This window comes from Pelagovum pacificum (assembly GCF_016134045.1).
In the GTDB taxonomy this organism is placed as follows: Bacteria; Pseudomonadota; Alphaproteobacteria; order Rhodobacterales; family Rhodobacteraceae; genus Oceanicola; species Oceanicola pacificus_A.
Window position 1 is genome coordinate 3,874,110 of sequence record NZ_CP065915.1, and the last position, 55,700, is coordinate 3,929,809.

The window sequence follows — 55,700 nt, forward strand, 5'->3', positions numbered from 1 at the left end:
GACGAAGCGACCTCCGCGCTCGATTCCGAGGTCGAAGCGGCGATTCAGGACGCGCTCGACCGGGCGATGGAGGGCAAGACGGTGATCGCCATCGCGCACCGGCTGTCCACGATCAGCGACATGGACCGGATCATCGTGCTTGACGACGGGCGCATCGTCGAAGAGGGCAACCACGACCAGCTGCTCGCGAAGAGCGGCTTCTATGCCCGCTACTGGAACCGCCAGTCGGGCGGCTTCACACGGGACGCAGCCGAATAAGATGAAGATCGAAAGCCTGACGCACCACGGCCTTGGCCGCGCCGAAGATGGCACGCTCATTCCACGGGTCCTACCGGGCGAAGAGATCGAGGGCGAGAAGATCGTCACGCCGTCGTCCGATCGTGTCGCGCCGCCGTGCCGTCACTTCAGGACGTGCGGCGGATGCTCGATGCAGCATGCGAGCGACGCGTTCGTGGCCGCGTGGAAGATCGGGATCGTGGAGACGGCGCTCAAGGCGCGCGGGATCGACGGTGAGATCGCCGGGATAGAGACGTCCCCGCCGCGCTCGCGCCGCCGGGCGAAGCTGTCCGGGCGCCGTACCAAGAAGGGTGCGCTCGTCGGCTTTCATGCGCGCGGGTCGGACGTTCTGATCGAAGTGCCGGATTGCGAGATCCTGCTGCCCGCCCTGCGTGGCCTGATCCCCGCGCTCGAGGAGCTGACCGTCGCCATCGGTTCCCGGAAGGGAGAGATCGCCTACACGGTGACCGACACGCTGAACGGTCCGGATCTGCATATCCATAACGCCAAGCCGCTCGACGAGGAGCTGCGCCGCACGCTGGCCGACTTCGCGCAGGCGAACGACCTGTCGCGGCTGGTGCTCGAGGACGAGCAGATCGTCACCCGGCTGCCGCCCGTGCAGCAGTTCGGCAAGGCACAGGTCGCGCCGCCGCCCGGCGCGTTCCTCCAGGCGACGCGTCAGGGTGAGACGGCGCTGAAGACGCGCGTTCTCGACACCGTTCTCGGCGCGGCGCGCGTGGTCGACCTGTTCTCCGGCTGCGGCACCTTTTCCCTGCCCCTCGCGGAGCGAAGCGAGGTCCACGCGGTCGAAACTTTCGCCCCCATGCTGGAGGCTCTCGACAAGGGCTGGCGGCACACGCAGGGCATCAAGAAGGTCACGACCGAGAAACGCGACCTCTTCCGCAACCCGCTCGACGTGTCCGACCTCGGCCGGTTCGATGCCGCCGTGCTCGACCCGCCGCGTGCCGGGGCGGAGGCGCAAGTGCGCGAAATCGCCGATTCCGACCTCACCCAGGTTGCGATGGTGTCGTGCAATCCGGTGACCTTCGCGCGGGACGCGCAGACCCTGCTCGACGGCGGGTTCAAGATGGGCCCGATCACCGTCGTGGACCAGTTTCGCTGGTCCGCCCATGTCGAGCTGTTTGCCGCCTTCACGAGGCTGTGACGCCTTAACCTTCTAGCGACAGGTCCGAAAAACCGGTATACGGCTGCAAAAGGCGAAAACGCCAATTCAGGGTTTCCGGGTCAGTCAAAATGCGCATCCTCCGTATTGTCATGCTTCTCATGGCGGGTCTCGTTCTGACGTCGTGCGCGTCATCGAAGTTCCGCACTTACAACGGGCCGCAGGTGACGTCCGTGCAGGTGTGGAAGACGCAGCGCACCCTCGCGCTGATGCACGGGAGCCAGACCCTCGAGGTATATCCGTTCGAGCTGGGCTTCGCGCCGAACGGTCACAAGTACTTCGAAGGGGACGGCAAGACGCCCGAGGGGGTCTACCGGATCGACCGCCGCAACCCGAACAGCCAGTATCACCTGTCCGTCGGCATCTCCTATCCGGATCCGGAAGATGTGGCGCGCGCGCTCGAAGCCGGGCTCGACCCGGGCGGGGACATCTTCATCCACGGCACGCCCGACATGTTCGTCGGTCGCCGGGACTGGACGGCAGGTTGTATCGCGGTGAGCAACGAGGCGATCGAAGAGATCTACGCCATGGTGCAGGACGGCACGCCGATCGTCATCTACCCCTGAAGAGCGTCTATTCCGCCTGAACGACCGCGGCCGGGTTCGGCGCCGGTCGGGGCGCGGCCATCGCCGAATTGCCGATGACGAGGGTCCACCAGATCTTGCCGGCGGGCTCCTGAAACCACGAGAACCCCATCTCACGCGCGCGCGGATCGACGATCGTCTCGCGCGTATCGGGCGCCTGCATCCATGCGCCGAGGGTCTCGAGCTCTGTCTCGTAGGTCTCCGAGATGTTCTGCCCGAGGACGAGGCCCGGATAGCCGAAGCGCCGCGCACGATCGAGCGGGGAGGACCCGTCGGAGCCGAAGTGCCAGGGACGATTCTGCACGGCCATGTCCCGCGAATGGCTCGCGGCGGCGGAATTCAGACGGTCGTCGTAGACGATGGGCGAGACGCCGTTCGCGGCCCGGACGGAATTCACGCCTTCGAGCATCCGCGCCTGCACTTCGCCCGCGTCTTCGGTGGAGATGCGGTAGACCTGCGGTAGGGGGAGGCCGTCCGGACCAAGCTCGGCCCGTGGGGCGATGCCGCCACCGCCACAACCGGACGCCAGCAGGGCGCATGCCCCGATCAGCAGGTTTCTCCTGTCCATGACACGCCCCGTTGTTTTCTGCTCTTGCCTCCGGCTTACAGCCTGTCCCGTGTCCTTTCAAACCCAGTTTGGCTTGGGTTGGAGACTGTTACAGGTGTGTGAATTGCGGGGTACAGTGCCGACTCCTATGAGTTAAGCACTTTCACGCAACAAGGCCGGAGGCTTCCAGCCCATGAAAGACATCTCCCGCCGCGGCTTCATGGCCGCCACCGCCGCCACATTGGCGACCGGTGCCCAGGCGCAACAACGCAACTCGACAGAGATCGAGGCAGACATATCGAGCACCATCCGCCGCAACATCTCCAGCTTCCGTTCGCTGGACTGGCAGCCCTATTTCGACAACACGGTCGGCGGGGCGATCCTCGTCGATATCCGGTCGCGGGCGCTGCACTTCTGGTCGGAGGACCAGTCGATCTACAAGCTCTACCCGACCTCGGTCCCGCTAACGGAAGACCTGACGCGGCGTGGCCGGACAGAGATCGTGCGCAAGGTCGAAGGCCCCGAGTGGCGGCCTACGCCGTCGATGCGGGCGCGCAATCCCGACTGGCCCGAGTTCGTGCCACCGGGGCCGGACAATCCGCTCGGCACCCACGCGCTCTACCTCACGTGGCAATACTACCGGATCCACGGGACCCACGACACGCGCAAGATCGGGCGGCGCAGCTCGAACGGCTGCGTCGGTCTCTACAATGAGCATATCTCGGAGCTCTACGCGCTGACGCGGGTGGGGACCCAGGTGCTCTTGATCTGACGGGGCGGAGGGGCGATGGTCCGCAGGAAGGGCCTCCCGGTCGTCGGGGGGCCTCATCAACTGCCGGAGTCCGCCATGTCGCGCATCGCAATCGCCCTCGCCTTCACGCTCGCCGCATCGACCGCGATGGCCGACGGCCCGGCCGAGCCGGTCGCGCCTGCTGCCCCGGAACAGCCGATCGAGACGCAAACGCGGGGAAGCTCCTTCCCGGCGGAGACGCTTGTGACGTTCGCGGTGATCGCGATCATCGCGCTCGCCTTGAACGGTAACGGCAACGGGGCCAGCGCCGGGCCCGGTGCCGCCGCCTTCGGCGGCTGACTTCAGCCGTTTCCGACCTGGAAGCAGGCGGCGCGGCCATCCCGCTCAATGGTGGCGGCCCCGTCGAGGATCTGCTGCGCCCGCTGACGGATGTCGCTGGTCGGGTTGCTGGCGGATCGCGTCTTGGGCGACGGCAGGATCGCGGCAAGAAGTCCGGCCTGCATCGGTGACAGCTGGGACGCGGGGATGCCGAAATAGTGCTGCGCGGCGGCTTCAACACCGAACACGCCTTCGTCGAACTCCGCCACGTTGAGGTATACCTCAATGATGCGCTGTTTGCTCCAGATCGCCTCCACCACCGGCGTGACGAGCGCTTCGATCGCTTTCCGCGTGTAGTTGCGGCCGTGCCAGAGGTAGACGTTCTTCACCGTCTGCTGGCTGATCGTCGACCCGCCCCGGTCCCCGCCGGAGGCGATGGCGGCACGGATCGCCTGAAGGTCGAGCCCCCAGTGATTGCAGAAGTTCGCATCCTCGGCGGCCACGACTGCGCGGGCCATGACGGGTGAGACTTCGGACAGATCGACCCATTCCCGCTCGAGTGTCCCGAGTCGGGTGCGTTCGGTCAGCATGTAGGGGGTGGTCGGCGGGTTCATGAACGCAAAAAGGCTCACGAGCAGAAGGGTCAGCAAGACAAGGACTCCAAGAAATCGCAAGACCCAACGCCGGAGCCAGCGGATCGGTCCAAGGGTCCGGGTCTTCCCTGAAGCTTTGGTGCTTTTCGATCTTGCGCGACGCGCCATCCTGCCTGCCTCGTGCTTCTTATTTGCAGGGTTGCGGAAACGGCTTTCCGACCTTCGCGCACCGGAAGCTCCATCCTCAGCCTGACCATTTCGTTCTGCTCCGTCCTGTGTACCCCAGCAGAATACCCAGAGGAACACGTCCGGATTTGGAAACAATCAAGGCAGATTGAAGTCGATTGGATTGTTAGAGGTCTGGGGGGTCGCGGCCGGCGTTACCGGCCGCGAAGGGGTCAGCCTTTCATGCCGTCCCAGAAGCTTTTGACGGCAGAGAAGAACGAACTGCTCTGCGGGTTGTTTTCGGCCGAGAGGCGGTCGAACTCCCGCAGGAGATCCTTCTGCTGGGCGGTCAGATTGACCGGAGTCTCGACCGCCAGCTCGATCAGCATGTCGCCGTGGGTGTTGCCGCGGATCGCGGGCATCCCCTTGCCACGGAGGCGCATCTGCCGGCCCGTCTGGCTGCCTTCGGGGATCTTCACCCGGCTGCGGCCACCGTCGATCGTCGGCACCTCTATATCGCCACCAAGCGCGGCCTTCGTCAGGCTGACGGGCACACGGCAGAACAGGGTGCCGCCGTCCCGCTGGAACAGCTCATGCTCCGTGACCTCGATGAAGATGTAGAGATCACCGGCGGGACCGCCGCGCAGTCCGGCCTCGCCCTCACCGGCGAGGCGGATACGGGTGCCCGTCTCGACCCCGGCGGGGATGTTGACGGAAAGGGAGCGCTCCTTCTCCACCCGGCCGGCACCGTGACAGGTGTGGCACGGGTTGCGGACCGTCTGGCCGACGCCGTTACAGGTCGGGCAGGTCCGTTCGACCGTGAAGAAGCCCTGTTGCGCGCGGACCTTGCCCATGCCGGAGCAGGTGGGACAGGTCTGCGGCTCTGCGCCGCCTTCTGCGCCGGTGCCGCTACAGGTGCCACAGGGCACGGCCGTCGGGACGGAGATCGTCTTCTGCAGGCCGTTGAAGGCTTCCTCCAGCGAGATGCGGAGGTTGTAACGGAGGTCGTTGCCGCGGCTCGCACGGCTGCGTCCACCGGCGGCACCACGGCCGCCCATGAAATCGCCGAACAGATCGTCGAAGACGTCAGAGAAGGCCGAAGCAAAGTCGCCGGAGCCGCCCGCGCCGGGCCGACGGCCGGGTCCGCCCATGCCACCCTCAAAAGCGGCGTGGCCGTAACGGTCGTATGCCGCTTTCCGGTCCGGGTCTTTCAGTGCCTCGTACGCCTCGTTCACTTCCTTGAACTGGCTTTCGGCATTCGGGTTGTCGGCGTTGCGGTCGGGGTGAAGTTCCTTCGCCTTCGTGCGGTAGGCTTTCTTCAGCTCCTCTGCGGAGGCCCCTTTCGAGACGCCGAGCACATCGTAGAAATCGCGTTTCGCCATTCGTACCGGTTCCTCTTGGAACGCAAAGACCGGCCCGGGCCTTGGCCGGGCCGGTCTATCGCATCACGGGCGCATCAAGCGCGCTTGCTGTCGTCGAGATCCTCGAAGTCGGCGTCGACGATGTCATCGTCGCCTGCACCACGGTTCGAGTCGGCGTCGTCGTCACCGTCGTCGCTGCCACCTTCGGACTGGCCGGCCTTGTAGATGGCCTCACCCAGTTTCATGGCGGACTCGGTCACGTTCTGGATGCCGGACCGGATCTTCTCGGCGTTGTCGCCTTCGAGATCGTCCTTGAGCGCGGCAATGGCCAGTTCGATCGCCTCGATGGTGGTCGGGTCGACCTTATCGCCATGCTCTTCCATCGACTTCTCGGTCGAGTGGATGAGGCTCTCAGCCTGGTTCTTCGCCTCGACGAGGTCGCGGCGGCCCTTGTCGGCCTCGGCGTTCGCCTCGGCGTCCTTGACCATCTGATCGATCTCGTCGTCGGACAGACCGCCGGACGCCTGGATCGTGATGTTCTGTTCCTTGCCAGTCGCCTTGTCCTTGGCCGACACGGACACGATGCCGTTGGCGTCGATGTCGAACGTCACCTCGATCTGCGGCATGCCGCGCGGTGCGGGCGGAATGTCCTCGAGGTTGAACTGACCGAGCATCTTGTTGTCGGCCGCCATCTCGCGCTCACCCTGGAAGACCCGGATGGTCACGGCGTTCTGGTTGTCCTCGGCCGTCGAGAAGATCTGCGACTTCTTCGTCGGGATCGTCGTGTTGCGGTCGATCAGGCGGGTGAAGACACCGCCCAGCGTTTCGATGCCCATCGACAGCGGCGTGACGTCGAGAAGGACCACGTCCTTCACATCACCCTGCAGAACACCGGCCTGAATGGCGGCGCCGAGCGCGACGACTTCGTCCGGGTTCACGCCCTTGTGGGGCTCTTTCCCGAAGAACTTGGTCACTTCCTCGACGACCTTCGGCATCCGGGTCTGACCGCCGACGAGAACGACCTCATCGATGTCGCCGGTGGTGAGGCCCGCGTCTTTCAGAGCGGCTTGGCACGGCTTGATCGAGTTCTTGATCAGGTCGTTGACGAGGCTCTCGAGCTTCGCACGGGTCAGCTTCATGACCATGTGCAGCGGCGTACCGGTCGAGCTGTCCATCGAGATGAACGGCTGGTTGATCTCGGTCTGGGAGGAGCTCGACAGCTCGATCTTGGCTTTCTCGGCAGCTTCCTTGAGACGCTGCAGGGCCATCTTGTCCTTCGTCAGGTCGACGCCGTGTTCCTTTTTGAACTCGCCGGCGAGGTAGTTGACGATGCGCATGTCGAAGTCTTCACCGCCGAGGAACGTGTCGCCGTTGGTGGATTTCACTTCGAAGAGGCCGTCGTCGATCTCGAGGATGGTGACGTCGAAGGTACCACCGCCAAGGTCATAGACGGCGATCGTCTTCGATTCCTTCTTGTCGAGACCATAGGCCAGCGCGGCGGCCGTCGGCTCGTTGATGATGCGCAGCACTTCGAGGCCGGCGATCTTGCCGGCGTCCTTCGTGGCCTGACGTTGCTGGTCGTTGAAGTAGGCCGGAACCGTGATGACGGCCTGGGACACTTCTTCGCCGAGGTAGCTCTCGGCGGTTTCCTTCATCTTCTGCAGGATGAAGGCGGAAATCTGGGAGGGGCTGTAGTTGTCGCCCTTCGCCTCGACCCAGGCGTCGCCCTGACCGCCGTCGACGACGTCGTACGGCAGGTTCTTGCGATCCTTGGCGAGGTCTTCATCGTTGAGGCGGCGGCCGATCAGGCGCTTCACCCCGAAGATGGTGTTGTCCGGGTTCGTCACGGCCTGCCGCTTGGCGGGCTGGCCGACGAGACGTTCATTGTCGGTGAAAGCGACGATCGACGGGGTCGTCCGTGCACCTTCGGAGTTCTCGATCACGCGAGGCTGCGAGCCGTCCATGATGGCAACGCAGGAGTTCGTCGTGCCGAGGTCGATGCCGATGACTTTGGCCATGTTTATCAAATCCCTCTACTTCAGGCGGTTTGAACAGTGCGGGCCCGTTCGTGTTGGCGCCCGTCACGTGTGGTTGCGGGAGGGCAGGTCGCCCCTGCCGGTCAACGGGCTATATAGGGACGCCGAAATGGGCCTGCAACGGGCCGGTCGATGCCGGACGTGGCAAAAATGCAATATTCTTTCCAGGAGAGCCGACAGTGTCACAGTCACCAACCATGACGATCCGATCGGTCAAGCTTTTCAAGGAAATGCTGACGTCGGGGGATCAGGCAGTCATGGTCGCCGACTTGAGAGAGGTCGTTCGCGCCGCGCCGCTCTTCTCGCCAATGACGCCCTATGGCAAGCCGATGCGGGTAAAGATGACCTCCGCCGGGAAGTACGGATGGTTCTCGGACCGGAAGGGCTACCGCTACGAGCCGCGGCATCCCGAGGGCATGGCATGGCCGCCTATTCCCGACTCCGTGCTGAAGGTCTGGCATGACGTTGCGGGCACCGACCGGGCGCCGGACTGCTGCCTCGTCAATTACTATACCGACACCGCGAAAATGGGCCTGCATCAGGACAAGGACGAGGCCGACTTCGGTTATCCGGTGGTGTCCATCTCGCTCGGGGACGACGCGCTGTTCCGGATCGGCAACCTGACGCGGGGCGGCAAGACCGAGAGCGTCTGGCTGTCGTCCGGCGACGTGGTGGTCATGGGTGACGACGCCCGCCTGGTCTACCACGGGATCGACCGGGTGAAGGCCGGCACCTCGACTTTGCTGGACGGTGGCGGGCGGATCAATCTGACCCTGCGCGTCGTCGATCCCTGAGCGTCAGGGCGCGACCGAGCAGCACCCCTGCCACAGCTGGAAATTCTGCCCCGGCTGCTGGAAGACAAGGTAGGCGGACAGGCCGAACTCCATCTCCGACATGCCGTCGTTGCAGGCGCCCGGCACGACGGTGAGCGCGGCCATTCCGCCGCCGTCGATCGACAGCGCCGAGGCCCGTGCCGGCCCGTTGACCGAACCGACGAACGGTTGCGCCGGACCGGAGAACATAGGCTCACCCATGTTGGACACGGTCGCGGTGCCGTCGGATGCCTGAAGGTCCCAGAATGGTTCCGTCCCGCCGCAATAGGTTATGCCTGTCGGCGTACCGTACCAAGGCTGCGCACCAGCGGTGGGGCGCATGAAATTCAGCGACACCCAACCGGCCTGCTCGCCCAGATTGACGAGACCCCAGTTCGCGTCCGGCGCCTTGCGCACGACCTCGACCTCCATCTCGTTGAAGGCGAGTTCGCCGATGACGGGGTAGGACGCGCCCGGCCCGGTGCGGACGTTCAGCGTATCGTCCGACGCGACGCCCGAGACATCCATGAGCTGCGGATATTCCTGCGCGGCGAGGGGCAGGGCGAAAAGAGAAAGAAACAAAGAGAAAAGAATGCGGATCATTTTCCGGCGCTCCAACTGACCGAGGCGTGTTTGCGGGTATAACTTTCACCGATGATCCCGATCATGAGCAGCACGAGGCTGACGATCACCGGGTACTCGATGTTCGAGAAATGCGGATTGTAGTGAAGAAAAACGAACCCCCGGCACTGGTCGATGATGTGGAACAGGGGGTTCCAGTCGAACATCGCCAGCATGTAGCCGGGGAGAGTATTGGCGAGAAACATCTTGCCGGACGCGATCATGTTCGCGCGGCTGTAAATCTGGGTCGCGATCGCCACGAACCCCGGAAACCACGGCTTGAGCGCCAGCAGGACCGTCCCCACCGCGCAGCCCGAGAACCAGGCTAGGATCAGCATGCCCAGCGCAGCGACCGGTTCGTTGATGGTGATCGGCGTGATGATGGCGTGATACAGGAACAGCACTACGAAGGCCGACAGGACCTGCGTGTAAAGCGCGCTGAGCGCGGTCGAAGCGACGGCGACGACGGTGTTCATCGGCGCGTGGTTCATCATCGCCGACGTCGGTCCCGGCGCGCCGGCGACGGCGGCCACCGATTTCGTGTGGCAGATGAACATGAAGATGCCAGACATCACGTAGAGCAGGAAATCCCCGCGCACCGCGTTGCCGCGCAGGCCCAGCACCATGAACATGAAGTAGAAACTGGCGACGAGGATCATCGTCTGCAACATGTTCCCGATCAGGCCGAGCACCGCGTGACGGCTGTCCTTGCGCTGCTCGTGGATGATCGAATGATAAATCAGCTCGAAGATTTCGAACGCCGACTGAATCCGGCCGCGTTTTCGCTGGGGAACGCCAAACATTTGCCCGTCCGGTCCTGTCATGCCCGGGGCAGGGGGCCGACCCTTGCCCTATCCATCGGCGCCCACCATAAGTTGAGCGGGATTCCAATTCAATAAAAGGACATGCTCCTTGGCGTTCGACTACGACAAATTGACCTCGACGTTCCGCAAGCTCGCTCTCGAAGCCGGCGACCTCATCATGGAGGTCTACGACGGACCCGATTTCGAGGTGATGGTCAAAAGCGACAATTCTCCCGTGACGGTCGCGGACGAAAAGGCGGACGCTCATATTTCGGCCGGTCTCCGCGCCGCGTTCCCCGACATTCCGCTCGTCACCGAAGAGCAATCGGACAGCCACGACATTTCCGCGAAGACGTTCCTGATCGTCGACCCGCTCGACGGCACGAAGGAGTTCGTGAACCGCCGCGGCGATTTCACGGTCAACATCGCGCTGGTCGAAGACGGCGTGCCGACGCGCGGCGTGGTCTACGCCCCGGCGAAGAACCGGCTGTTCTACACCGATGTCTCCGGCGCTTCGGTCGAGGAGAGCGGCGATTTCGCCAAGGAGGCCGCCGGCCCCATCGCTGCGATCAAGGTCACCGACCCGGACAATTCCGCGCTGATGGTCGTCGCCTCCAAGTCGCACCGCGATCAGGCGACTGACGACTACATCGCCAAGTACGCGGTGAAGGACATGACCTCCGCCGGGTCCTCGCTGAAGTTCTGCCTGATCGCGTGCGGCGAGGCCGATCTCTATCCGCGCCTCGGCCGGACGATGGAATGGGACACCGCCGCCGCCGATGCCGTTCTGCGCGGCGCGGGCGGGCAGATGGTCCGCTTCGAGGACCACGCGCCCTTCACCTACGGGAAGGAGGGGTTCGCCAACCCGTTCTTCATTGCCTACGCTCCCGGCGTCGAACTGAAAGAAGCCTGACTTGTCTACCCTGATCGTCATCCCGGCGCGTTACGCGTCGACACGTTATCCCGGCAAACCTCTCGTCGAGCTCAAGGGCGCGACGGGGGAGAGCATCTCGCTCGTCGAGCGCTCGTGGCGGGCAGCCCGCAAGGTCGAAGGCGACGTCGAAGTGGTCGTCGCCACAGACGACACGCGCATTGCCGACGCCGCGGAGGCGTTCGGCGCCGAGGTCGTAATGACCTCCGAGGCGTGCCGCAACGGGACCGAGCGCTGCGCCGAGGCGATCGAGGTGCGCGGAACGCAGCACGACATCGTCGTGAACCTGCAGGGCGACGCGCCGCTGACGCCGCCGTGGTTCGTGGAGGCGCTGATCGCGTCGATGCAGGCCAACCCGAAGGCCGAGGCCGCGACGCCGGTGCTGCGCTGCGACGGCAAGGCGCTGAACGGCTTCCTCGAGGATCGCCGCGCCGGTCGCGTAGGCGGCACCACGGCCGTCTTTGGCGCGGACATGAGCGGGCTTTATTTCTCCAAGGAAGTGATCCCCTACACCGGCAAGACCTACGGCCCCGACGATGAGACGCCGGTCTTCCACCACGTCGGCGTCTACGCCTACCGGCCCGCCGCGCTCGCCGCCTACATGGGCTGGGAGCCGGGACCGCTGGAACAGCTTGAAGGGCTGGAACAGCTTCGTTTCCTCGAGCATGGCGCCCATCTCGAGTGCGTCGAAGTCGACGCGCGCGGTCAGCCCTTCTGGGAGCTCAACAACCCGGAGGACGTGCCGCGGATCGAGGCGATGCTCGCCGAGGCGGGGATGCCGTGACAGACCTCACGGTCAGCGTTGTCGTGGTCAGCCGCGGGCGACCGGACGCGCTGGCCCGCTGCATCGCCGGGATCGTCCGGCTGCACTATCCATCCTTCGAGATCGTCGTCGTCGCCGACCGCCCCGGGCGGCGGAAGCTCGACACGCTTCCCGACGTATTCAACCGGATCAAGATCGTTGCCTGCGACGAGGCCAACATCTCTGTCGCGCGCAACCTCGGTATCGCCCACGCGGCGGGCGAGATCGTCGCCTTCATCGACGATGACGCCGTTCCGGAACCGCTGTGGCTCGACCATCTGGTGCAGGGGTTCGGCGATCCGAGGGTGGAGGCCGCGACCGGCTACGTGATCGGGCCGGACGGCATCAACTTCCAGCACCGCATCACCGAGGCGCGCCCCGACGGAACGGGGCGGCCGATCCGGACCGACGGCAAGACGATCCGCCTGCTGCAGCCGTCCGAGGACGGCGCGATCAAGACGGAGGGCACCAACATGGCCTTCCGACGCGATACCCTGCTCGAGCTCGGCGGGTTCGATCCCGTCTTCCGCTTCTATCTCGACGAAACGGACCTCGACATGCGCGTCGCGCTGGCTGGTGGCATCACCGCCGCCGCGCCGCTCGCGCAAGTGCATCACGCGATGGCCGGCAGCGCACAACGGCGCGACGACCGGGTGCCGAGCAGCCTCACCGATGTCGGGCGCAGCCTTGCGGTGTTCGTGCGCCGCTATCTCTCCGACGGGGAATGGGCCCGCGCGGGCCGGGCTGAACGCCAGCGGCGGCGGAAGTCTCTGATCTCGCACATGGTCGCGGGACGGATCGAACCGCGCGACGTGCGGCGAATCCTCTCCACCTTCGATGCCGGCTGGTCCGAAGGCAGCAAGCTGGAGCCCGACCCGATTCCGCTGCTGCGTTCCGAAGATGCCGAATTTCTGGGCTTTCGGGCGTCCGTGCGGCAACCGGGGCACCGGATCGTCGCGGGGCGAACCTGGCAGTCGAGGGAGAAACACGCCGACGCACTGCGGCTGGCGGAACAGGGCTGGACCGTGACGCTTTTTCTGATTTCTCCGACTTCTCGCCCTCATCATGCCGCATATGCGAACAAGATGTACTGGTGTCAGCGTGGCGGATTGTTCGGTCGGAGCACGCGGCAGGAACCGCATCGAAGATCCTGGCGTTTTGACGCCAGAATACGGGCGGAACAGTTGCGGTTATCACCTGTGAGGGGAAGTCCGCCTGCCGAAGTGGACAAACATTGACCGCTCGTGCGATGAAATGAACAAATGCGGCAGCATCGACATGCTGCGACTGCAAACAGATTTTGCCCGTTGAGCAGGGCGTTTGAACGAGGGGATTTCAGAGATGGCACAGCGCGTAACGAAGGCGATTTTTCCGGTCGCAGGTATGGGGACCCGGTTCATCCCGGCGACCAAGTCCGTGCCGAAGGAAATCATGACGCTCGTCGACCGTCCGCTGGTCCAGTACGCCATCGACGAGGCCCGCGCTGCCGGCATCACCGAGTTCCTGTTCGTCACCTCGCGCGGCAAGTCCGCGCTCGAGGATTACTTCGACCGCGCGCCCGAGCTTGAGCACCAGCTCGAGCAGAAGGGCAAGACCGAGCTGCTCGAGACGCTGCGCGGCACCAACATGGAAAGCGGCCAGATCGCCTACATCCGCCAGCACCAGGCCCTCGGGCTCGGCCATGCGGTGTGGTGCGCCCGCCGTCTGATCGGCAACGAGCCCTTCGCGGTGATCCTGCCGGACGACGTCATCGCTGCCGAGAAGCCCTGCCTGCAGCAGATGGTCGAAGCCTACGAGGAAACCGGCGGCAGCATGGTCGCCGCGATGGAAGTCCCCTACGAGAAGACCTCGTCCTACGGTGTGCTCGACTGCAAGGAAGACATGGGCTCCATCGTGTCCGTCAAGGGCATGGTCGAGAAGCCGAAGGCAGAGGACGCACCGTCGAACCTCGCCGTCATCGGCCGCTACATTCTCAGCCCGCAGGTCATGGATCACCTGAGCTCGGGTGAGACTGGCGCCGGCGGTGAGATCCAGCTGACCGACGCGATCGCGAAGGAAATCGAGTCCGAACGCGGTGTCTACGGCCTCCGCTTCCGGGGTCAGCGGTTCGACTGCGGCAGCAAGGCGGGCTTCCTGCAGGCGACCGTCGCCTTCGGCCTCGCGCGGCCCGATCTGCGCGACGAGCTGCAGCAGTATCTCGACGAACTCTCGGCCGTCCGCAACGCGGCCCAGTAAACATGGCGAATATTCTGGTGACCGGGGGTGCGGGCTATATCGGCTCGCACGCCTGCAAGGTGTTGGCCGCCGCCGGGTACACCCCGGTAACCTACGACAGTCTCGAAACCGGCTGGAAAGACGCGGTGAAGTTCGGGCCGTTCGAGCAGGGCGACTTGCTGGACCGGGAACGGCTCGACCAGGTCTTCGCCGCTTATCGCCCACAGGCCGTGATGCATTTCGCCGCGCTGAGTCAGGTGGGCGAGAGCATGACCCAGCCCGGCAAGTACTGGCGCAACAACGTCAGCGGCTCCCTGTCGCTGATCGAAGCGGCCATCGCCGCCGGATGCCTCGACTTCGTGTTCTCTTCGACCTGCGCCACGTACGGTGAGCAAGACGGCGTCGTCCTCGACGAGGACAGCAGCCAGCAGCCGCTGAACGCTTATGCCGCGTCGAAACGCGCGATCGAGGATATGCTCGACAACTTCGGCAAGAGCGACGGTCTGCGCTCCGTCATCTTCCGCTACTTCAACGTCGCAGGGGCCGACCCGGACGGCGAGATCGGCGAGTTCCACCAGCCGGAGACGCATCTCGTGCCACTGATGCTCGACGCGGTCGACGGCAAGCGCGACGCCCTGACGATCTTCGGCACCGACTACGATACGCCGGACGGAACCTGCATCCGCGACTACGTGCATGTGATGGACCTCGTCGATGCGCACGTTCTCGGGGTGAAGTGGCTTGAGGACGGGCGGGACAGCCGGGTCTTCAACCTCGGCACGGGGACCGGCTTTTCCGTCCGTGAGGTGGTCAAGCAGTCCGGCACGATCACGAACCGCGAGGTTCCGATCATCGAGGGCGAGCGACGCCCCGGTGACGCAACGGCGCTAGTTTCGGGCAGCCAACGTGCTATCACTGATCTCGGGTGGGATCCGAAACGGTCCAACATGGAGAACATGATCGCCGACGCCTGGCGCTGGCATCAGAACACGGGTGCACACTACTCCGAATAGCCCTTCCGCTCGTCTGCTCGACGTCACGCGGCTCATGTCGCGGGCGGGCCGCGTCCTGACGGGCGTCGACCGGGTGGAACGCGCCTACCTCGACGCGCTGATCCGGGACGAGGTGCCGCTGTTCCTGCTGGCGCGCAGTGCGTTCGGATATCTCCTGCTCGACCGGGACGGAGCCCGGAAGTTCCTGAAGCATGTCGACTCCGGCGATTGGGGGCAGCCCTTCGGCCTGTCCCGGCTCGCCTACCGGCTGGACCCCGCACGGCAGGCGGCGGAGGCGACGGTCCGCGCCCTGTCCATCGCGCGCTGCACCCGGCGGCGACTGGTGGCGATGCTGTCGTGGAATCTGCCCGCCGGCACCACGTACCTCAACCTCGGACACACCAACCTGACCGACCGGGTGCTGATGGCCGTACGTTCGTTGCCCGACGCACGGGTCACCGTCTTCATCCACGACACCATTCCGCTCGACCTGCCGCACATGCAACGCACTGGGTCGGTGCCCCGCTTCGCCAGCTTCCTGTCCCGCGCGGCGCTCGCGGACCGGGTCCTGACGAGTTCACAGGCCGTTCTCGACTCGCTCGAACATCATATCGACTCGGTGCCTCCCGTCACCGTCGCGCCGCTTGGCGTCGACCTCACGGTGCCGCGTCCGGAACAGGTGCCTGCTGAGCTGCCGCCACCGGGCCCATACTTCGTTGTGCTCGGCACCATCGAGCCGCGCAAGAACCACGCGCTGCTGCTCGACATCTGGGAGGAGCTGGAGGCGGAGGCGACCCTGCTGATCCTCGGCTCGCGCGGCTGGAACAACGAGGACGTCTTCGCCCGCCTCGACGCGGAGCCCCAAGGCGTCATCGAAGTGGCGGGCCTGTCGGACGGCGCCGTCGCCTCGCTGCTTCAGGGCGCGCGGGCGCTTCTGTTCCCGTCGCTGGCCGAAGGCTTCGGCCTGCCGTTGATCGAGGCCGCCGCACTCGGCACGCCGGTCGTTTGTGGCGATCTTGCCATCTGCCGCGAAGTGCTTGGGGACAGAGGCATTTACCTGGCGACGGACGATCGCTATCTGTGGATAAACACCATCAATGAATTGGCAGAGCAGGCCCCTCAGAACGTCTTTCCGTCTTCCGCAGTCCCCCAGTGGTCCGATCATTTCAAGATCGTGTTAAGCGTGACATGATAGGGCGTTGTAGAGAGTTACTGCGCTCTGACGCGGAAGAGGTCGAAATTGAGCGCCTTGCAGTCATATCGGCTGAGGATGCAGCGCAAGCGCTGGCGCATCCGGGCGTTTCGGAAGCGGCGTGAACTGACGGCCGTCCAGAACCGCACTTCCTCGATCGGCCGCAAGGACATCCTCGTCTTCTCGACCTTCCGGAACGAGGCGATCCGCCTTCCCTACTTCCTAAACTATTATCGCGACCTCGGCGTCGATCACTTCCTCATGGTCGACAACGACAGCGACGACGGCGGGCGCGAATTCCTTGCCGAACAGCCGGACGTGTCGCTCTGGACGACCGATGCCTCTTACAAGCGGGCGCGCTTCGGGGTCGACTGGCTCAACTGGCTGCAGCTCAAGTACGCGCATGGCCATTGGTCGCTGGTTGTCGATCCGGATGAACTGTTCATCTTTCCGTTCTGCGATACCCGCTCGATCCGCGCGCTGACCGACTGGCTCGACGCGAGCTCGATCAAATCGTTCTCGGCGATGCTGCTCGACATGTATCCGAAGGGCGGGATTCAGGACACGCCCTACGAGGCGGGTCAGAACCCGCTCGAGATCGCGAGCTGGTTCGACGCCGGCAACTACTCGATCTACCGCAACAAGAGGTTCGGCAACCTCTGGATCCAGGGCGGTCCCCGGATGCGGGTGTTCTTCCCGGACGAGCCGTGGCGGGCGCCCGCGCTGAACAAGATCCCGCTGGTGAAGTGGGACCGGCAGTATGCCTACGTCAGCTCCACCCACACGCTGCTGCCGCGCGGCCTGAATCTCGTCTACGACGAGTGGGGCGGCGAGAAGGCGAGCGGCATCCTCCTCCACACCAAGTTCCTCGACACCTTCGGGGCCAAGGCGATGGAAGAGATCGACCGTGGCCAACATTATGCCGCAAGCCGTGAATACAAGGCCTACGCCGAGGGCCTGAACGAAAATCCGGACCTTTGGTGCAAGTGGTCCGAAAAATACATCAACTGGCGTCAGCTCGAGATTCTCGGCCTGATGTCGAAGGGGAACTGGGCTTGAGCGTCGGGATCATCATGCTCGTCCATACGGCCCTGCACCGGGCGGAGCGGGTGATCCGTCACTGGGTCGCCGGCGGGTGTCCCGTGGTGGTCCATGTCGATCGCAACGTCGACCACGAGACCTACACCAACTTCGTTCACTCTGTCGCCGATCTGCCGACGGTCATCTTCTCCGATCGCCACAAGTGCGAGTGGGGCACATGGGGAATCGTCGCCGCCTCGCAATCGGCGGGGGAGCTGATGCTGGAGCGGTTCCCGGAGGTGGAGCATATCTACCTCTCGTCGGGCTCCTGCCTGCCGCTGCGACCGGTGCGCGAACTGAAGGCCTACCTGCGCGAACGGCAGGGCACCGACTTCATCGAGAGCGCGACGACCGCGGACGTTCCCTGGACCGTTGGCGGCCTCGACGCCGAAAGGTTCACGCTGCGCTTTCCCTTCTCGTGGAAGTCGCAGCGCTTCCTCTTCGACCGCTATGTCGAGCTTCAGCGCCGGCTGAAGCTGAAGCGCACGATCCCCGCTGGTCTGGTGCCGCACATGGGGTCGCAATGGTGGTGCCTCACCCGGCGTACTTTGGCGGCGATCCTCTACGATGCCGACCGGCCGACCTACGACACCTACTTCCGGCGCGTCTGGATCCCGGACGAGAGTTATTTCCAGACACTCGTCCGGCTGCACAGCCACAAGATCGAAAGCCGGACGCTGACGCTGTCCAAGTTCGACTTTCAGGGCAAGCCGCACATCTTCTACGACGACCACCTGCAGCTTCTCCGGCGGTCGGACTGCTTCGTCGCCCGCAAGATCTGGCCCCATGCCGACCGGCTTTACGACGCGTTCCTCGACCCTGCCGAGACCGCGATGAAGGGGGCAGAGCCGAACCCCGGCAAGATCGACCGCATCTTCGCCAAGGCCGTGGACCGGCGGACGCGCGGGCGGCCCGGCCTCTACATGCAGTCGCGTCTGCCGCACGACGGCTGGGAGAACGGCCAGACCTCCGCGCCGTACTCCGTGTTCGAAGGCTTCACCGAGCTGTTCGTCGATTTCGAACCGTGGCTCGCCCGCTTCACCGGCGGCCGCGTTCACGGCCATATCTTCGCCAAGGGCGGGGCCGAGTTCGAAGGCCGTCAGGACACCTATGCCGGCGCGCTGTCGAGCTCCGCGCCGATCCGGGACTACAACGCGCAGCGCTTCCTGACCTCGCTCATCTGGAACACGCGGGGGGAGCGGCAGTTCTTCCAGTTCGGCCCGGCGGACAGCCAGCTCGTCAGTTGGGACATGGCCAAGGATCCGAACGCCCAGATCAGCGTGATCTCCGGCGCTTGGGCGGTCCCGCTGTTCCAGACGGGGGGCGATTTCTCGCTGCTGCGGACCGAAGCCGCGCTGCTCCAGAAGGTCGAGAACGAGCATCTCGCCACCCTGCGCTCTCCCTATGCCAAGGCGCGCATCCGGATCTGGACGATGGCCGAGTTCATCGAGGCCCCGATGGAGTGCCTCCAGTCCGTGCTGGACGAGATCTCCGGCGCGCAGCTTCGCCGGATCGGGGCGGTGCCGCGAATGGTCGACCTCACGGGCTTCGGCCAGTTCCTGCAGAACCTCAAGAACGAGGGGATGCACCCTTACCTCATGGGCGATTTCCCGGTCGACGGTGCAACCCGTCGCGAGGACCCGCCGCTCAGAAAGCCCTACCTCGTAAGGTAAATGATGCCCAACTTCGATTACTTCGTCGTCTTCGCCGAAATGCGCACCGGCTCGAACTTCCTCGAGGCCAACCTGAACGCGTTTCCGGGGATCGAATGCCACGGCGAGGCCTTCAACCCGCATTTCATCGGCTATCCCAACCGGGACGAGATCCTTGGCTTCACCCACGCCGCGCGTGAGAGCGATCCGCAGGGACTGATCGAGGCGGTGAAGACCCGAAGCGACGGCATCGGCGGCTTCCGCTACTTCAACGACCACGATCCGCGCGCCTATGACATCGTCATGGCCGACCCGCGCTGCGCCAAGATCGTGCTGACCCGCAACCCCGTCGAAAGCTACGTCAGCTGGAAGATCGCGCAAGCGACGGGGCAGTGGAAGCTCACCAACGTGAAGCACGCCAAGTCCGGCAAGGTGGAGTTCGACGCCGCAGAGTTCGAGACGCATCTCGAGGCGCTCCAGCAGTTTCAGGTTCGTTTGCTGAATGACATGCAGCGCAGCGGGCAGACCGCCTTCTACGTCGCCTACGAGGATCTGCAGGACATCGACGTCATGAACGGCATCGCCGGGTGGCTCGGCGTCGAGGCGCGGCTCGACGGGCTTGACAAGAAGCTGAAGAAGCAGAACCCGGAGCCGATGTCGGACAAGGTGACGAACTTCGACGATATGGAGCGTGCGCTGGTCCGGCTCGACCGGTTCAACCTCGCCCGGACGCCGAACTTCGAGCCCCGGCGCGGCGCCGCGATCCCCGGCTACATCGCCGCCCATCAAAGCCCGCTTCTGTTCCTGCCGGTCCTTGGCGGGCCGAACGGCGCCGTGAAGCGCTGGATGGCGGCGCTGGACGGGATGGAGGAGCAGAACCTCATCGACGGTTTCACCCAGAAGACGCTGCGCCAGTGGAAACGCAGCCATCCGGGCCATCGCGGCTTCTCCGTCATCCGCCACCCGGTGCAGCGCATCCACGCCGCCTTCTGCGAGAAGATCGTGCCGGTCGGCCCGACGAGCTTCATGGAGATCCGCAAGACCCTGCGGCAGGTGTTCAAGGTGCCGCTCCCGGGTCAGAATCCGGGCGACGACTACGACGCCGCTGCGCACCGGGCGGCCTTTGTCGGCTTCCTTGGCTTCGTGAAGGCCAACCTCGGCGGTCAGACAGGGGTCCGGGTGGATGCCTGGTGGGCGACCCAGACCGAGGTGATCCAGGGCATGGCCAACTTCTCCCTGCCCGACATGGTGCTGCGGGAGGATGACTTGCCGCTCGGTCTCGGACAACTGGCCGAGCAGATAGGACGCGACGATCCGCCGGATCTCGACGCCGTGACGGACGAAAACATCGACCTGCTGGAGGCGATCTACGACGAGGAGATCGAGGGGCTCGTGCGGGACATCTACCAGCGCGACTACATGGGGTTCGGGTTCTCGCGCTGGCGGTAGGGGGCTTCCCCTCACCCAACCCTCTCCCCCGAGGGGAGAGGGCCTTGCGGCGCGCTGCATTCGTGGGTGCTCCCCCACCAACCCACGCAACAAAAACCCTCTCCCCACGGGGGAGAGGGCTATGCGACGCGATGCATTCGTGGGTGCTCCCCCACCAACCCACGCAACAAAAACCCTCTCCCCACGGGGGAGAGGGCAGGGTGAGGGGCCATCAAGCCGCCTGAGTCGCCGGATTTTCCGTGAGAATCGCGTGCAACGTAGCCGGCTCCGTATTTGCGCGGAGCTTATTGCAGGTGCCGCCGTCGCGCAGCGTGCGGGACACGACGGCGAGCGCCTTCAGATGCTCGACCCCGGCACTCTCCGGCGCGAGCAGGGCAAAGACGAGGTCCACCGGCTGACGATCGACGGCGTCGAACTCCAGCGGTTTCTCGAGCCGCAGGAACAGACCGCGAATCCGTTCGAGGCCGGGAAGCCGGGCATGCGGCAGGGCAACGCCGTGGCCGACGGCGGTCGGGCCTAGGCCCTCCCGCTCGATCAGCGCTTCGAGCACGTTGCCCGCCTTCAGGCCGAAGTTGCCTTCGGCCATTTCCCCGAGGTCGTGGAACAGGCGCTTTTTACTGCTACAGGACGCGAGGACCTTGACGCCTTCGACGTTCAGGATGTCCGCAAGATGCATGAGTGTCGAGATTCCCCGACCGCGGAGCGGTCAATCAAGTGCCAGTGTTTCGCGGGTCGATCCAGCCGATGTTGCCGTCTTCACGCCGGTAAACGACGTTGATCCCGCTGTGCCCCTCGTTGCGGAACACGAGTACCGGTGCGTCTGCGATCTCCATCTGCATCACCGCTTCCCCGACGGAGAGCGACTGAATGGACGTCTCCATCTCGGCGATGATCATGGATGTGAGGTCGCCCTCCGGCTCGGTGTCCTCCGCTTCTGTCGAGGCGAGGATATACGAGGGGGCCGACATAAGTTCAACCGGCTGGATACGTTCCTTGTGGTGATCCTTGAGCCGGCGTTTGTAGCGCCTCAGCTGCTTGTCCATCTTCTCGCAGGCTTCGTCGAAAGCGGCATAGATCTCATGTGCCTTGCCGCGGGCCTGGGCGGTCAGGCCGGTCGAAAGGTGCACGACGGCCTCGCACATGAACTCCGGTCCGGTCTTGGAGAAGACGATCGTCGCGTCGGTCGGACGACCGGCGTATTTCTCTACCGTCTCACCAAGCTCGGTCTCGACGTGGGCCTGTAGGGCCTCGCCAATGTCAATCTGCTTGCCGCTGATCTGGTACCGCATGGTGTCTCCTCTCATGATCGGACGGAACTGTCCCGCGTGGTGCGGTCGGGTTTCCTTCATGTCCGGGTGGTTAGATGGGCGCAGGGTGCCGATCCCCGAACTGGCCGTGCGGGCCGGAGGGCCCACGCCGTGCCGCCGAGTTCGGTAACATGCGCTGTCATCGTCTCCATTTGGCGTCAGCAGAGCCGAGTCTGTCAACGCTTCAAAGGTAAACAACGAGAACAGTCAGTTAACGCGGAAGCTCTGTCCGAGGTAGACGCGACGAACATTCTCATCTCTGACCACCTCCTCAGTGGTTCCGCTCATAAGCACCTTGCCATCATGCAAGATATAGGCGCGATCCACGATTTCGAGGGTCTCGCGGACATTGTGGTCCGTGATGAGCACACCTATGCCACGTGTCTTGAGGTCAGCGACGAGATGCCGGATCTCGCCGACCGCGATCGGGTCGACGCCGGCGAAGGGCTCGTCGAGGAGGACGTAGCGGGGACCGGCGGCGAGGCAGCGGGCGATCTCGCAGCGGCGGCGCTCCCCGCCCGAGAGAGCCACACCGGGCGCGCGGCGCAGGTGGTCGATGGAGAAATCGGTGAGCAATTCCTCGAGCCGGCGGCGGCGCTTGTCGGGGTTCGGCTCGGCGATCTCGAGAATGGCGAGGATGTTGTCCTCGACCGAAAGACCGCGAAAGATCGACATTTCCTGCGGCAGGTAGCCGATGCCGAGCCGGGCGCGGCGGTACATCGGCAGGTTCGTCACGTCACGCCCGTCGATATGGACTTCGCCGCCCTCGGGCTGGATCAGCCCCGCGATCGAGTAGAAGCAGGTGGTCTTCCCCGACCCGTTGGGACCGAGCAGCGCGACGGCCTCACCCCGGCCGAGAGACAGCGACACGTCGCGGATCACGGGGCGCTTGCGATAGCTCTTGCGCAGGTGCGTGATCGTGAGGCCGGCCGTGCCCTCGGTCACCGTGAGGTCGGGAGTCTCGCTCATTGGCCATCCTGCCGGAACACGGTCCGCACGCGTCCGTCCATCTGGGCCGCGCCGGTGTCGAGGTTCACGACCATGCGTTCGGCGGACAGGGCACTCTGGCCCTGGGTCAGCAGGACCTCTCCGGTCAGGGTGAGCTCGCTCGAGGTCAGGTCGTAGTCGGCGTTCTGCGCTTCGGCCTGTTCCTCTGCCGTGACAAGCGTGACGCCGCCTGAGGCGATGAGCCGGGCGACGTCGCCGGTCGTCTCGTCGTAGGAGACCTGAACCTCCGCCGCCGCGATCCGCAGATCGCCCTGACCGATCATCACGTTGCCGGAGAAGATCGCGGAGCCGCTTTCGCGGTCGACGGTCAGGCTGTCCGCCGTGACTTCGACCGGTGCGTCGGGATCGGCGGACACGCCGCCGAGATCGACGTTCGTCTGCGCGAACGCAGGAACTGTGGTCAGGGCGAGCAGGAAAAGGGGCAGGAGGCGTTTCACGTCAGTCCTCGCGTGTGGATTGCGGGCGGTATACCAGCCGCACACCTTCGTTGAAAATCATTCGTGACGCCGTGCCGTCGGTCGATTCGACAACCAGGCGACCGGCGGTCAGTTCCCCGAACGGCGCGTGCGCTTCCAGCGGGCCGGTCGTCTCCAGCCGCCCGGTGTCGAGCGACGCGGTCAGGCCGGTCGTCTCCACCTGGTAGCCGTCAGAGGTGTCGATGCGGGCGAGGTCGGACAGTTCGGCGATATTGGTGCCGCTGTCGAGCCGACCCGAGCCGGCCCGGATCTCGATCTGCGCGCCGCCGGGGTTGCGGATCGTGCCGCGAATGACTGTGATTTCGATCACCTGTCCGGCATCGTCCACCGGTCTGGCCCGGTCCGCCGCGACCGACACGATCGCGCCGTCGTCGGTGACACCACTGAAGGCAGGCGCGTTGATCTGCTGCTCGCGAGCGAGCTCCTCGATGTCTCGGTAGGGCAGCTGCGCCTCGTCGATGGAGGGGGCGCGGGCGAACAGGAACAGCGTCGACAGAAGGCCAAGCGCCGCGAGCGGAAGGATGGTCTTGGCCCAGTTGACGTAAGTCGAATAGCCGTCGGCCATACCCCGTCCGCCTAGACGATGCCGGCGCGGAGACAGTCGTGGATGTGCAGCAGACCGGACACGCCTCGGGGACCGGACGGGTCCACCACGAAGAGACAGGTGATCTTGCGCTCGTTCATCACGGCGACGGCTTCCTCTGCCAGGGCACCCGGTCCTATCGTGCGGGGCGCTTTCGTCATCACCTCGCCCGCCGTCAGATCCAGAAGCCCGTCCATGTGACGGCGCAGGTCGCCGTCAGTCACTATACCGGACAGTTGGCCATTGTCGTCCAGAACGCCAAGGACGCCGAAGCCCTTTTGCGAGATCGTGATCAGGGCGTCGCTCATCGGCGTGTGCAGACCGGCCAGCGGCAGGGCGTCGTCCGTGTGCATCAGGTCGCTGACTTTCGACAGGCGCGCGCCGAGCTTTCCACCCGGGTGGAAGTCGCGGAACATCTCGGGCGTGAACTCGCGATGCTCCATGAGGGCGACGGCGATCGCATCGCCGAGCGCGAGCGTCATGGTCGTCGATGTGGTCGGAACCACGCCGGTGCCGCAGGCCTCTTCCGCCGGCGGCAGGACCAGCTTCACGTCGGATTGCCGCATCAGAGAACTGTCGACACGGCTTGCGACGCCGATCATCGGAATGCGGAACCGACGGGAATAGGCGATCAGGTTGGCAAGCTCCGGCGTCTCGCCCGAGTTCGAGAAGACCATCACGACATCCTGCGAGGTCAGCATGCCGAGGTCGCCGTGGCTGGCCTCTGCCGGGTGAACGTAGTGCGCCGGCGTCCCGGTCGAGGCAAGCGTCGCGGCGACCTTGCGAGCGATGTGACCGGACTTGCCCATGCCGCTGACGATCACGCGGCCCTCGGCGCGCAGGATCAGCTCTACCGCCTCGACGAGGGAGCCGTCGATGCTGTTGCCCAGTGCAACAAGAGCGTCCGCCTCGGTGGCGATGACCCGGCGGGCGGCGTTGAGAATGGCGTCTTTGTCGGTCATCCGGGTCGTCCTTCGTCGGTGGTCGCGATGGTCAGTGCGCGAAGATGTCCTGCTCGGGCCAGCCGGCCAGGTCGAGCTGCGCGCGCATCGGCAGGAAGTCGAAACAGGCCTGCGCCATCATCGTGCGGCCCTCGCGGGCCAGCATTTCGTCCAGCTTCTCGCGCAGGCGGTGAAGATACAGCACGTCCGACGCGGCGTAGTCGAGCTGCGCCTCGGTCAGAACCTCCGCGCCCCAGTCGCTCTGTTGCTGGTGCTTGGAGATGTCGACCGACAGCAGTTCCTGCAGCAGGTACTTCAGGCCGTGGCGGTCCGTGAACGTGCGCACCAGCTTGGAGGCGATCTTGGTGCAGTAGACAGGCGCGGTGACGGCGCCGAAGGCATTCATCATCGCCGCGATGTCGAAGCGCCCGAAATGGAAGAGCTTCAGAACGTCCGGGTTCTCGAGCATCGCCTTCAGGTTCGGGGCTTCGGTCTGGCCCTTTTCCACCTGGATCAGGTGGGCGTTGCCGTCGCCGCCGGACATCTGGATGACACAGAGCCGGTCCCGGTGCGGGTTGAGCCCCATCGTCTCGCAGTCGATCGCGACCACCGGCCCGAGGTCGAGCCCGTCGGGCAGGTCACGTTGATACAGGTGATTGGCCATTGTCGCCTCTCTCAGTTTCGGCCCTGCCATAGCCAAGGAGCGCAGATCGCGCAATGTGGCCGCTTGGTCCGGGCATCCGGTGATTCTTCTGCGTCGGCGTCGTGGCTTTCGCGAAATCGGCTGCGCGGGGCGATTTGCTGACCCGACAGTAATGGCTGGGGCGGCATCGCGGCAGTTGCGGGGTCGGCACCGGACGGACCTGCGGCAAGCCCGTGACCATTCACTCGACTTCACCCAACCCATTGGAATCCTTGAAATCCGTTAGGGTCTGCGGGGTCAGAACGCCTCTCGTTCGGGGCCGGATCGGCCGGTCCCCTGGGACTGGAGGCACCAAAGATGACCAACACGAAACGGACCACCCTGCGCGGATGGATGATCAAACTGGCGACGGCGGGCGCGATGCTGCTCGCCGGAGGCGCGGCGACGGCGCAGACCTTCAACGGCAACGACTACGTGAACACCGGCTTCAACCGGGTCGGCGGGCAGTCCTATGCCGCCGGCACCTACACAGTGCGCAACGATCCCGGCGGCCTGCTGACGAACCGGGTGAACGAAATCCACCGTCTGAAGCAGACCGGTCAGCCGATCCGTGTGACGGGGCGCTACTGCAACTCCACCTGTACGATGTTCATCGGCCTGCCGAACGCCTGCATCGATCCGAACACCAGCTTCGGGTTCCATGGGCCGTCCAGCTACGGGCGGCCGCTCGATCCGGCGACATTCGATTCCGCCTCGCGGATCATGTCGGTGAACTACCCGCCGCAGCTGCGGCAATGGTTCATGTCCGAGGGCCGGCATCGCATCAACGGCATGCACCGCATCAGCGGGGCGCAACTCATCAACATGGGCGTGCGGGCCTGCTGATCAGGCCGGGGCCATCCTGTTCCACGCGTCGAGGCCCGCAACCTTGTAGGCCTCGGCGAGCGTCGGGTAGTTGAAGGTGTTCTCGACGAAGAAGTCGACCGACCCCTTGAGGTTGATGACCGCCTGCCCGATGTGGATCAGCTCCGTCGCGCCTTCGCCGACGATGTGCGCGCCCAGTAGGCGGCGCGTCTCCAGCGAGAAGATCAGCTTCAGGAAGCCCGAGTTCACCCCCATGATGTGCCCGCGAGAGGTCTCGCGGAACCGGGCGATGCCGCACTCGTAAGGAATGTTCGCCTTGCGGACGTCCTCCTCCGACATGCCGACGGTCGAGATCTCGGGAACGGCGTAGATACCGTAGGGAAAGGTCTCGGGCGCGGGGGGCAGGGGCATCCCGAAAGCATGACAGGCGGCGACCCGGCCTTGCTCCATCGAGGTGGAGGCGAGGGAGGGGAAGCCGATCACGTCCCCGGCGGCGTAGATGTTCGGCACACTGGTCTGGAACGTCTTGGGATCGACCCCGATCCGGCCGCGCTTGTCGGCCTCGATGCCGAGCGCGGAGACGTTCAGGCTGCCCACGTTGCCCGACCGGCCGGCGGCGAACAGCAGAAGGTCCGACTTCACCCGCCGCCCGTCCTCGAGCGACACGGTGACCCCGGCCTCCGTATTCTCAACCTTTTCGATCGTCGCGCCGAGCCGGACGGTCATGCCGCGGTCGCGCATCTGGTGGATGAAGTCCTCGGTGATCTCGTCGTCGATGAAGGGCAGGATCTCCTTGCGGGATTCGATCAGCGTCACCGGCACGTCGAGCGCGGAAAAGATCGTCGCATATTCCACCCCGATCACGCCGCCACCGATCACCGTGAGGCTGCGGGGCAGGTGGTCGAGCTCCAGGATCTCGTCGCTGTCGAAGACCCGCTTCTTGTCGAACGGCACGTTGTCGGGCCGGAACGGCCGGGTGCCAACGGCGATCAGCGCCTTGTCGAACTCGACCTCGCTGACCTCGCCCTCGGCCGTCGTCAGTTGAACGTGATGGTCGTCGATGAATTTCGCCTCGGCGAAGGCGCTTTTGACCTTGTTGCGCATGAACTGGTGCTGAAGCACCTCGACCTCGTGGTCGAGCGTCTTGTGCAGGCGCTGCATCAGGTCCATCGCGGTGATGTCCTGCTTCACCCGGTAGCCGCGGCCGTAGAACTCCCGCTCGCGCCAGCCGGACAGGTTGAGCACAGTTTCACGCAGGGTCTTTGACGGAATCGTGCCGGTGTGGACTGATACGCCGCCGAGCCGGCGTCCCCGGTCGACCACGAGCACCGACTTGCCCAGTTTCGCGGACTGGACCGCGGCACGCCGTCCGGCGGGGCCGCTTCCGATGACCAGCATGTCGATACGTTCCATGGCGGATCCTCCTGCTTCGGGCCGATCAAGGGTATTCACCCGTCCGGAGGCAACCGCTGCAACTGCGAAAGGGTCCAATTGTGCCCTCACCATCACCCTTTGCCCAAGATTCGTGCGCCCCTCCACGGGGCGCACAAGGGGTCAGAGCCGGGCCGCCCGCAGCCGAAGCGCGTTCCCGATGACCGACACGGAAGACAGGCTCATCGCAGCCGCCGCGACGACCGGCGACAGCAGGAGACCGAACACCGGGTAGAGGATGCCCGCCGCCAGCGGCACGCCCGCCGTGTTGTAGACGAAGGCGAAGAACAGGTTCTGGCGGATGTTGCGCATCGTCGCCGTGGCCAGTTTCCTCGCCCGCAGGATGCCCGTGATGTCGCCCTGCACCAGCGTGATGCCCGCGCTTTCCACCGCGACGTCCGCGCCGGTGCCCATGGCGATGCCGACGGTCGACGCCGCGAGCGCAGGCGCATCGTTCACGCCGTCCCCCGCCATGGCGACCTTGCTGCCGTCCTTCGACAGGTCCTCGACGAGGGTCTGCTTGTCCTCCGGTGAAAGTCCGGCGTGGACCTCGTCGATGCCGAGCTCCCGCGCCACGGCCTTCGCGGTGGTCTCCGCATCGCCGGTGGCCATGACGATCCGCAAACCGGACTCGTGCAGGCCGCGGATCGCGTCGGCGGCGGACTCCTTGACCGCGTCGGCGACGGCGATCAGGCCGAGCGCATGGTCACCACGGGCGACGAACATCACCGATTTCGCCTGATCCCGGAATGTCTCTGCCTTGTCGGACAGCTGGTCGACGTCGATCCCGAGCGAGTCCATCAGCTTGCGATTGCCAAGCGCGATCCGTGTGCCGTCGACCTGACCTGTCACGCCTTGCCCGGCGATCGCGTCGAAGTCTGTCGCGTCCTTGCTCTTGAGCTCACGTTCCGACGCTGCTTCGAGGATCGCTTCGGCGAGCGGATGCTCCGACCCGCGCTCGAGTGCGGCGGCGAGGGTCAGGAGTTCCGCCTCGTCCTCCGCCTCGACGTCGGTGACGCGTGGCTTGCCCTCGGTCAGCGTGCCGGTCTTGTCGACGACCAGCACGTCGACACTTGCGAACCGCTCCAGCGCCTCGGCATCGCGGATCAGCACGCCTTCGTGCGCGCCGCGGCCCGAGGCGACCATGATCGACATCGGTGTCGCGAGGCCGAGCGCGCAGGGGCAGGCGATGATGAGTACGGAGACGGCGGCGACGAAGGCGTAGGACAGCGCCGGGTCCGGCCCGAGGATCGCCCACAGGATGAAGGCAAGCACGGCGGCGCCGACGACGGCGGGCACGAAGTAGTTCGCCACCCGGTCCGCCATCGCCTGGATCGGCGCGCGGGAGCGCTGGGCCTTGGCGACCATCCCGACGATGCGGGACAGGGTCGTATTCTCGCCGACCGCCTCCGCGGCCATCACGAAGCTGCCGGACTTGTTGAGCGTGCCGCCGGTGACGCTGTCGCCCTCGGTCTTCTCGACCGGAACGGGCTCGCCCGTGAGCATGCTTTCGTCGATGGAGGTGCGGCCTTCGGTCAGATGTCCGTCAACGGGCACGTGTTCGCCGGGGCGCACGCGCAGCAGGTCGCCGGTCCGGATCTCATCGAGGGGGACATCCTCGTCCTTGCCGTCGCGCACCCGGCGCGCGGTCTTCGGGGCGAGATCCATGAGCGCGCGGATCGCGTCGCCGGTCCGTTCCCGCGCCGCGAGTTCGAGGACCTGACCGACCAGCACCAGCACGAGTATCACCGCCGCCGCCTCGAAATAGACCGGGGGCGTGCCGTGGTCCCGCATCGCTTCGGGGAAGATGCCCGGCGCGATCAGCGCGACGATCGAGAACAGGTAGGCCGCCCCGGTGCCGAGCGCGATCAGCGTCCACATGTTCGGGCTGCGGTTCACGACCGAGGCCCAACCGCGCTTGAAGAACGGGTAACAGATCAGCACGACCGGCGTGGCCAGTGCGAATTGCAGCCAACCGAAGGCGGTGTGGCCGATCCAGTCGGCGAAGGGCAGGCCGAGGTGGCTGCCCATCTCGAGGATGAACACGGCGAGCGCCAGCGGCGCGGTGATCCAGAGCCTGCGTTTGAAATCGACGTACTCGGGATTCGGGCCGGAGTCAGCGGAGGGAGTCTCGGGCTCGAGCGCCATGCCGCATTTCGGGCAGTCGCCGGGGTGGTCCTGCCGGATCTCTGGGTGCATCGGGCAGGTGTAGATCGCGCCCTCGGGGGCCGGTTCGGGCTTCGGCACGCCGTCGGCATACTTGTCGGGATCGGCCTCGAACTTCGATTTGCAGCCGGCGGAGCAGAAGTAGACCTTCTGCCCCTCGTGTTTCGTCATGTGTTTCGCGGTGCCGCGGTCGACATCCATGCCGCAGACCGGGTCCTTCGCGGTGCGGTAGGCGTCCGGATCGGCTTCGAACTTCTTTCGGCACCCGTCGCAGCAGAAGTGGTAGGTGCGCCCGTCCACCTCCGCGGTCGGTTTGCCGGCGGAAGGGTCGACGGTCATCCCGCAGACGGGGTCGCGGACAAGGGTCTCGGTATCGTCGTTGGTCATGGCGGCACACTTGCTATTCGGCTTGATGCGCCCCACGTAGAGGTTCCAGTAACTGGAAGGTCAAGGAGGACAGTCGATGAATATCGGACAAATGTCCGAGGCCACGGGCCTCCCCGCCAAGACGATCCGGTATTACGAGGATATCGGCCTCGTGCGGCCCGCGCGGGGAGAGAACGGCTACCGCGCCTTCAGCGAGGCGGACCGGCACAAGCTGACCTTCCTCGCCCGGTCCCGGTCGCTCGGCTTTTCGATCGAGGACTGCCGCACGCTGCTGTCACTCTATGAGGATCGTGACCGGGCGAGCGCCGATGTGCGGGCGGTGGCCGAGCGGAACCTCGAGAAGATCGAGACCAAGATTGCCGAACTCGAGGCGTTGAAGGCGACCCTGTCGACACTCGTCCATCGCTGCCACGGCGACGACCGGCCGGATTGTCCGATCCTCGAGGACCTGTCGGCTCACTCCTGAAGGTAGCGGGCCACGATGGGGCGATAGCCGGCGCCGAGCGCGCAGGCCATTGTACCGAGCTTGCCGGCGACGATGCGGGGGACGTGGATGCCGCGCGTGTCGAGCTCCTCCATCGCCCGGGCGGTGCGATCGACGAGCGAGGCGCGGATCGCAGCGGGAAAGCTGCCGTCTATCACGATGACCGGCAGATCTAGCACGGCGGCGAGCACGACCGCGAGCTGCGCCAACCGCCGCGCGGTCTCCGCCATCCATGCCTCGCGCACCTCGTCGAACCCGTCCCAGTGCCGCGACTGAAGCAGCCGCTGGCCGGAGCCCGGCTCCTGGCTGTCGAGCAGGCGTTCGAGTTCATACAGGGATGCGACTTCGAGCAGCTGTCCGGTTGTGCCGTCCGGCCGGGTGACCGGGATCGTTGCAATGGCGCCGGCATTTCCTCTGAGCCCGTGATAGAGTCTGTTTCCGATCACGATGCCCCCGCCGACAAAGGCCCCGACATAGGCATGAGCGAAGTCGGAGAAGCCGACGGCGTTTCCGAACATATGCTCACCGAGGCAGGAGAGTGACCCGTCGTTACCGACGAATGTCGGCAGGCCGGTGACCGCCGCGATCTCGCCCATCGCATCGAAGTTGCGCCACGCGGCCATCTCGCTTTCGGGGGCGCCGAGGTTGTCGAGCCAGTCCCAAAGGTCGAACGGCATCCCGACGCCGATCCCGGCGACCCGGCTTCGACGGTCCGGGGTCAGCCCCTCCATGAGCAGGCGGGTGCCTTCCTTCAGGAAATGCAGCGTACCGTCGGGAGTGGGGTAGGCGTAGCGAACCTCCATATGGCCGCGCACCGTCCCGGCAAGGTCCAGCAGGACGAGGTCCGACCGCCGACGCCCGAGGCGCAGACCGATGGAAAAGGCCCCGTTCGGGTCGAGACGCAGCGGAGTCGACGGTTTGCCGACCTTCCCGCGCACCGGCGTGTCGCGCACCACCAGCCCGTCCGATTCGAGGTTCCGCGTGATGACCGAGGCGGATTGCGCCGACAGGCCGGTCTGACGCGCGATCTCGGCAGATGCGGTCGGACCCTCACGCCGCAGCAGGCTCAGAATCGCCCGTTCGTTCGCGGATCGACCCTCCACCGTGAACGGGCGAGGGTCGTACAATGCGGCTTCCATGACTTTCCCCGGTGTCTCTCGGCCCGAAGAGCGCCACAACGGAATTAATAAATCAAGATGATTTATATATTGACGAACCTGTCCTTTCGACGCAATTGTCCGGTGTCCGTCGCGATGGCGGGCCGTGCCGGGCGGGTCAGCCTGCCGAGGAGACGGCGCGAGAGTATTGGGAGGATACAATGACAAAGCTCATGGCGAGCACCGCGCTCGCTTTCGCCTGCATGGCCGGTGCGGCCGCTGCACAGGATTCCGAGATCAGCGCCTGCCTGATCACCAAGACCGACACCAACCCGTTCTTCGTGAAGATGCGCGAAGGCGCCAGCGCGAAGGCCGAGGAGCTCGGCATCGAGCTGATGACCTTCGCCGGTCAGGTCGACGGCGACCACGAAACCCAGGTTCAGGCGATCGAGACCTGCATCGCGTCCGGTGCGTCGGGCATCCTGCTGACCGCGTCTGACACCTCGTCCATCGTGTCGTCGGTCGAGCTCGCCCGCGAGAACGGTCTGCTGGTGATCGCGCTCGACACACCGCTCAGCCCGATCGACGCGGCGGATGCGACGTTCGCGACCGACAACTTCCTTGCCGGTGAGCTGATCGGCCAGTGGGCCGCCGCCACCATGGGCGACGAGGCGGAGAACGCGAAGATCGCCATGCTCGACCTCAACGTCAGCCAGCCGACCGTCGGCGTGCTGCGTGACCAGGGCTTCCTGACCGGCTTCGGCATCGACGTCGGCGACCCGAACCGCTGGGGCGACGAGGAAGACGAGCGCATCGTCGGCAACGACGTCACGCAGGGCAACGAGGAAGGCGGGCGCACCGCGATGGAGAACCTGCTGGCGCAGGATCCGGAGATCAACGTCGTCTACACGATCAACGAACCCGCCGCCGCCGGTGCCTACGAGGCGCTCCGCGCCATCGGCCGCGAGAACGACGTGCTGATCGTGTCCGTCGACGGTGGCTGCCCCGGCGTCCAGAACGTCGCGGACGGCGTGATCGGTGCCACGTCGCAGCAGTACCCGCTCGACATGGCGTCGCTCGGCATCGAGGCGATCGCCCAGTACGCCGAGGACGGCACCCTGCCGGAGCCGACCGAAGGCAAGGACTTCTTCGACACGGGCGTGCAGCTCGTGACCGACGCGCCGGTGGACGGCGTCGAGTCGATTTCGGTCGAAGAGGGCATGGACCTCTGCTGGGGCTGATCCTGCCGGATCGGACCTGAACCCGGGGGCAAGGCGGAGGAGGACCGCCTTGCCCCACGCCAGTCTTAGGGAGGGACTGCGATGAGCCAGTCAGACAGCTACGACGACGTCGTGAAGACCCGCCGCGAAGAATCCTTCGCGGAGTTCGAGGATCATCGGAAAGGGTTCATCGGCAAATTTCACCACGCGCTGCACGTGACACCGGCCCTCGTGCCGCTGATCGTGCTGGTCGCGTCGATCATCATCTTCGGGTTGCTGATCGGGGACCGGTTCTTTTCACCCTTCTCGCTGACCCTGATTCTGCAGCAGGTGCAGATCGTCGGCATCGTTGCCGCGGCGCAGTCGCTCATCATCCTGACGGCGGGCATCGACCTGTCGGTCGGGGCGATCACGGTGTTCTCTTCCGTCGTCATGGGGCAGTTCGTGTTCCGGTACGGCCTGCCGCCGACCTTCGCGGTCATGGGCGGGCTGGTATTCGGCACGCTCTGCGGCGCGCTGAACGGTCTGCTGGTCAGCCGCATGAAGCTGCCGCCCTTCATCGTCACGCTGGGCACCTGGCAGATCATTCTGGCGTCGAACTACCTCTACAGCCGGAACGAGACGATCCGCGCACAGGAGATTTCGTCCGAGGCGCCCTTGCTTCACCTGATGGGCGCAAAGTTCAACGTTGGTGGTGCCGTCTTCACTGTCGGGGTCTGCTTCATGATCCTGCTGGTTTTCGTGCTCGCCTGGGTGCTGCGCTACACGGCGTGGGGCCGGCACGTCTACGCGGTCGGCGACGATCCGGAGGCGGCGCAGCTGTCGGGCGTGAACGTCAAACGCACGCTGCTGTCGGTCTACATGCTGTCAGGCCTGATCTGCGCTTTTGCCGGCTGGGCCCTGATCGGGCGGATCGGCTCCGTTTCCCCGACCTCGGCCTACGAGGCCAACATCGAATCCATCACTGCCGTCGTGATCGGGGGCATCTCGCTGTTCGGCGGGCGGGGCTCGATCCTCGGCACGCTGTTCGGGGCGCTGATCGTCGGGGTGTTCACCCTCGGGCTACGGCTGCTCGGCGCGGACGCGCAGTGGACCTACTTCTTCATCGGTGTGCTCATCATCGCCGCCGTCGCCGTGGACCAATGGATCAGAAAGGTCTCCGCATGACCCAGAAACCAATCCTGTCCGCCAAGAACCTGGTGAAGCGTTACGGGCGTGTCGTGGCCCTCGATCATTGCGACTTCGAGCTCTACCCGGGCGAGATCCTCGCGGTGATCGGCGACAACGGTGCCGGGAAATCGACCCTGATCAAGGCGCTTTCGGGGGCCGTGGTCCCCGAGGAGGGCGAAATCTTCCTCGACGGGGAGACGGTGAACTTCTCGGCGCCGACCGACGCCCGCGATGCCGGCATCGAAACGGTCTACCAGACCCTCGCCATGTCGCCGGCGCTGTCGATCACCGACAACATGTTCATGGGGCGCGAGCTGCGGAAGCCGGGCTTTCGCGGCAAGTGGCTTCGGCAGCTCGACCACAAGGCGATGGAGACCTTCGCCAAGCAGAAGCTGTCGGACCTCGGGCTGCTGACGATCCAGAACATTAACCAGGCGGTCGAGACGCTATCGGGCGGGCAGCGGCAGGGCGTCGCCGTGGCCCGCGCCGCCGCGTTCGGGTCGAAAGTGATCATCCTCGACGAGCCGACCGCCGCGCTGGGCGTGAAGGAGAGCCGGCGGGTGCTTGAGCTGATCCAGGACGTGAAGAGCCGGGGCATTCCGATCATCCTGATCAGTCACAACATGCCTCACGTGTTCGAGGTCGCCGACCGGGTTCACGTGCACCGGCTGGGCAAGCGTCTGTGCGTCATCGACCCGAAACAGCACACCATGTCGGACGCCGTCGCCTACATGACCGGCGCCAAGGAACCCGAAGAGATCGCAGCCTGATCCAGCGGTGCGCGCGTTCGCGCGCGCAGGTCGAGCCGGCCATGCGGCCGGCGGAAGAGGGGGCTGTCTGCCCCCTCTTGGCCTTTCGGCCAATTCACCCCCGAGAATATTTGAAGCCCGAAGAAGCTCAGACCCGCACGAGGCGGCCGTCCGGCCCCTCTTCCATGTGGCTCTTGCTCATCGTCTCGAGCGCGCGGGTCGCCTCTGACCGGTCTGCGGGTTCGAGACGTCCGGCGCCCGCGTCCTCGACCCGAAGGACAGAGGATTTCAGCAGGCGCGAGTAGGGATGCTTCGGATCGTCCAGCACGGCGCGGGCCGGGCCGAACTCCACCACGTAACCCTTCTGCATGATGATGAGCCGGTCGGAGATGTAGTAGGCCGTGGCGAGGTCGTGAGTGATGTAGATGACCGAGACGCCGAATTCGTCTCGCAGGTTCTTCAGCAAGTTCACGATCGACATGCGCAGGCTGGCATCGACCATCGAGACGGGCTCGTCCGCGATCAGCAGCGCGGGGTTCGGGATCAGCGCCCGGGCGATCGCGACGCGCTGAAGCTGGCCGCCGGACAGTTCGTGTGCGTAGCGGCCCTTCACTTCCGACAGTGACAGGCCGACCTTCTGCAGGGCGTCGTCCATCGCGGCCTCGACCTCGTCCCGGCTCGTCAGCCCGAGCAGCGAGCGGGCGGTCGAGACGAGGTAGCGGTCGACCTGCTTGAGCGGGTTGAACGTCTCGAACGGGTTCTGGAACACCGGCTGGACGGAGCGCATGAACTTCAGCCGGGCGGCGCGGTTGCCGAGCGCGGCGGTATCGGTGCCCTTGAAGGTGATGTGACCCTCGGTCGGCTGTTCGAGGCCGAGGATCATCCGCGACAGGGTGGTCTTGCCGGAGCCGGACTCGCCGATGATCGTGAAGATCTCGGGCTTGTCCTCGTCCAGCGTGAAGGAGACGTTGCGCACGGCATCGACGTGATGACGCGAGAGCAGGCCGCCGAGGTGGAAGCGTTTCGAGACGTCGTTGATCTCCAGAAGGCTCATGCCGGGACCTCCGTTCCGAGCGCTTGCGGCGGCCGGACCTCGTCCGCGCGCCAGCAGGCGGAGCGGTGGTCGCTGCCGACGTTCACGAGCGGTGGCACTTCGGCGCGGCACTTGTCGATTGCGAGCGGGCAGCGAGGGTGGAAGCGGCAGCCCGGCGGCGGCTCCGCGAGGTTCGGCGGCTTGCCTTCCAGCGCGGCCTTCTGCGTCACGTCGCCGATCCGCGGCAGGGATCCGACGAGGTGCGACGTGTAGGGGTGCTTGGGCGCGGTGAAGATGGTGCGGGTCGGTGCCTCCTCCACGATGCGGCCGGCGTAGACGATGGCGATCCGGTCGGCGATGTTGGCGTGGACGCTCATGTCGTGGGTCACGAAGACGACCGAGCTGCCCATCTCCTGCTGCACGTTGCGGATCATCGCCAGCACGTCCTTCTGCACCACGACGTCGAGCGCGGTGGTCGGCTCGTCGGCGATGATGAACTCGGGACGGCAGACAGTGGCGACCGCGATGGTCGCGCGCTGTCTCATGCCGCCCGAGAGCTGGTGAGGATAGGCGCTGAGCACTTCGGCGGGCAGGCCCAGCCGGTCGAGGTGCGCCTCGACGCGGCGATAGAACTCCTTCCTAGGGACGCCCATCGGCTTCATCGCGAAGTCCTCGAACGTCTTCCGCACCCGGCGGACCGGGTTCATCACGCTCATCGAGCCCTGCATGATGTAGCTGAGGTTCTTCCAGCGGATCGCGTCGACCTCGGCCTTCGAGGCGGCGTAGGGATCGATCACGAGATCGCCGAAGCGATAGGTGATCTTGCCGTCCACCACGCGGAGCGGCGGGCGGATCGCCGCGGCCAGTGTCTTGATGAGGGACGTCTTGCCCGAGGAACTTTCGCCCGCGATGCCGTAGATCTCGTTTCGGCGGATCTCGAGCGTCACGTCGTCGACGGCGCGGACCTCCCGATTGATGCCGAAGAGGCCAAGCTGGTAATAGGCCTTGAGGTTCTCGACGGTGAGGACCGGTTCATTGTCGGCCATCGGTTCAGCCTCCCATCCGGCGCAGGCGCGAGCGCGGGTCGATATGTTCATTGAGCGAGACGGCGAGCAGGAACAGGCCGATGAAGGTGGTCACCACGAGGGTCACCGGCACCGCGATCCACCACCAGATCCCGGCGACCAGGGCGGAGTGGTTGTTGGCCCAGTAGATCATCGTTCCGATCGTCGGCTGGTTGATATCGGTGAAGCCGAGGACGGCGAGCGTCACCTCCAGGCCGATGGACCAGATCATGTTGGCCATGGCCGTCGAGAAGACGATCGGCATCACGTAGGGCAGGTGTTCCTCGAACATCACCTTCCGGGCGTTCATGCCGGCGAAGATAGCGTGACGCGTGAATTCGCGGTGCCGCAGGCCCAGCGCGACGGACCGGATCAGGCGCGCGTCGTATGGCCAGCCGAAGCAGGCCATGATGAGCGCGAGTGTCAGCGGCGTCAGGTCGCTGCGGAGCACGAAGTAGAACAGCACGAGGATCGGGAAGATCGGCAGCGCGACGAAGATGTCGTTCACGAACATCAGCGCCCGGTCGACCCATCCCCCCATATAGCCCGACAAGAGGCCCACGGTGATCGAGATGATCCGGCTGAGCACCGCCACCAGCAGGCCGAAGGCGAGCGTGTTGCGGATCGCGACGGTCGCCTGCCAGAACAGGTCCTGTCCGCGCGAGTTGGTGCCGAACCAGTAGTCCGACGACGGCGGCATGTCGGGTGGCGCCATGTAGATCATGGAGGTGTCGATCGGCGCGAAGAAGCTGAGGCAGGCGAAGCCGGCCACCAGGAGGACCAGGAACAGGCCGAGGCCGAATTCCCGGTTCAGGCGAATGAGGTCTCTTACGACGGTCAGCATGGGGTCACTCCGCCTTCACGCGCGGGTCGAGGATCGGGTGGATCAGATCGACGATGAAGATCGCCACGGCGACCGAGAAGATCGCCACCGTCGAGACGGCGAGCACGGTGGCGTTGTCGCCGCCGTTCACCGCGTCGACCAGCAGCGTGCCGATGCCGGGATAGTTGAAGACCTGCTCCGTGATGATCGTGCCCGAGAAGATCGCGCCGAGCGTCATCGCCAGCGCGGTGAGCTGCGGCACCGCCGCGTTGCGCATCACGTAGGCGAAGACGATGCGGTTGCGCTTCACACCGGCGAGTTCGGCATAGGTCACGTAGTCCTCGGTCACGATGTTGGAGACGAGCGAGCGCATCCCGAGGAACCATGTCCCGAACCCGACGAGGATAAGCGACATCGACGGCAGGATGGCGTGCTGCAGGACGGACAGGATGAAGGGCATGTTCCAGCCGGGCCGCACGTTCATCGCGAAACCGCCGGAGATCGGCAGGATCGGCCAGATGAAGCCGAAGAGGATCAGCATCAGGAAGGCGACGATGTAGTAGGGGATCGGCTGGACGCCCATCGCGACCACGCCGAAGGCCTTCAGCAGGCGGTTGTTCTGGAAGTAGCCGGCGAGGCCACCGAGCATGTTGCCCAGCAGCCAGGTCATCATGATGGAGAAGGCCAGCAGGCCGACCGTCCAGGGCAGCGCGCGCATCACGAGCGTCATCGCCGGGGTCGGGAAGGCGATCAGGGACGGGCCGAGGTCGCCGGTCGAAAGCCGTCGCCAGAAATTCAGGTACTGTTCGAACATGCTGCCGTCGACTCCGTAGAGTTCGGTCAGTGCGGTGCGCATCTGTTCCACTGCTTCCGGGCTGAAGCCCGAGCGTGACGTGATGCGGCTGAGGGTCTGCTGCACCGGATCGATCGGCGACAGGTTGGTGATGAAGAACGCGATCGAGACGCCGAAGAAGACGACGACGAGGAGCTGAATCGCTCGCTTCGCGGCAAACCAGAGGTACGCTTTCACAGCGATGCCTTTCTGCTCGGACAGGGTCTGTGTGTCGTGGGGACGCGGCGCCCGGACGATGCCGGGCGCCGCAGGAACGTGCCGTTACTGGCTGACCGGCTCGAGCTGGGTCAGGATGTAGCGGCTGTTGGCCCAGTTGTTCACCGGGTTGGCGTAGGGGTTCTCCGCCGTCGGGTAACCGGTCCAGTAGCGCTCCGACATTGCGACGAAGACGTTGTAGGACATCACCGGGATGTTGGGCATGTCCTGCAGGTGCAGGCGCACGAATTCCCGGCCGAGTTCCACGTTCCGCTCGAGGTCGGAGAAGTCGGACTGGCGGACCTCTTCGATCAGAGCGTCGAGCTCGGGGTTGGTCCAGCGCATCCAGTTACGGGCAGGCTGAATCTCACCCGGTTCGGACACGTACTGCGAGTGGTAGCTGTCGAGGAAGAAGGACAGGTCGGGATGACCGCCCCAGGTCTCGACGGCCCAGCCGACTTCCATCTCGAAGTCGCCGGCCTCGGTCCGCGGCCAGATGTCGGGCGCGACTTCCGCCGTCACCTGCACGCCGTTCTGGGTCCAGGTCTGCGCGGCGATCGTGCCGAGCCGGTTGATGACACCCTCGGACGGGATGAGCACGGTGAAGCCGAAGGGTTCGCCGTTCGGCATCATCCACTGGTTGCCTTCCTGGGTGAACCCGGCGGAACGCAGCAGCTCTCCGGCCGCCTCGATGTCCTGGCCCCACCAGCCGTAGCCGAAGGCGCGGCGGATCTCTTCTTCGTCCGTCGGAACTTCGTCGCCGAACTGGGGACGAACGAACTCCGCGATCTCGAGGCCGACATCGGGGTTGTAGGGCTTGATCGTGCTCTCACCCGTGTCGAGTTCGAAGTTGATCAGCTCGTCCTGCATCGGCCCGTGATAATCGTCCGGGTGCGTGCCCGTCGGCGGAATGGAGATCGCCGAAAGCGTCGCCGCGCCGCGATAGGACGCCATCGACAGTGTCCGTGCCTCGAGCATCAGCGCGAGAGCCCAGCGGACCTTGGCGTCCTCGAACTTCTCGTTCTGGTGGTTGAAGATGAACATCGGCAGCGTCGGATCCGGGTGGGCATAGGGGAAGCCCGGGAACCAGCCGCGCACGTCGTCTTCCTGCTCGACGATCGAGAACATGCCCTCGGGGGACAGGTCGTGGATCATGTCGAGGTTGCCGTTCCGCATCTCGATGAGGCGGTTATCGATCGGCATGTTGTTGCGGTAGATGACGTATTGCGGGGCCGGCTCGCCGTATTCGGCGACCGTCGTGCGATCCCAGTCGTCACGCTTTTGCCAGATGTACCACGTCCCGTTCGGGTCGTAGCTGTGCAGCGTGTAGGGGCCGAGGCCGACGGGCTCCGCGAAGTCGTAGGACATGATGTCGTCGACTTCGGAGAAGATATGCTCCGGCATGATCCACGCGGCGTTCCAGCGGACCGAGAAGACCGAATGGAAGCGCGAGTTCGGGGCCTGGAGCGTGAACTTCACGGTGTAATCGTCGACCGCTTCGACGCTCTCGACCTGGGTCGAGAAGGCGCCGCTCCAGACCAGTCCGGGCGTGTCCATCTGGGTCTGAACGGTGAAGACGACGTCGTCGGCGGTAAATTCTTCGCCATCCGACCAGTAGATGCCCTCGCTCAGCGAGACCGTCATCTCGGTGAAGTCGTCGTTGTATTCCGGCGGAGCGGAGGCGAGCGAGTTGTAGTTCACGCCGTCGATCCCCTCGTTGGGGTCGATGTACCACAGCGTATCCATCATCAGCTGGTGCAGGCCGGTCGAGGTCCCGCCGCCTGCGCTGACCCAGATGTTGAACCAGCCGGGGTTGTTGATCACACCTTCCGGGTTCTGCAGGATCAGCGTTTCTTCACGGGGCAGGTCCTGGATCGGCGGGGCTTCGCCGCCTTCCTCCTGCGCGAATGCGGCTCCAGTACTCATGCCGGACATGAGCAGGGCCGACGCCAAAAGCGTCTTCCACTTCATATTGAATCTCCTCCCAAAGAAGACGCGGTGCGCCGCGTCTGACACAAGGCTACGAAAGTGCGCCCTCATGTCAACGAGTTTTACGATATTTATCAGTATTGCGGGTATGAATGCTGATCTGGCGCTGCGAGGAACAGGCAGATCGATGCTGAGATGGGTGAACGCGCAGGGTTTCCGAGGCCAAGCAAAAGCCCTGAAACGCAGAAGGCCCCCGACGTGCGGGGGCCTTCTGGCGAATTGGTGCCCAGGAGAGGACTCGAACCTCCACGACCGTAAAGTCACTGGCACCTGAAGCCAGCGCGTCTACCAATTCCGCCACCTGGGCAGGTGTGCGAAGCGCCGTTTAGGAGAGCGCGAAGCCGGTGTCAACGCGATTCATGCAGTTCGGCAAAAGCGCCTTGTCTGGCCCCCGGGCGGACGGTAGACCCACCTCAGTCCGAGCGGAGTCAGCACGATGAGCAAGCTTGTCACCATTTTCGGCGGGTCCGGGTTCGTCGGCCGCTACATTGCCCGGCGCCTGGCCCAGGACGGCTGGCGTATCCGGGTCGCCGTGCGCAATCCGAACGAGGCGCTTTTCCTGCGGCCCTACGGTGTCGTCGGGCAGGTCGTCCCCGTGTTCTGCAACATTCGCGACGACAACAGCGTGCGCGAAGCGACTCGCGGCGCGGACGCGGTGGTGAATTGCGTCGGGGTGCTGAGCGAGATCGGCGCCAACACGTTCTCTGCCGTTCAGACGGAAGGTGCCGAACGTATCGCGCGGATCGCCAAGGAAGAGAACGTGGGCACGCTCGTCCACCTGTCCGCCATCGGCGCGGACGCCGAATCCTCCTCGGAATACGCCCAGACGAAAGCCGCCGGCGAAGCCGGCATCCTCGAGCATTTCCCGGATGCCATGATCCTGCGCCCGTCCCTGATCTTCGGGCCGGAAGACCAGCTCTTCAACCGCTTCGCGTCGATGTCCCTGATGGGGCCGGCACTGCCGCTCGTCGGGGCCGAGACGAAGTTCCAGCCGGTCTATGTCGACGACGTCGCCGCAGCGGCGGTGATGGGAGTCGAGGGCAAGGCGACCGGGACCTATGAACTCGGCGGGCCGGACGTGGACACGTTCCGCGAGCTGATGCAGCAGATGCTCGGGATGATTCACCGTCGGAAGATGATCGTTAACCTGCCGTTCGGCATCGCCAAGATCATGGCGGCTGTGTTCGGTGCGATCACCTTCGCAACCGCCGGGTTGTTCCGTGGTCCGATCACCCGCGATCAGGTCGAGAACCTGCGCCATGACAACGTGGTGTCCGAGGATGCGAAGGGCTTCAAGGAGCTCGGCATCGTTCCGGAATCGCTCGAGGCGATCCTGCCGGAGTATCTCTGGCGCTTCCGTCCCTCCGGTCAGTACGACGCGATCAAGGAAAGCGCGCGGAACCTCCGGGGCGGCCGGTATTCCTGACATCATGCGACGCCTGCTGCTCTGGCTGGCGTTCATTCTTCCGACCGTTGCCGGTGCGCAGGAAAGCTTTGCGACATTTGCGCGGGCGGTGACAAACGACGCGGCCGTTCTGGCGCGGATTGACGATATCCTTGCCGATCCGCCGGTCAGGACCGAAGACATCGGGTATTACGGTTTCGAGGACGCGCTGCCGTCCAAGCGTGCCCTCATGACGATGCTGTACCGGCTCTCCGAGGCCGGCGCGCTGATCTCCGTCGAGGACAAGTCTGTCAGCAACCTTCCCGCTGCGTTGACCGAGGCCGAGGTGATCGCCCCCGATCCGGAGAACCGGTTCCTGACGTTGCCGGGGTTTTCGGGGGAGGGAGCCAACAGCCCGCGCCGCGATCCGCTGATCGCGCTGCGGCGGGGCTTCGCGTCCCATGTCGACGCTCTGAACGCGGCGGCCGCGGCGCGGGGGTTCACCTTGATCGAGGTCCGCAAGGAGGGGGATGAGCTGCTGCTCTGGCCCGCGCCCGTGGCGGCGGCGGAGGAGTGGAGCGGCGTTGTCCTCGCCCCCGGTGTGACGCTCGTCCCGTTCGACGGGGTCACCTACTGGTCACTGCTCACCTACGAGCTGATGCTGGATGAGCGGGACAGCGCCCTGCCTGACGGGCTTCAGGAGTAGGCGATCCCAAGCAGGATCACCCCGAGAACGCAGCGGTAGATCACGTAGGGCGTGAAGCTGACGCTCTTCAGCAGTCGCATCATCAGGGTCAGCGCCAAAAGCGCGGCGATGAAGGCGAAGACCGCCGCGATCAGGCCGTCGCGGGCGACCTGCATGTTGCCCTCGGAGGCGACATCGGCGGCGAGAAGGACACCGGAGGCGAGAATCGTCGGGATCGACATGAGCATCGCCAGCTTCGCCCCATCGTGCCGGGTGTAGCCGAGCTGCCGGGCGCCGGTAATGGTGATGCCCGAGCGCGAGGTCCCTGGGATCAGGGCCACCGCCTGCCAGAGCCCCATTATGACCGCGTCCCGCAGGGACCAATCGTCCTGAGTCTTCACCTCGGGGCCCTTCTGGTCGGCCCAGTAGAGCACGATACCGAAGATCAGCATCGTCCAGCCGATCACCGCGATGGAGCGCATCGCCTCGTCGAGGCCGGTCACCTTCAACACGAGGCCGGCGATGATGACCGGGATCGTGGCGATGACGAGCAGGAAGGCCAGCTGCGCACCGGGCGTGTCCATCCGCCCGCGAAGCAGGCGAGGCAGGCCCAGAAGGCCCATCTTCACATCGCTCCAGAAGTAGATGACCACCGCGAACAGCGTTCCGACGTGCACCGCGACGTCGATGGCGAGACCCTGATCCTCCATTCCGGTAAGCTGGGGCAGCAGAATCAGGTGGCCTGAGGACGATACCGGCAGGAACTCCGTGATGCCCTGGATGATCGCCACGAGGAGGAGCTGCAGCAGAGGCATGATGGATCACCGGTTGATTCGACGTTGCCAACCTAACCCACGGGACTCCAAGGGTAAGCCCCCAAAAGGGTAACGAAGCGGACCTAATATTTGGCGCTCAAACACGAAAAGTGGTTGGGTTGGGTAATCTATTCGACCAATAGGTCAGCATTTATGACTTTTCATTCTCGGGGAACCGCTGTAAATCGCGTGTGAGATAGGGAAGGAGCCTGCCTTGGCCGTACAGAAGATGCTCAAGTTCGTGACCGTCGACCGGGACATGCCGGAGAAGCGTCCGCCGAACCTACGCAAAGAAGACTTCCAGGAGATCTACGGTGAATTCGCGAAAGCGAAGGCCGAGGAGCAGTCAGGCCGTTGCAGCCAGTGCGGCGTGCCCTACTGCCAGAGCCATTGCCCGCTTCACAACAACATCCCCGACTGGCTCCGCCTGACGGCCGAGAACCGTCTGCAGGAAGCCTACGAGATCAGCCAGGCGACGAACACGTTTCCCGAGATCTGCGGTCGCATCTGCCCGCAGGATCGCCTCTGCGAGGGCAACTGCGTGATCGAGCAGTCGGGCCACGGCACCGTCACGATCGGCGCCGTCGAGAAATACATCACCGACACCGCCTTCGACGAGGGGTGGGTCCAGCCGATCCGCCCCGCTCAGGAGCGTGCCGAAAGCGTCGCCATCATCGGTGCCGGGCCGGGTGGCCTCGCCGCTGCGGACCGCCTGCGCCGCGCCGGCCTGCAAGTGACGGTCTACGACCGCTACGACCGTGGCGGCGGGCTGATGACCTATGGCATTCCGGGCTTCAAGCTCGAGAAGGACATCGTCATGAAGCGGATGGCGCAGCTGGAGGATGGCGGCGTCGAGTTCGTGATGAACTGCAACGTGGGCGAAGACATCTCCTTCGACGCGATCCGCGGCAAGCACGACGCCGTGCTGATCGCCACCGGTGTCTACAAGAGCCGTGACCTGCAGGCTCCGGGCTCCGGCGCGAGCGGGATCGTGCGCGCCATCGACTACCTCACCGCCTCGAACCGCATCGGGTTCGGCGACGAGGTGCCCGAGTACGACAGCGGCGAGCTGAACGCCTCCGGCAAGAAGGTGGTCGTGATCGGCGGCGGCGACACCGCGATGGACTGTGTCCGCACCGCGATCCGTCAGGGCGCCGAGAGCGTGAAGTGCCTCTATCGCCGCGACAAGGCCAACATGCCCGGCTCGCAGCGCGAAGTCGCGAACGCGGAAGAGGAAGGCGTCGAATTCGTCTGGCTGTCCGCGCCCAAGGGCTTCACCGGCGACATGATCGAAGGCGTGATGGTGCAGAAGATGCGCCTCGGCGCGCCCGACGTGTCTGGCCGCCAGATGCCCGAGCTGATCGAAGGGTCGGATTACGTCGAGGACGCCGACCTCGTGATCAAGGCGCTCGGGTTCGAGCCGGAGGACCTGCCGGCGCTCTGGGGTGTCGAGGGGCTGGAAGTCACGCGGTGGGGCACGGTGAAGGCCGAGTTCACGACCGGCAAGACGTCGCTTCCCGGCGTCTATGCTGCGGGTGACATCGTCCGGGGTGCGTCGCTGGTGGTCTGGGCGATCCGCGATGGTCGCGACTCCGCCGACGCGATCCTCGAATACCTTGCAACCACGACGAGCGTCGCCGCCGAATAGGCGCGACGCCACCCGGCCGCTGCCGGACCGACACCAAGGACGATCGCAGGAGAGAATGGGACCGCGACTGCTGATACTGCTTGCCGCCATCACGGCCGCGCCTGCCGCGTTGCAGGCCCAGTCGGCTATGGGCGCGCCGGAAGGGTGCAAAGGCACCCTGACGGTTCAGCAGCGCGGGTGCCGTATCCTCAACGTGTGGACCTGCGAGGCCGAGCCGGGGATCACCTACAGCTCTCTCGGTGACGAAGACGGCCCGTTCCGCATCAAGAAGACGGATGCGGAGTTCCAGTGGCTCGCGACCTATTATCCCCGGGCGGGTGACGAGCAGACGCTTGCCCCGTCGAACCCTGATCCCGAGAGCATCACCGAGCTGATCGACACCGGCTACGACTCGTTCGACTTCAGCGTGCGCACCGCGCTCGATGGAATCGAAACGCGGGTCGTTGGCCATGACCGGCTGACCGGCGAGACCGAGATCGACGGCGAGCCGCTGCTGACGACCGAGTACGAGATGACCTACATCTCCGCCGACGGAGGCCGGTCCGGGCCATACCTCGGTCAGCAGTATCTGTCGGCGCGGCACCGGCTCTTCATCCTTGGCGAAAGCTGGGATGCGGCGGCTCCCGAAGACGTTACCGACAATTCCCCGGTGGAGTTCATCTACCCGGGCGAGGAGGGATTCTTTTCCGATACGCCGCGATACGGCTGTGACATGCTCATGTCGTCGTTCCAGCCATAGTCCGGAGTAGGTTCAGAAGATGCGTTTTCTCCTCGTCATAGTTCCCCTTGCGCTGCCGCTGGCCACACCGGCCGCGGCCCAGGACTCCGGTGGCTTCTCGCTGCCCGAAGGGTGCCGCGCCTATGTCACCGTGCAGGAGCGCGACTGCGTCGTCGCGCACCACTACCGGTGCGATGCCGACCCGGCCGGCTACCAGCGCCGTGTCGACCTCGGCGAAGAGGGCCTGCTTTATGCCGGCGTGACCGATGAGCAGGGGCAGTGGATCGAAAGCTACCACCCGTCCACGGATCACTCCGAAGCGCTCGAAGCGGCGCCGGCCGATCCCGCGAACCTGTCCGAACTGATCGAGCAGGGCGAGGACACCTACGACTTCATCACGCTCTCCGACGAGATCGGCCCGACCCGTTATGTGGGCCGTGACGCGCTGACCGGCGTGACCGAAGAGATCGACGGCGTGACGCTGCAACAGACGGAATACGACATCGTGGCCTATGGGCCGGATGGCGCCGAAGAGTGGCGGGCCTCAGGAAATGAATGGATTTCAAAGGATTGGCGGATTTTCCTGTCCGGTATCGGCTCGGTGACGACGCCGGCCGAGCAATGGGACACCGACGATTCTCCCGTTGAGTTCATTTTTCCGGGAGAGCCGGGTTTCTTATCCGCAAACCCGAAATACGGTTGCGGGGCGTTGATGTCCAAATCCGGAGGAACCGAATGAGACGCCTCACCATCGCCCTTGCGCTTGCCGCAGCGGCCCCCGTTGCCCCAGTCGCGGCCCAATCCTGGGAGCCGCCTCCGGGTTGCGAAGGTTTCCTGACCGTGCAGCAGCGCGGCTGCATGCTGTCCAACCACTACACCTGCGAAGAAGATCCCGATGGCGATCAGTGGCGTGTGGACTTCACCGAGCAGGGCCCCGTCTTCGCCAGCCGCATCAACTACGAGACGGAGTGGGTCGAAAGCCTCGGCCTCGTCACGCGCACCCGCACGGTGCTCGGCGACGATCCCGAAGATCCGGCGTCGCTGACGACGCTGCTCGAGGAGGGGATCGACACCTACGATTTCACGACCGTGACGAACGAAGAGGAAGTGACGCACTACGCGGGCGCCGACGTTCTGACGGGCGAGACGGTGAATATCGACGGGCACGAGCTCGCCGTCATCACCTACCAGACCGAGGTCGAGGGGCCGGAGGGCGTGTCGCGCCAGGAAGGCACCAACTACGTCGATATCGAGAACCGCATGTTCCTGCCCGGTACGACCGCGATGCGGAACGAAGACGGGACGATGGGTCCCGAGCGGGACAACACGCCGATGAAGATCATCGAGCCGGGTGAACCGGGCTTCTTCGCGTCCTCGCCGATCTACGATTGCGGCGTTCAGGACATCTCCTGGGAGGACGCGGGCCAGTGATCGCTGCCCGGATCATAACGGTCGACACGTTGGCGGGGAGTGTCCTTCCCGCCCGTGCCGATCGGACGGCCACGAACGGAGGGCGCTGATGGCGAGAACCGGACATTGCCTGTGTGGCGCGGTGAAATTTACCGCCAAAGAGCTCGGACCGTTCGGCATCTGCCATTGCGGCATGTGCCAACGATGGCTCGGCTCCGCGATGTTCGGCGTCACGGTCCCTGAGAAGGCGATGGAGATCGAGGGTGCCGAACATGTCGGCAGCCGCCGGTCGTCCGACTGGGCCACGCGCTGCTGGTGCACCGAGTGCGGTAGCAGCCTGTGGTACCGCTACGACAAGGGTCGCGACGGGCAGGGCGATTACGAAGTGCCGCTCGGCCTGTTCGACGACCGTGACGGCCTCACGCTGCGGCGCGAGATATATTTCGACCGCAAGTCCGACAGCTGGTCTGTCGAAGGCTCGCATGAACGGCTCACCGAAGCGCAGACCACTGCGATCTTCGGCTGAAAGTAGAGAGAGAACGATGGCGATGGACCTGGTTGACGGAACGATGGACGGAGAGTGCCTGTGCGGCGCGGTGACCGTGCACGTGTCCGGCCGCCACGAGGGCCAGCCGGGGGCCTGCCATTGCTCGATCTGCCGGACCTGGACCGGCGGCCTGTTCGTCGGCTTCCACGCCGAGGACGACGCCGTGACGGTCGAGGGCGACGTGCGCACCTACCGGTCCTCCCCGTTCGCCGACCGGGCCTTCTGCCCGGTGTGCGGGACGTCACTCTGGATCCGTGATCTCGAAACCGGCTCGGGCTACGACCTGATGCCCGGCCTGTTTCCCGCGCTGCACGGCGCGCCCCTGAAATCCGAAATCTATTCCGACCAGGCCCCGGCCTACATCGCTCTGTCCGGCGACCATGTCCGGCAGACGCAGGCGGAATGGGAAGCCAATCATCCCTTTGTCGAAGGAGACGTTCGATGACCCGTTACGATGAGACCTGGGCCCAAAGGGAAGAGACCAAACGCAAATGGATGGCGGAGAACTCGCTGTTCCGGGAGGATGACGAGCACGCATCGTGCGGCGTCGGCCTCGTGGTCTCCATCGACGGGACGAAAAGCCGGCAAGTGGTCGAGAACGGCATCAAGGCGCTGAAGGCCATCTGGCACCGTGGCGCTGTCGATGCCGACGGCAAGACCGGCGACGGCGCCGGCATCCACGTCCAGATCCCGGTCGACTTCTTCTACGACCAGATCCGCCGCACCGGCCACGAGCCCCGGATGGATCAGCTCATGGCGGTCGGTCAGGTGTTCCTGCCCCGCACCGACTTCGGCGCGCAGGAGACCTGCCGCACGATCGTCGAGACCGAAGTCCTGCGGATGGGCTATTACATCTACGGCTGGCGTCACGTGCCGGTGGACATCTCCGTCCTCGGCGACAAGGCCAACGCGACCCGGCCCGAGATCGAGCAGATCCTCATCTCAAACTCCAAGAATGTCGACGAAGAGACGTTCGAGCGCGAGCTCTACGTGATCCGCCGCCGGATCGAGAAGGCCGCCGCCGCGCAGCAGGTCGGCCAACTCTACCTCGCGTCGCTGTCCTGCCGGTCGATCATCTACAAGGGCATGATGCTGGCGCAGGACGTTGCCAACTTCTATCCCGATCTGCTGGACGAGCGGTTCGAGAGCGCCTTCGCGATCTACCACCAGCGCTACTCCACCAACACGTTCCCGCAATGGTGGCTGGCCCAGCCCTTCCGGATGCTCGCCCATAACGGCGAGATCAACACGCTGAAGGGCAACATGAACTGGATGAAGAGCCACGAGATCCGCATGGCCTCCTCCACGTTCGGCGACATGGCCGGTGACATCAAACCGATCATCAGCCAGGGCTCGTCGGACTCCGCCGCGCTCGACGCCGTGTTCGAGGTTCTGGTTCGGTCGGGCCGCAATGCGCCGATGGCCAAGACGCTGCTGGTGCCGGAAAGCTGGTCCAAGCAGGCGGACGAGCTGCCGCAGGCGTGGCGCGACATGTATGCCTACTGCAACGCGGTGATCGAGCCGTGGGACGGCCCCGCCGCGCTCGCCATGACTGACGGTCGCTGGGTTTGCGGCGGTCTCGACCGGAACGGCCTGCGCCCGATGCGCTACGTCGTGACCGGCGACAACCTTCTGATCGCGGGCTCCGAAGCCGGCATGGTGCCGGTCGACGAGAAGACCGTGAAGGAGAAGGGCGCGCTCGGCCCGGGGCAGATGATCGCCGTCGACATGAAGGAGGGCGGCCTCTTCCACGACGTCGAGATCAAGGACAAGCTCGCTGCCTCGCAGCCGTTCGGCGACTGGGTCGGCAAGATCAGCGAACTCGACGAAGAGCTCGCCAAGGCGACCGAGCAGCCGATCTTCGAAGGTGCCGAACTGCGCCGCCGCCAGATCGCGGCCGGGTTCACGGTCGAGGAGCTGGAGCAGATCCTCGCGCCGATGGCCGAGGACGGGAAAGAGGCGCTGGCCTCGATGGGGGACGACACGCCGCCCGCCGTTCTGTCCGAGCGGTATCGTCCGCTGTCGCACTATTTCCGGCAGAACTTCTCCCAGGTCACCAACCCGCCGATCGACAGTCTTCGCGAATACCGCGTCATGTCGCTCAAGACCCGGTTCGGGAACCTGAAGAACGTGCTGGACGAGGACAGCTCCCAGACCGAGATCCTCGTGCTCGACTCGCCGTTCGTCGGCAACGCCCAGTGGGAGATGCTGAAGGCGTCCTTCAACGCCGAGTGCATCGAGATCGACTGCACCTTCCCTTCGGGAGGCGGGCGTGACGCGCTGCGTGACGGTCTGGCCCGCATCCGGGCCGAGGCGGAGGACGCCGTGCGCTCCGGCGCGGGGCACATCATCCTCACGGACCAGCATCAGGACGACAGCAAGGTTCCGATGCCGATGATCCTCGCGACGTCGGCGGTGCATTCGTGGCTGACCCGCAAGGGCCTGCGGACCTTCTGCTCGCTCAACGTCCGCTCGGCCGAATGTATCGACCCGCATTACTTCGCGGTGCTGATCGGCTGTGGGGCGACCGTGGTGAACCCCTACCTCGCCGAGGACAGCCTCGCCGACCGTATCCGGCGTAACCTGCTGGACATGACCCTGACCGAGGCCGTGGCCAAGTATCGCGCCGCGATCGACGCCGGCCTGCTGAAGATCATGTCGAAGATGGGGATCTCGGTGATCTCGTCCTATCGCGGTGGCCTGAACTTCGAGGCGGTGGGCCTCTCCCGCGCGATGGTGGCGGAGTACTTCCCCGGCATGCATTCCCGGATCTCCGGCATCGGCGTGTCCGGCGTGCAGAAGAAGATCGAGGACATCCACGGCAAGGGTTTCCGCGGCGGTCAGGATGTCCTGCCGATCGGCGGTTTCTACAAGTCGCGCAAGTCGGGCGAGACCCACGCCTGGGGCGCCACCTCGATGCACATGATGCAGGCCGCCTGTGACCGGGCGAGCTACGAGCTGTGGAAGAACTATTCCAAGGCGATGACATCGGCCCCGCCGATCCACCTGCGCGACCTCCTGGCGATCAAGCCGATGGGCGAGCCCGTTCCGATCGAGGAAGTCGAGTCGATCACCTCGATCCGCAAGCGGTTCGTCACCCCGGGCATGTCGCTCGGCGCGCTGTCGCCCGAGGCGCACAAGACGCTGAACGTCGCGATGAACCGGATCGGTGCGAAGTCTGACTCCGGCGAAGGCGGCGAGGACCCGGCGCACTTCGTGCCCGAACCGAACGGTGACAACCCGTCCGCCAAGATCAAGCAGGTTGCGTCGGGCCGCTTCGGTGTCACCGCCGAGTACCTGAACCAGTGCGAAGAGCTGGAGATCAAGGTCGCGCAGGGTGCCAAGCCCGGCGAGGGCGGTCAGCTGCCCGGCATGAAGGTCACCAAGCTGATCGCGCGGTTGCGGCATTCGACCCCCGGCGTGATGCTGATCTCGCCGCCGCCGCACCACGACATCTACTCGATCGAGGATCTTGCGCAGCTGATCTATGACCTCAAGCAGATCAACCCACGCTGCAAGGTGACGGTGAAGCTGGTGGCGTCCTCGGGCGTCGGCACGATCGCGGCGGGTGTTGCGAAGGCGAAGGCCGACGTCATCCTGATCTCCGGCCATAACGGCGGCACCGGGGCCTCTCCGGCCACCTCCATCAAGTACGCTGGTCTCCCGTGGGAGATGGGCCTGTCCGAGGCGCACCAGGTTCTGGCGATGAACAACCTGCGCGACCGGGTGACGCTGCGCACCGACGGTGGCCTGCGGACCGGGCGTGACATCGTCATGGCCGCGATGATGGGGGCCGAGGAATACGGCATCGGCACCGCCGCGCTCATCGCCATGGGCTGCATCATGGTTCGCCAGTGCCAGTCGAACACCTGTCCGGTGGGCGTCTGCACGCAGGACGAGGCGCTGCGCGACAAGTTCACCGGCAACGCGGACAAGGTGGTGAACCTCATCACCTTCTACGCGACCGAAGTGCGCGAGATCCTCGCCGAGATCGGGGCCCGCAGCCTCGACGACGTCATCGGCCGGGCCGATCTGCTCACGCAGGTGTCCCGCGGTGCGGCGCATCTCGACGACCTCGACCTGAACCCGCTGCTCATCACCGTCGATGGCGCGGAGCACATCGTCTACGACCGCAACAAGCCGCGGAACGCCGTGCTCGACACGCTCGACGCGGAGATCATCAAGGACGCCGCGCGCTTCCTCGAGGATGGCGAGAAGATGCAGCTGCAATACGCGGTGCAGAACACGCTGCGGACCATCGGCACGCGCACGTCGAGCCACATCGTCAAGAAGTTCGGGATGAACAACGATCTTCAGCCGGACCACCTGACGATCAAGCTGAACGGTTCTGCGGGTCAATCGCTGGGTGCCTTCGCGGCACCGGGCCTGAAGATCGAAGTCGCGGGCGATGCCAACGACTACGTCGGCAAGGGCCTGTCGGGCGGCACGATCGTCGTGCGACCGACGATGTCCTCACCGCTCGTCGCGGCGGACAACACGATCATCGGCAACACCGTGCTCTACGGCGCGACGGCGGGCTACCTGTTCGCCGCCGGTCGTGCGGGCGAGCGGTTCGCGGTCCGGAACTCTGGCGCGCATGTCGTGATCGAAGGCTGCGGCTCCAACGGGTGTGAGTACATGACCGGCGGCATGGCGGTCATCCTCGGCTCCGTCGGTGCGAACTTCGGGGCGGGCATGACGGGTGGCATGGCCTTTCTTTACGACCCGACCGGTGAAAGCGCGACGATGCTGAACCATGAGACGCTGCTCACCTGCGCGGTGACCGAGGAGCACTGGCATGGTCAGCTGCACGGCCTCGTCAAACGGCACCTGGAAGAGACCGGCTCCCACAAGGCGGCCGACCTGCTCCAGCATTGGGAGGAAGAGCGTCAGCACTTCCTGCAGATCGTCCCGAAAGAGATGATCGACAAGCTTTCGCATCCCGTCGGGATCGAGGACGCGAAGATCCCGGCCGAGTGATCGCAGGCAGTAAGATCGAGATGGGCGCGACGGGAGACCGTCGCGCCCTTTCTCATTTCAGGAGATAAGAGAGCGGTGTACCGACGCGCCGGCCCAGGATCCGTCTCCGACGGCCAGCGCGACCGAATGCGGGACGCGCGCTGTGTCGCCGCAGGCGAACGCGCCGGGAACGGAGGTCTCCTTCGACGCGTCGGTAGAGATCATGCGTCCCAACATCGTGTCTTCGATCTGACACCCGAGTCGTTCCGCCACATCGGAGGAGGGGGCGACCACCGAGGCCGTGAAGAGCCCGGCGAAGTCCAGTGACGTGCCGTCTGTCAACTCGACCGTGGCATCGCCGCTCAGGCGCGTGATCGGGGTATCCTCGATCGTCACACCACGACGAAGGAGGTCTGCCCGCACGTCATGGTCAAGAGGGACGACGCCGTTCGTCAGGAAGGTGGTGGGACCCCATTCCGGCAGGAGCAATGCCTGGTGCACGGAGTTCGGTCCGGTGCCGATGACACCGATGCGCCCTTCGTTCAGCTCGTAGCCGTGGCAATAGGGACAGTGAAACACGTGCTTGCCCCACCGTTCCGCCAGGCCCTCGATCTCCGGCAGGGCATCGGTCACGCCGGTCCCGAAGATCACGCGCCGGCCGTCGTGGCATTCTCCCGCGCAGGTCGTGACCGTGAAGGCGTCCGTCTCTCCTGAGACGTCTGCGACCGTATCGTCGATCCACGTCAGTGTTTTGTAGGCCTCCAGCTGTTCCCGTGCGATGCGCACGATGTCGCCCGGTGCCATCCCGTCCATGCCGAGGAAGCCGTGCGACTGGCTGGCAAAGCGATTGCGTCGCGTGCCAAAGTCGATCACCAGCACGGATCTGCGGGCGCGCAGAAGCTGCAGGGCGGCTGCCATTCCGGCGTAGCTACCCCCGATGACGATCACGTCATGGGTCATGTCTCAGTCCTTTTGTTTACGGTACTCCGCGTGCCGCCGGGTGAAGTCGGCGGCCAGATCGGCAAGTGTCACTTCGCCGAGCCTGTTCAGCAGCAGCGCCTCCGCTTCCGTCATCGCGTCGTCGAGCGCGGCGTTCACCGCTTGCTCGACAAGGCAGCTGGGCTGCTCGTGCCGGTTGCCGATGGCGAAGACCGCCGGTTCGCCGAGCGCTTCGTGCAGATCGCGCAGGGTGACCTTGTTCAGGTCGGTCGCGATCTCCCACCCGCCGGTCGGGCCGCGGGTCGAGGTGACGAGGCCCTGCTTGCGCAGGTGACCCATGGTGCGCCGCACGACGACCGGGTTGGTGCTCATGCACTGGGCGAGCGTGTCGGACGTCATGGGGCGGTCCTGCTCTGCCATGTGAAGCAGGGCGTGAAGGACGGAGGAAAGGCGGCTGTCTTTGTTCATGTAACTTTTGATATTACATTTAGCGGAGGATGTGCAAGGGGTCCAGTTAACGGCATTTCAACCGGATCGGTGGCAGGTTCCGGATCATGGGTCGGTCCTTCTCAGATGCGCCGCAGCTCTTCACGACGGATGAGGTCGCGCCGGTCCCGGCGGCGCGGCAGCCGTCCTATATCCGCGATCATCGCAAGCGGCTGAGGGAGCGGTTCCTGAATGGTGGCCCGGACGCCCTGCCGGAATACGAACTGCTCGAACTGATCCTGTTCAGGGCCATCCCCCGGCAGGACGTGAAGCCGCTCGCCCGGTTGCTGCTCGACCGGTTCGGGGACTTCAACGGTGTCATCTCCGCCTCTGCGCGCCGACTTGGCGAGATGAGCGGCGTGGGGGAGGCGGTGATAACCGAACTCAAGGTGGTCGAGGCTGCGGCGCACCGGCTGTCGCGGTCGCGTATCCTGCGCCGGCAGGTCGTCTCTTCCTGGGACGCGTTGATCGACTATTGCCACACGGTCATGTCGCACCGGGAGGCGGAGCATTTCCGCATCCTCTTCCTCGACCGCAAGAACACCCTCATCGCGGATGAGGAACAGGCCCGCGGCACCGTCGACCATGTCCCCGTCTATCCGAGGGAAGTCGTGAAGCGCGCGCTCGAACTCAACGCATCCGCGCTGATCCTCGTCCACAACCACCCTTCGGGGGATCCCACGCCAAGCGACGCGGATGTCGAGATGACCGGCATGATCGAACGCGCGGCCTCGACACTCGGCATCACGCTGCACGACCATATCATCGTCGGCAAATCGCGGGAGCTGTCCTTCCGGTCGGAGGGTCTGTTGCTTTAGTCGCCGATCCAGAGCTCGACGCGCCGGTTGATCTGCCGCCCCCAGCGGGAATCGTCGCACCCCATGGGCAGCGTCTCGCCGTAGGCGTCGGTCCGGACGCGCACGGTGCGGGGCAGGGCCCCGCCAAGCGCGGCGATCAGCTGCTCGAGCACGGCCTGCGCGCGGGCGGAGGCAAGCGCCTTGTTCGCGGCAGCAGGACCGCGCCCGTCCGTGAAGCCGACCAGCAGCAGCGTCGCACCGTCGTACTGACCGTCCCGGATCTCTCGGGCCAACTGGAAGATGTTGCTGCGGGACAGCGCATCGAGATCGGTCGATCCCTGTTCGAAGCGGAACGTCAGTGACAGCCGCTCCTTGTCGCCGAGGCCATCGACCAGTCGCTGCAGTTCGACAAGTCCGCTTTCCGGATCAGCGGCCGCGATGGCGTTGACGAAACGGTGCCCCTGCGC

55 protein-coding genes and 1 tRNA gene (2 of these 56 cut by a window edge) are annotated in these 55,700 nt (G+C 65.1%); 30 read left to right on the forward strand and 26 right to left on the reverse strand.

The genetic code is table 11. The annotated features are described in order from the left end of the window. From I8N54_RS19050 to I8N54_RS19060, 3 genes are all read left to right on the forward strand, one after another. Positions 1-258: the 3' portion of an ABC transporter ATP-binding protein gene (locus tag I8N54_RS19050; protein WP_197097571.1), read on the forward strand. It extends 1,503 nt beyond the left edge of the window; the window shows 258 of its 1,761 coding nt (coding positions 1,504-1,761); the start codon falls outside the window, past its left edge; the stop codon is at positions 256-258. 1 nt (position 259) lies between these two features. Beyond that, entirely contained in the window at positions 260-1,441 is a 1,182-nt protein-coding gene (locus tag I8N54_RS19055; RefSeq protein WP_140194954.1) for a class I SAM-dependent RNA methyltransferase, read from the forward strand. Positions 1,442-1,632: 191 nt separating this feature from the next. After that, positions 1,633-2,025 carry a L,D-transpeptidase family protein gene (locus I8N54_RS19060; RefSeq protein ID WP_408635328.1) on the forward strand — a complete coding sequence of 131 codons (393 nt, stop codon included), beginning with the start codon at positions 1,633-1,635 and terminating at the stop codon, positions 2,023-2,025. 7 nt (positions 2,026-2,032) lie between these two features. On the opposite strand, the gene dalA is transcribed toward I8N54_RS19060, so the two are convergent. Then, entirely contained in the window at positions 2,033-2,611 is a 579-nt protein-coding gene (gene dalA / locus I8N54_RS19065; protein WP_140194950.1) for a divisome-associated lipoprotein DalA, read from the reverse strand. Between the two features lie 172 nt (positions 2,612-2,783). Between dalA and I8N54_RS19070 the strand changes: the two genes are divergently transcribed. Both I8N54_RS19070 and I8N54_RS19075 read left to right on the forward strand, forming a co-directional pair. Beyond that, a complete protein-coding gene (locus I8N54_RS19070; protein WP_140194948.1) occupies positions 2,784-3,362 on the forward strand; it encodes a L,D-transpeptidase in 579 nt (192 codons plus the stop codon). A 75-nt stretch (positions 3,363-3,437) separates the two neighbouring features. Further along, positions 3,438-3,680: a hypothetical protein gene (locus tag I8N54_RS19075; protein WP_140194945.1), complete on the forward strand. Its 243-nt coding sequence runs from the start codon at positions 3,438-3,440 to the stop codon at positions 3,678-3,680. Positions 3,681-3,682: 2 nt separating this feature from the next. On the opposite strand, the gene mtgA is transcribed toward I8N54_RS19075, so the two are convergent. From mtgA to dnaK, 3 genes are all read right to left on the reverse strand, one after another. Further along, entirely contained in the window at positions 3,683-4,420 is a 738-nt protein-coding gene (gene mtgA / locus I8N54_RS19080; RefSeq protein ID WP_140194943.1) for a monofunctional biosynthetic peptidoglycan transglycosylase, read from the reverse strand. Between the two features lie 230 nt (positions 4,421-4,650). Next, positions 4,651-5,799, reverse strand: coding sequence for a molecular chaperone DnaJ (gene dnaJ, locus I8N54_RS19085; protein WP_140194941.1), 1,149 nt, complete (start codon positions 5,797-5,799; stop codon positions 4,651-4,653). Positions 5,800-5,873: 74 nt separating this feature from the next. Continuing rightward, on the reverse strand, positions 5,874-7,796 hold the full coding sequence (dnaK, locus tag I8N54_RS19090; RefSeq protein WP_140194939.1) for a molecular chaperone DnaK: 1,923 nt from the start codon (positions 7,794-7,796) through the stop codon (positions 5,874-5,876). A 248-nt stretch (positions 7,797-8,044) separates the two neighbouring features. Here dnaK and I8N54_RS19095 point away from each other — a divergent pair, with 248 nt between their 5' ends. Then, positions 8,045-8,608, forward strand: a complete 564-nt coding sequence (locus tag I8N54_RS19095) for an alpha-ketoglutarate-dependent dioxygenase AlkB family protein (protein WP_408635377.1) — start codon at positions 8,045-8,047, stop codon at positions 8,606-8,608. Between the two features lie 3 nt (positions 8,609-8,611). Here I8N54_RS19095 and I8N54_RS19100 read toward each other — a convergent pair whose 3' ends face one another. Together I8N54_RS19100 and I8N54_RS19105 are read right to left on the reverse strand one after the other, a co-directional pair. Beyond that, positions 8,612-9,229 (reverse strand): SH3 domain-containing protein, encoded by a 618-nt coding sequence (locus I8N54_RS19100; RefSeq protein WP_140194937.1) that lies wholly within the window; start codon positions 9,227-9,229, stop codon positions 8,612-8,614. Then, complete coding sequence (locus tag I8N54_RS19105) at positions 9,226-10,050, reverse strand: ABC transporter permease (RefSeq protein ID WP_140194935.1); 825 nt, start codon at positions 10,048-10,050, stop codon at positions 9,226-9,228. The genes I8N54_RS19100 and I8N54_RS19105 overlap by 4 nt, the downstream gene beginning before the upstream one ends. A 109-nt stretch (positions 10,051-10,159) precedes the next feature. On the opposite strand from I8N54_RS19105, the gene cysQ reads away from it, so the two are divergent. The 9 genes from cysQ to I8N54_RS19150 all read left to right on the forward strand — a co-directional run bounded on the left by cysQ (position 10,160) and on the right by I8N54_RS19150 (position 20,362). Then, complete coding sequence (gene cysQ, locus I8N54_RS19110; RefSeq protein ID WP_140194933.1) at positions 10,160-10,963, forward strand: 3'(2'),5'-bisphosphate nucleotidase CysQ; 804 nt, start codon at positions 10,160-10,162, stop codon at positions 10,961-10,963. A gap of 1 nt (position 10,964) precedes the next feature. Beyond that, positions 10,965-11,765: a 3-deoxy-manno-octulosonate cytidylyltransferase gene (locus I8N54_RS19115; RefSeq protein WP_198571739.1), complete on the forward strand. Its 801-nt coding sequence runs from the start codon at positions 10,965-10,967 to the stop codon at positions 11,763-11,765. Then, positions 11,762-13,021 carry a glycosyltransferase family 2 protein gene (locus I8N54_RS19120; RefSeq protein ID WP_197097570.1) on the forward strand — a complete coding sequence of 420 codons (1,260 nt, stop codon included), beginning with the start codon at positions 11,762-11,764 and terminating at the stop codon, positions 13,019-13,021. Before I8N54_RS19115 ends, I8N54_RS19120 begins: the two co-directional genes overlap by 4 nt. Positions 13,022-13,124: 103 nt before the next feature. After that, entirely contained in the window at positions 13,125-14,018 is an 894-nt protein-coding gene (galU, locus tag I8N54_RS19125; protein WP_140194927.1) for a UTP--glucose-1-phosphate uridylyltransferase GalU, read from the forward strand. A 2-nt stretch (positions 14,019-14,020) separates the two neighbouring features. Continuing rightward, the gene (gene galE, locus I8N54_RS19130) at positions 14,021-15,010 is read left to right on the forward strand and encodes a UDP-glucose 4-epimerase GalE (RefSeq protein ID WP_140194925.1); all 990 of its coding nucleotides are present in this window, start codon (positions 14,021-14,023) and stop codon (positions 15,008-15,010) included. Beyond that, complete coding sequence (locus I8N54_RS19135; protein WP_232790410.1) at positions 14,991-16,181, forward strand: glycosyltransferase family 4 protein; 1,191 nt, start codon at positions 14,991-14,993, stop codon at positions 16,179-16,181. Before galE ends, I8N54_RS19135 begins: the two co-directional genes overlap by 20 nt. A 78-nt stretch (positions 16,182-16,259) precedes the next feature. After that, positions 16,260-17,240: a glycosyltransferase family 2 protein gene (locus tag I8N54_RS19140; RefSeq protein WP_197097569.1), complete on the forward strand. Its 981-nt coding sequence runs from the start codon at positions 16,260-16,262 to the stop codon at positions 17,238-17,240. After that, the gene (locus tag I8N54_RS19145) at positions 17,237-18,934 is read left to right on the forward strand and encodes a DUF5927 domain-containing protein (RefSeq protein WP_197097568.1); all 1,698 of its coding nucleotides are present in this window, start codon (positions 17,237-17,239) and stop codon (positions 18,932-18,934) included. The genes I8N54_RS19140 and I8N54_RS19145 overlap by 4 nt, the downstream gene beginning before the upstream one ends. After that, on the forward strand, positions 18,935-20,362 hold the full coding sequence (locus I8N54_RS19150) for a nodulation protein NodH (protein WP_140194919.1): 1,428 nt from the start codon (positions 18,935-18,937) through the stop codon (positions 20,360-20,362). A gap of 211 nt (positions 20,363-20,573) precedes the next feature. Here the strand turns inward: I8N54_RS19150 and I8N54_RS19155 are convergent, their stop codons facing one another. The 7 genes from I8N54_RS19155 to I8N54_RS19185 form a co-directional block, all read right to left on the reverse strand. Then, positions 20,574-21,038, reverse strand: coding sequence for a PTS sugar transporter subunit IIA (locus I8N54_RS19155; RefSeq protein ID WP_140194917.1), 465 nt, complete (start codon positions 21,036-21,038; stop codon positions 20,574-20,576). Positions 21,039-21,072: 34 nt separating this feature from the next. Next, the gene (gene hpf / locus I8N54_RS19160) at positions 21,073-21,651 is read right to left on the reverse strand and encodes a ribosome hibernation-promoting factor, HPF/YfiA family (protein WP_140194915.1); all 579 of its coding nucleotides are present in this window, start codon (positions 21,649-21,651) and stop codon (positions 21,073-21,075) included. A gap of 225 nt (positions 21,652-21,876) precedes the next feature. Next, complete coding sequence (gene lptB / locus I8N54_RS19165) at positions 21,877-22,638, reverse strand: LPS export ABC transporter ATP-binding protein (protein WP_140194913.1); 762 nt, start codon at positions 22,636-22,638, stop codon at positions 21,877-21,879. Continuing rightward, entirely contained in the window at positions 22,635-23,114 is a 480-nt protein-coding gene (gene lptA / locus I8N54_RS19170; protein ID WP_140194910.1) for a lipopolysaccharide transport periplasmic protein LptA, read from the reverse strand. The genes lptB and lptA overlap by 4 nt, the downstream gene beginning before the upstream one ends. 1 nt (position 23,115) lies before the next feature. Beyond that, positions 23,116-23,718 carry an LPS export ABC transporter periplasmic protein LptC gene (gene lptC / locus I8N54_RS19175; RefSeq protein WP_140194908.1) on the reverse strand — a complete coding sequence of 201 codons (603 nt, stop codon included), beginning with the start codon at positions 23,716-23,718 and terminating at the stop codon, positions 23,116-23,118. 11 nt (positions 23,719-23,729) lie between these two features. Continuing rightward, a complete protein-coding gene (locus tag I8N54_RS19180; protein ID WP_140194906.1) occupies positions 23,730-24,698 on the reverse strand; it encodes a KpsF/GutQ family sugar-phosphate isomerase in 969 nt (322 codons plus the stop codon). A 31-nt stretch (positions 24,699-24,729) separates the two neighbouring features. After that, entirely contained in the window at positions 24,730-25,341 is a 612-nt protein-coding gene (locus I8N54_RS19185; protein ID WP_140194904.1) for a ribonuclease D, read from the reverse strand. A gap of 336 nt (positions 25,342-25,677) precedes the next feature. Here I8N54_RS19185 and I8N54_RS19190 point away from each other — a divergent pair, with 336 nt between their 5' ends. Continuing rightward, complete coding sequence (locus tag I8N54_RS19190; RefSeq protein ID WP_140194902.1) at positions 25,678-26,205, forward strand: hypothetical protein; 528 nt, start codon at positions 25,678-25,680, stop codon at positions 26,203-26,205. On the opposite strand, the gene sthA is transcribed toward I8N54_RS19190, so the two are convergent. Next, positions 26,206-27,597, reverse strand: coding sequence for a Si-specific NAD(P)(+) transhydrogenase (sthA, locus tag I8N54_RS19195; protein ID WP_140194900.1), 1,392 nt, complete (start codon positions 27,595-27,597; stop codon positions 26,206-26,208). It lies immediately after the preceding gene. A gap of 141 nt (positions 27,598-27,738) precedes the next feature. Beyond that, complete coding sequence (locus tag I8N54_RS19200; protein WP_140194898.1) at positions 27,739-30,168, reverse strand: heavy metal translocating P-type ATPase; 2,430 nt, start codon at positions 30,166-30,168, stop codon at positions 27,739-27,741. Positions 30,169-30,244: 76 nt separating this feature from the next. Between I8N54_RS19200 and cueR the strand changes: the two genes are divergently transcribed. Next, on the forward strand, positions 30,245-30,634 hold the full coding sequence (cueR, locus tag I8N54_RS19205) for a Cu(I)-responsive transcriptional regulator (protein ID WP_140194896.1): 390 nt from the start codon (positions 30,245-30,247) through the stop codon (positions 30,632-30,634). Here cueR and I8N54_RS19210 read toward each other — a convergent pair. Next, positions 30,625-31,791 carry an ROK family transcriptional regulator gene (locus I8N54_RS19210; RefSeq protein ID WP_140194894.1) on the reverse strand — a complete coding sequence of 389 codons (1,167 nt, stop codon included), beginning with the start codon at positions 31,789-31,791 and terminating at the stop codon, positions 30,625-30,627. The two genes, cueR and I8N54_RS19210, sit on opposite strands and share 10 nt — an antisense overlap. A gap of 179 nt (positions 31,792-31,970) precedes the next feature. Here I8N54_RS19210 and I8N54_RS19215 point away from each other — a divergent pair, with 179 nt between their 5' ends. From I8N54_RS19215 to I8N54_RS19225, 3 genes are all read left to right on the forward strand, one after another. Then, positions 31,971-32,990 (forward strand): sugar ABC transporter substrate-binding protein, encoded by a 1,020-nt coding sequence (locus I8N54_RS19215; RefSeq protein ID WP_197097567.1) that lies wholly within the window; start codon positions 31,971-31,973, stop codon positions 32,988-32,990. 81 nt (positions 32,991-33,071) lie between these two features. Beyond that, positions 33,072-34,136 carry an ABC transporter permease gene (locus I8N54_RS19220; protein WP_140194892.1) on the forward strand — a complete coding sequence of 355 codons (1,065 nt, stop codon included), beginning with the start codon at positions 33,072-33,074 and terminating at the stop codon, positions 34,134-34,136. Next, entirely contained in the window at positions 34,133-34,909 is a 777-nt protein-coding gene (locus I8N54_RS19225; protein ID WP_140194890.1) for an ATP-binding cassette domain-containing protein, read from the forward strand. The genes I8N54_RS19220 and I8N54_RS19225 overlap by 4 nt, the downstream gene beginning before the upstream one ends. 127 nt (positions 34,910-35,036) lie before the next feature. Here the strand turns inward: I8N54_RS19225 and I8N54_RS19230 are convergent, their stop codons facing one another. The 6 genes from I8N54_RS19230 to I8N54_RS19255 all read right to left on the reverse strand — a co-directional run bounded on the left by I8N54_RS19230 (position 35,037) and on the right by I8N54_RS19255 (position 41,152). Then, the gene (locus tag I8N54_RS19230; protein ID WP_140194888.1) at positions 35,037-35,942 is read right to left on the reverse strand and encodes an ABC transporter ATP-binding protein; all 906 of its coding nucleotides are present in this window, start codon (positions 35,940-35,942) and stop codon (positions 35,037-35,039) included. Then, positions 35,939-36,967 carry an ABC transporter ATP-binding protein gene (locus I8N54_RS19235; protein ID WP_140194886.1) on the reverse strand — a complete coding sequence of 343 codons (1,029 nt, stop codon included), beginning with the start codon at positions 36,965-36,967 and terminating at the stop codon, positions 35,939-35,941. The genes I8N54_RS19230 and I8N54_RS19235 overlap by 4 nt, the downstream gene beginning before the upstream one ends. 4 nt (positions 36,968-36,971) lie before the next feature. After that, complete coding sequence (locus tag I8N54_RS19240) at positions 36,972-37,829, reverse strand: ABC transporter permease (RefSeq protein WP_140194885.1); 858 nt, start codon at positions 37,827-37,829, stop codon at positions 36,972-36,974. Between the two features lie 4 nt (positions 37,830-37,833). Beyond that, on the reverse strand, positions 37,834-38,838 hold the full coding sequence (locus I8N54_RS19245; RefSeq protein WP_140194883.1) for an ABC transporter permease: 1,005 nt from the start codon (positions 38,836-38,838) through the stop codon (positions 37,834-37,836). Between the two features lie 84 nt (positions 38,839-38,922). Continuing rightward, complete coding sequence (locus tag I8N54_RS19250) at positions 38,923-40,827, reverse strand: ABC transporter substrate-binding protein (protein WP_140194881.1); 1,905 nt, start codon at positions 40,825-40,827, stop codon at positions 38,923-38,925. A 238-nt stretch (positions 40,828-41,065) separates the two neighbouring features. Next, a tRNA-Leu gene (locus tag I8N54_RS19255) sits at positions 41,066-41,152 on the reverse strand. Between the two features lie 129 nt (positions 41,153-41,281). Between I8N54_RS19255 and I8N54_RS19260 the strand changes: the two genes are divergently transcribed. Further along, positions 41,282-42,271 carry a complex I NDUFA9 subunit family protein gene (locus I8N54_RS19260; RefSeq protein ID WP_140194878.1) on the forward strand — a complete coding sequence of 330 codons (990 nt, stop codon included), beginning with the start codon at positions 41,282-41,284 and terminating at the stop codon, positions 42,269-42,271. A gap of 4 nt (positions 42,272-42,275) precedes the next feature. Next, positions 42,276-42,935: a hypothetical protein gene (locus tag I8N54_RS19265; protein WP_140194877.1), complete on the forward strand. Its 660-nt coding sequence runs from the start codon at positions 42,276-42,278 to the stop codon at positions 42,933-42,935. Here the strand turns inward: I8N54_RS19265 and I8N54_RS19270 are convergent. After that, positions 42,926-43,729, reverse strand: coding sequence for an undecaprenyl-diphosphate phosphatase (locus tag I8N54_RS19270; RefSeq protein ID WP_140194875.1), 804 nt, complete (start codon positions 43,727-43,729; stop codon positions 42,926-42,928). The genes I8N54_RS19265 and I8N54_RS19270 overlap by 10 nt on opposite strands. 214 nt (positions 43,730-43,943) lie before the next feature. On the opposite strand from I8N54_RS19270, the gene I8N54_RS19275 reads away from it, so the two are divergent. The 7 genes from I8N54_RS19275 (at position 43,944) to gltB (ending at position 53,032) form a co-directional block, all read left to right on the forward strand. Further along, a complete protein-coding gene (locus I8N54_RS19275; protein ID WP_140194873.1) occupies positions 43,944-45,377 on the forward strand; it encodes an NAD(P)-dependent oxidoreductase in 1,434 nt (477 codons plus the stop codon). Between the two features lie 55 nt (positions 45,378-45,432). Continuing rightward, positions 45,433-46,116, forward strand: a complete 684-nt coding sequence (locus I8N54_RS19280; RefSeq protein WP_140194871.1) for a hypothetical protein — start codon at positions 45,433-45,435, stop codon at positions 46,114-46,116. Between the two features lie 19 nt (positions 46,117-46,135). Continuing rightward, positions 46,136-46,834 carry a hypothetical protein gene (locus I8N54_RS19285; protein ID WP_140194869.1) on the forward strand — a complete coding sequence of 233 codons (699 nt, stop codon included), beginning with the start codon at positions 46,136-46,138 and terminating at the stop codon, positions 46,832-46,834. Further along, positions 46,831-47,526 (forward strand): hypothetical protein, encoded by a 696-nt coding sequence (locus I8N54_RS19290; RefSeq protein ID WP_140194867.1) that lies wholly within the window; start codon positions 46,831-46,833, stop codon positions 47,524-47,526. Before I8N54_RS19285 ends, I8N54_RS19290 begins: the two co-directional genes overlap by 4 nt. An 88-nt stretch (positions 47,527-47,614) precedes the next feature. Further along, complete coding sequence (locus I8N54_RS19295; protein ID WP_197097566.1) at positions 47,615-48,031, forward strand: GFA family protein; 417 nt, start codon at positions 47,615-47,617, stop codon at positions 48,029-48,031. A gap of 16 nt (positions 48,032-48,047) precedes the next feature. After that, entirely contained in the window at positions 48,048-48,497 is a 450-nt protein-coding gene (locus I8N54_RS19300; RefSeq protein ID WP_231592586.1) for a GFA family protein, read from the forward strand. Continuing rightward, the gene (gene gltB / locus I8N54_RS19305) at positions 48,494-53,032 is read left to right on the forward strand and encodes a glutamate synthase large subunit (RefSeq protein WP_140194865.1); all 4,539 of its coding nucleotides are present in this window, start codon (positions 48,494-48,496) and stop codon (positions 53,030-53,032) included. The genes I8N54_RS19300 and gltB overlap by 4 nt, the downstream gene beginning before the upstream one ends. A 57-nt stretch (positions 53,033-53,089) precedes the next feature. Here gltB and I8N54_RS19310 read toward each other — a convergent pair whose 3' ends face one another. Beyond that, a complete protein-coding gene (locus I8N54_RS19310; protein WP_140194864.1) occupies positions 53,090-53,971 on the reverse strand; it encodes an NAD(P)/FAD-dependent oxidoreductase in 882 nt (293 codons plus the stop codon). 3 nt (positions 53,972-53,974) lie between these two features. Further along, positions 53,975-54,418 carry an Rrf2 family transcriptional regulator gene (locus I8N54_RS19315; protein WP_140194862.1) on the reverse strand — a complete coding sequence of 148 codons (444 nt, stop codon included), beginning with the start codon at positions 54,416-54,418 and terminating at the stop codon, positions 53,975-53,977. Positions 54,419-54,504: 86 nt separating this feature from the next. Between I8N54_RS19315 and radC the strand changes: the two genes are divergently transcribed. Further along, a complete protein-coding gene (gene radC / locus I8N54_RS19320; RefSeq protein WP_140194860.1) occupies positions 54,505-55,254 on the forward strand; it encodes a RadC family protein in 750 nt (249 codons plus the stop codon). On the opposite strand, the gene I8N54_RS19325 is transcribed toward radC, so the two are convergent. After that, positions 55,251-55,700, reverse strand: partial view of a phosphate ABC transporter substrate-binding/OmpA family protein gene (locus tag I8N54_RS19325; RefSeq protein ID WP_232790412.1) — the 3' portion only. It continues 963 nt past the right edge of the window; the window shows 450 of its 1,413 coding nt (coding positions 964-1,413); the start codon falls outside the window, past its right edge — the gene reads right to left on this strand; it ends in the stop codon at positions 55,251-55,253. The genes radC and I8N54_RS19325 overlap by 4 nt on opposite strands.

Excerpts from the sequence above, each read along its gene's own strand:
- I8N54_RS19055 (WP_140194954.1), top strand. The coding sequence starts at position 260 with ATGAAGATCGAAAGCCTGACGCACCACGGCCTTGGCCGCGCCGAAGAT.
- dalA (WP_140194950.1), bottom strand. The coding sequence starts at position 2,611 with ATGGACAGGAGAAACCTGCTGATCGGGGCATGCGCCCTGCTGGCGTCC.
- I8N54_RS19070 (WP_140194948.1), top strand. The coding sequence starts at position 2,784 with ATGAAAGACATCTCCCGCCGCGGCTTCATGGCCGCCACCGCCGCCACA.
- I8N54_RS19075 (WP_140194945.1), top strand. The coding sequence starts at position 3,438 with ATGTCGCGCATCGCAATCGCCCTCGCCTTCACGCTCGCCGCATCGACC.
- mtgA (WP_140194943.1), bottom strand. The coding sequence starts at position 4,420 with ATGGCGCGTCGCGCAAGATCGAAAAGCACCAAAGCTTCAGGGAAGACC.
- dnaJ (WP_140194941.1), bottom strand. The coding sequence starts at position 5,799 with ATGGCGAAACGCGATTTCTACGATGTGCTCGGCGTCTCGAAAGGGGCC.
- dnaK (WP_140194939.1), bottom strand. The coding sequence starts at position 7,796 with ATGGCCAAAGTCATCGGCATCGACCTCGGCACGACGAACTCCTGCGTT.
- I8N54_RS19095 (WP_408635377.1), top strand. The coding sequence starts at position 8,045 with ATGCTGACGTCGGGGGATCAGGCAGTCATGGTCGCCGACTTGAGAGAG.
- I8N54_RS19100 (WP_140194937.1), bottom strand. The coding sequence starts at position 9,229 with ATGATCCGCATTCTTTTCTCTTTGTTTCTTTCTCTTTTCGCCCTGCCC.
- I8N54_RS19105 (WP_140194935.1), bottom strand. The coding sequence starts at position 10,050 with ATGTTTGGCGTTCCCCAGCGAAAACGCGGCCGGATTCAGTCGGCGTTC.
- galU (WP_140194927.1), top strand. The coding sequence starts at position 13,125 with ATGGCACAGCGCGTAACGAAGGCGATTTTTCCGGTCGCAGGTATGGGG.
- galE (WP_140194925.1), top strand. The coding sequence starts at position 14,021 with ATGGCGAATATTCTGGTGACCGGGGGTGCGGGCTATATCGGCTCGCAC.
- I8N54_RS19140 (WP_197097569.1), top strand. The coding sequence starts at position 16,260 with ATGCAGCGCAAGCGCTGGCGCATCCGGGCGTTTCGGAAGCGGCGTGAA.
- I8N54_RS19150 (WP_140194919.1), top strand. The coding sequence starts at position 18,935 with ATGATGCCCAACTTCGATTACTTCGTCGTCTTCGCCGAAATGCGCACC.
- I8N54_RS19155 (WP_140194917.1), bottom strand. The coding sequence starts at position 21,038 with ATGCATCTTGCGGACATCCTGAACGTCGAAGGCGTCAAGGTCCTCGCG.
- hpf (WP_140194915.1), bottom strand. The coding sequence starts at position 21,651 with ATGCGGTACCAGATCAGCGGCAAGCAGATTGACATTGGCGAGGCCCTA.
- lptB (WP_140194913.1), bottom strand. The coding sequence starts at position 22,638 with ATGAGCGAGACTCCCGACCTCACGGTGACCGAGGGCACGGCCGGCCTC.
- lptC (WP_140194908.1), bottom strand. The coding sequence starts at position 23,718 with ATGGCCGACGGCTATTCGACTTACGTCAACTGGGCCAAGACCATCCTT.
- I8N54_RS19180 (WP_140194906.1), bottom strand. The coding sequence starts at position 24,698 with ATGACCGACAAAGACGCCATTCTCAACGCCGCCCGCCGGGTCATCGCC.
- I8N54_RS19185 (WP_140194904.1), bottom strand. The coding sequence starts at position 25,341 with ATGGCCAATCACCTGTATCAACGTGACCTGCCCGACGGGCTCGACCTC.
- I8N54_RS19190 (WP_140194902.1), top strand. The coding sequence starts at position 25,678 with ATGACCAACACGAAACGGACCACCCTGCGCGGATGGATGATCAAACTG.
- sthA (WP_140194900.1), bottom strand. The coding sequence starts at position 27,597 with ATGGAACGTATCGACATGCTGGTCATCGGAAGCGGCCCCGCCGGACGG.
- I8N54_RS19200 (WP_140194898.1), bottom strand. The coding sequence starts at position 30,168 with ATGACCAACGACGATACCGAGACCCTTGTCCGCGACCCCGTCTGCGGG.
- cueR (WP_140194896.1), top strand. The coding sequence starts at position 30,245 with ATGAATATCGGACAAATGTCCGAGGCCACGGGCCTCCCCGCCAAGACG.
- I8N54_RS19210 (WP_140194894.1), bottom strand. The coding sequence starts at position 31,791 with ATGGAAGCCGCATTGTACGACCCTCGCCCGTTCACGGTGGAGGGTCGA.
- I8N54_RS19215 (WP_197097567.1), top strand. The coding sequence starts at position 31,971 with ATGACAAAGCTCATGGCGAGCACCGCGCTCGCTTTCGCCTGCATGGCC.
- I8N54_RS19220 (WP_140194892.1), top strand. The coding sequence starts at position 33,072 with ATGAGCCAGTCAGACAGCTACGACGACGTCGTGAAGACCCGCCGCGAA.
- I8N54_RS19225 (WP_140194890.1), top strand. The coding sequence starts at position 34,133 with ATGACCCAGAAACCAATCCTGTCCGCCAAGAACCTGGTGAAGCGTTAC.
- I8N54_RS19230 (WP_140194888.1), bottom strand. The coding sequence starts at position 35,942 with ATGAGCCTTCTGGAGATCAACGACGTCTCGAAACGCTTCCACCTCGGC.
- I8N54_RS19235 (WP_140194886.1), bottom strand. The coding sequence starts at position 36,967 with ATGGCCGACAATGAACCGGTCCTCACCGTCGAGAACCTCAAGGCCTAT.
- I8N54_RS19240 (WP_140194885.1), bottom strand. The coding sequence starts at position 37,829 with ATGCTGACCGTCGTAAGAGACCTCATTCGCCTGAACCGGGAATTCGGC.
- I8N54_RS19250 (WP_140194881.1), bottom strand. The coding sequence starts at position 40,827 with ATGAAGTGGAAGACGCTTTTGGCGTCGGCCCTGCTCATGTCCGGCATG.
- I8N54_RS19260 (WP_140194878.1), top strand. The coding sequence starts at position 41,282 with ATGAGCAAGCTTGTCACCATTTTCGGCGGGTCCGGGTTCGTCGGCCGC.
- I8N54_RS19265 (WP_140194877.1), top strand. The coding sequence starts at position 42,276 with ATGCGACGCCTGCTGCTCTGGCTGGCGTTCATTCTTCCGACCGTTGCC.
- I8N54_RS19270 (WP_140194875.1), bottom strand. The coding sequence starts at position 43,729 with ATGCCTCTGCTGCAGCTCCTCCTCGTGGCGATCATCCAGGGCATCACG.
- I8N54_RS19280 (WP_140194871.1), top strand. The coding sequence starts at position 45,433 with ATGGGACCGCGACTGCTGATACTGCTTGCCGCCATCACGGCCGCGCCT.
- I8N54_RS19285 (WP_140194869.1), top strand. The coding sequence starts at position 46,136 with ATGCGTTTTCTCCTCGTCATAGTTCCCCTTGCGCTGCCGCTGGCCACA.
- I8N54_RS19290 (WP_140194867.1), top strand. The coding sequence starts at position 46,831 with ATGAGACGCCTCACCATCGCCCTTGCGCTTGCCGCAGCGGCCCCCGTT.
- I8N54_RS19295 (WP_197097566.1), top strand. The coding sequence starts at position 47,615 with ATGGCGAGAACCGGACATTGCCTGTGTGGCGCGGTGAAATTTACCGCC.
- I8N54_RS19300 (WP_231592586.1), top strand. The coding sequence starts at position 48,048 with ATGGCGATGGACCTGGTTGACGGAACGATGGACGGAGAGTGCCTGTGC.
- gltB (WP_140194865.1), top strand. The coding sequence starts at position 48,494 with ATGACCCGTTACGATGAGACCTGGGCCCAAAGGGAAGAGACCAAACGC.
- I8N54_RS19310 (WP_140194864.1), bottom strand. The coding sequence starts at position 53,971 with ATGACCCATGACGTGATCGTCATCGGGGGTAGCTACGCCGGAATGGCA.
- I8N54_RS19315 (WP_140194862.1), bottom strand. The coding sequence starts at position 54,418 with ATGAACAAAGACAGCCGCCTTTCCTCCGTCCTTCACGCCCTGCTTCAC.
- radC (WP_140194860.1), top strand. The coding sequence starts at position 54,505 with ATGGGTCGGTCCTTCTCAGATGCGCCGCAGCTCTTCACGACGGATGAG.